The organism is Pseudomonas sp. IPO3778, from assembly GCF_013386825.1.
In the GTDB taxonomy this organism is placed as follows: domain Bacteria; phylum Pseudomonadota; class Gammaproteobacteria; order Pseudomonadales; family Pseudomonadaceae; genus Aquipseudomonas.
Map to the genome: position 1 here is coordinate 1 of NZ_JACARC010000042.1, position 54,606 is coordinate 54,606.

62 protein-coding genes and 1 pseudogene (1 of these 63 only partly in view) are annotated in these 54,606 nt (G+C 62.2%); 51 read left to right on the forward strand and 12 right to left on the reverse strand.

The features are described 5' to 3' along the window. Positions 1-266: 266 nt before the first annotated feature. The 10 genes and pseudogenes from HX855_RS22470 to flhB all read left to right on the forward strand — a co-directional run bounded on the left by HX855_RS22470 (position 267) and on the right by flhB (position 7,210). The gene (locus HX855_RS22470) at positions 267-1,652 is read left to right on the forward strand and encodes a flagellar hook-length control protein FliK (protein ID WP_177087668.1); all 1,386 of its coding nucleotides are present in this window, start codon (positions 267-269) and stop codon (positions 1,650-1,652) included. Then, positions 1,630-1,758 (forward strand): annotated as a pseudogene (locus HX855_RS33720) (outer membrane lipoprotein carrier protein LolA); the annotation flags it as partial. The gene HX855_RS22470 and the pseudogene HX855_RS33720, both read left to right, overlap by 23 nt. A gap of 89 nt (positions 1,759-1,847) precedes the next feature. After that, complete coding sequence (fliL, locus tag HX855_RS22475) at positions 1,848-2,348, forward strand: flagellar basal body-associated protein FliL (RefSeq protein WP_177087666.1); 501 nt, start codon at positions 1,848-1,850, stop codon at positions 2,346-2,348. 9 nt (positions 2,349-2,357) lie between these two features. Further along, positions 2,358-3,326, forward strand: coding sequence for a flagellar motor switch protein FliM (gene fliM / locus HX855_RS22480; RefSeq protein ID WP_010166091.1), 969 nt, complete (start codon positions 2,358-2,360; stop codon positions 3,324-3,326). Positions 3,327-3,360: 34 nt separating this feature from the next. Then, entirely contained in the window at positions 3,361-3,828 is a 468-nt protein-coding gene (gene fliN, locus HX855_RS22485) for a flagellar motor switch protein FliN (protein WP_010166093.1), read from the forward strand. Position 3,829: 1 nt separating this feature from the next. Beyond that, entirely contained in the window at positions 3,830-4,264 is a 435-nt protein-coding gene (fliO, locus tag HX855_RS22490; RefSeq protein ID WP_177087664.1) for a flagellar biosynthetic protein FliO, read from the forward strand. Continuing rightward, positions 4,264-5,007 (forward strand): flagellar type III secretion system pore protein FliP, encoded by a 744-nt coding sequence (gene fliP / locus HX855_RS22495; protein ID WP_177087662.1) that lies wholly within the window; start codon positions 4,264-4,266, stop codon positions 5,005-5,007. Before fliO ends, fliP begins: the two co-directional genes overlap by 1 nt. Positions 5,008-5,010: 3 nt before the next feature. Beyond that, complete coding sequence (fliQ, locus tag HX855_RS22500) at positions 5,011-5,280, forward strand: flagellar biosynthesis protein FliQ (protein ID WP_071486515.1); 270 nt, start codon at positions 5,011-5,013, stop codon at positions 5,278-5,280. 13 nt (positions 5,281-5,293) lie between these two features. Next, complete coding sequence (gene fliR, locus HX855_RS22505; RefSeq protein WP_003214551.1) at positions 5,294-6,070, forward strand: flagellar biosynthetic protein FliR; 777 nt, start codon at positions 5,294-5,296, stop codon at positions 6,068-6,070. Between the two features lie 3 nt (positions 6,071-6,073). Beyond that, the gene (gene flhB, locus HX855_RS22510; protein WP_177087660.1) at positions 6,074-7,210 is read left to right on the forward strand and encodes a flagellar biosynthesis protein FlhB; all 1,137 of its coding nucleotides are present in this window, start codon (positions 6,074-6,076) and stop codon (positions 7,208-7,210) included. A gap of 169 nt (positions 7,211-7,379) precedes the next feature. Here flhB and HX855_RS22515 read toward each other — a convergent pair whose 3' ends face one another. Continuing rightward, positions 7,380-7,652, reverse strand: coding sequence for a DUF6124 family protein (locus tag HX855_RS22515; protein ID WP_177087658.1), 273 nt, complete (start codon positions 7,650-7,652; stop codon positions 7,380-7,382). Between the two features lie 609 nt (positions 7,653-8,261). Here HX855_RS22515 and flhA point away from each other — a divergent pair. The 14 genes from flhA (at position 8,262) to HX855_RS22585 (ending at position 22,747) form a co-directional block, all read left to right on the forward strand. After that, positions 8,262-10,376 carry a flagellar biosynthesis protein FlhA gene (gene flhA, locus HX855_RS22520; RefSeq protein WP_218175893.1) on the forward strand — a complete coding sequence of 705 codons (2,115 nt, stop codon included), beginning with the start codon at positions 8,262-8,264 and terminating at the stop codon, positions 10,374-10,376. An 11-nt stretch (positions 10,377-10,387) separates the two neighbouring features. Further along, positions 10,388-11,704 carry a flagellar biosynthesis protein FlhF gene (gene flhF, locus HX855_RS22525; RefSeq protein WP_177087654.1) on the forward strand — a complete coding sequence of 439 codons (1,317 nt, stop codon included), beginning with the start codon at positions 10,388-10,390 and terminating at the stop codon, positions 11,702-11,704. Between the two features lie 121 nt (positions 11,705-11,825). After that, complete coding sequence (gene fleN, locus HX855_RS22530; RefSeq protein ID WP_003192912.1) at positions 11,826-12,659, forward strand: flagellar synthesis regulator FleN; 834 nt, start codon at positions 11,826-11,828, stop codon at positions 12,657-12,659. Next, entirely contained in the window at positions 12,656-13,396 is a 741-nt protein-coding gene (fliA, locus tag HX855_RS22535) for an RNA polymerase sigma factor FliA (protein ID WP_008434817.1), read from the forward strand. Before fleN ends, fliA begins: the two co-directional genes overlap by 4 nt. A 170-nt stretch (positions 13,397-13,566) precedes the next feature. Next, positions 13,567-13,941: a chemotaxis response regulator CheY gene (locus tag HX855_RS22540; protein WP_005790040.1), complete on the forward strand. Its 375-nt coding sequence runs from the start codon at positions 13,567-13,569 to the stop codon at positions 13,939-13,941. 18 nt (positions 13,942-13,959) lie between these two features. Beyond that, positions 13,960-14,748, forward strand: a complete 789-nt coding sequence (locus HX855_RS22545) for a protein phosphatase CheZ (protein WP_177087652.1) — start codon at positions 13,960-13,962, stop codon at positions 14,746-14,748. Between the two features lie 11 nt (positions 14,749-14,759). After that, complete coding sequence (locus tag HX855_RS22550) at positions 14,760-16,970, forward strand: chemotaxis protein CheA (RefSeq protein WP_177087650.1); 2,211 nt, start codon at positions 14,760-14,762, stop codon at positions 16,968-16,970. Positions 16,971-17,019: 49 nt separating this feature from the next. Continuing rightward, positions 17,020-18,156, forward strand: coding sequence for a chemotaxis response regulator protein-glutamate methylesterase (locus tag HX855_RS22555; RefSeq protein ID WP_177087648.1), 1,137 nt, complete (start codon positions 17,020-17,022; stop codon positions 18,154-18,156). Then, positions 18,156-18,896 (forward strand): flagellar motor protein, encoded by a 741-nt coding sequence (locus HX855_RS22560; RefSeq protein ID WP_177087646.1) that lies wholly within the window; start codon positions 18,156-18,158, stop codon positions 18,894-18,896. Before HX855_RS22555 ends, HX855_RS22560 begins: the two co-directional genes overlap by 1 nt. A 208-nt stretch (positions 18,897-19,104) precedes the next feature. After that, the gene (gene motD / locus HX855_RS22565; protein ID WP_177087643.1) at positions 19,105-19,992 is read left to right on the forward strand and encodes a flagellar motor protein MotD; all 888 of its coding nucleotides are present in this window, start codon (positions 19,105-19,107) and stop codon (positions 19,990-19,992) included. A 51-nt stretch (positions 19,993-20,043) separates the two neighbouring features. Next, positions 20,044-20,832: a ParA family protein gene (locus tag HX855_RS22570; protein WP_177087641.1), complete on the forward strand. Its 789-nt coding sequence runs from the start codon at positions 20,044-20,046 to the stop codon at positions 20,830-20,832. 151 nt (positions 20,833-20,983) lie between these two features. Next, a complete protein-coding gene (locus HX855_RS22575) occupies positions 20,984-21,793 on the forward strand; it encodes a CheW domain-containing protein (protein ID WP_177087639.1) in 810 nt (269 codons plus the stop codon). A 72-nt stretch (positions 21,794-21,865) separates the two neighbouring features. Next, positions 21,866-22,351, forward strand: coding sequence for a chemotaxis protein CheW (locus HX855_RS22580; RefSeq protein ID WP_003210641.1), 486 nt, complete (start codon positions 21,866-21,868; stop codon positions 22,349-22,351). Then, positions 22,352-22,747, forward strand: a complete 396-nt coding sequence (locus HX855_RS22585; protein WP_177087637.1) for a DUF2802 domain-containing protein — start codon at positions 22,352-22,354, stop codon at positions 22,745-22,747. 33 nt (positions 22,748-22,780) lie between these two features. On the opposite strand, the gene HX855_RS22590 is transcribed toward HX855_RS22585, so the two are convergent. The 4 genes from HX855_RS22590 to HX855_RS22605 form a co-directional block, all read right to left on the reverse strand. After that, positions 22,781-23,944 carry a hypothetical protein gene (locus HX855_RS22590; protein WP_177087635.1) on the reverse strand — a complete coding sequence of 388 codons (1,164 nt, stop codon included), beginning with the start codon at positions 23,942-23,944 and terminating at the stop codon, positions 22,781-22,783. An 83-nt stretch (positions 23,945-24,027) separates the two neighbouring features. Next, entirely contained in the window at positions 24,028-24,372 is a 345-nt protein-coding gene (locus HX855_RS22595; RefSeq protein WP_177087633.1) for a Rap1a/Tai family immunity protein, read from the reverse strand. Positions 24,373-24,574: 202 nt separating this feature from the next. Beyond that, positions 24,575-24,904 (reverse strand): EscU/YscU/HrcU family type III secretion system export apparatus switch protein, encoded by a 330-nt coding sequence (locus tag HX855_RS22600; RefSeq protein ID WP_177087630.1) that lies wholly within the window; start codon positions 24,902-24,904, stop codon positions 24,575-24,577. Beyond that, positions 24,901-26,490 (reverse strand): flagellar hook-length control protein FliK, encoded by a 1,590-nt coding sequence (locus HX855_RS22605; RefSeq protein ID WP_177087628.1) that lies wholly within the window; start codon positions 26,488-26,490, stop codon positions 24,901-24,903. Before HX855_RS22605 ends, HX855_RS22600 begins: the two co-directional genes overlap by 4 nt. 198 nt (positions 26,491-26,688) lie before the next feature. On the opposite strand from HX855_RS22605, the gene ccmA reads away from it, so the two are divergent. From ccmA to HX855_RS22655, 10 genes are all read left to right on the forward strand, one after another. Next, on the forward strand, positions 26,689-27,324 hold the full coding sequence (gene ccmA, locus HX855_RS22610; protein ID WP_177087625.1) for a cytochrome c biogenesis heme-transporting ATPase CcmA: 636 nt from the start codon (positions 26,689-26,691) through the stop codon (positions 27,322-27,324). Next, positions 27,321-27,989, forward strand: a complete 669-nt coding sequence (gene ccmB / locus HX855_RS22615; RefSeq protein WP_177087623.1) for a heme exporter protein CcmB — start codon at positions 27,321-27,323, stop codon at positions 27,987-27,989. The genes ccmA and ccmB overlap by 4 nt, the downstream gene beginning before the upstream one ends. A gap of 85 nt (positions 27,990-28,074) precedes the next feature. Further along, positions 28,075-28,830: a heme ABC transporter permease gene (locus HX855_RS22620; protein ID WP_177087621.1), complete on the forward strand. Its 756-nt coding sequence runs from the start codon at positions 28,075-28,077 to the stop codon at positions 28,828-28,830. Beyond that, positions 28,827-29,003 carry a heme exporter protein CcmD gene (ccmD, locus tag HX855_RS22625; RefSeq protein WP_008434788.1) on the forward strand — a complete coding sequence of 59 codons (177 nt, stop codon included), beginning with the start codon at positions 28,827-28,829 and terminating at the stop codon, positions 29,001-29,003. Before HX855_RS22620 ends, ccmD begins: the two co-directional genes overlap by 4 nt. Next, complete coding sequence (gene ccmE / locus HX855_RS22630; protein ID WP_008434786.1) at positions 29,000-29,455, forward strand: cytochrome c maturation protein CcmE; 456 nt, start codon at positions 29,000-29,002, stop codon at positions 29,453-29,455. The genes ccmD and ccmE overlap by 4 nt, the downstream gene beginning before the upstream one ends. A 3-nt stretch (positions 29,456-29,458) precedes the next feature. Further along, the gene (locus HX855_RS22635; RefSeq protein WP_177087619.1) at positions 29,459-31,447 is read left to right on the forward strand and encodes a heme lyase CcmF/NrfE family subunit; all 1,989 of its coding nucleotides are present in this window, start codon (positions 29,459-29,461) and stop codon (positions 31,445-31,447) included. After that, entirely contained in the window at positions 31,444-31,980 is a 537-nt protein-coding gene (locus HX855_RS22640) for a DsbE family thiol:disulfide interchange protein (protein ID WP_177087617.1), read from the forward strand. Before HX855_RS22635 ends, HX855_RS22640 begins: the two co-directional genes overlap by 4 nt. Next, entirely contained in the window at positions 31,977-32,450 is a 474-nt protein-coding gene (locus tag HX855_RS22645; RefSeq protein ID WP_010166149.1) for a cytochrome c-type biogenesis protein, read from the forward strand. Before HX855_RS22640 ends, HX855_RS22645 begins: the two co-directional genes overlap by 4 nt. Beyond that, complete coding sequence (gene ccmI, locus HX855_RS22650) at positions 32,443-33,636, forward strand: c-type cytochrome biogenesis protein CcmI (RefSeq protein ID WP_177087615.1); 1,194 nt, start codon at positions 32,443-32,445, stop codon at positions 33,634-33,636. Before HX855_RS22645 ends, ccmI begins: the two co-directional genes overlap by 8 nt. Before the next feature lie 15 nt (positions 33,637-33,651). After that, complete coding sequence (locus HX855_RS22655) at positions 33,652-34,044, forward strand: hypothetical protein (RefSeq protein WP_177087613.1); 393 nt, start codon at positions 33,652-33,654, stop codon at positions 34,042-34,044. A gap of 147 nt (positions 34,045-34,191) precedes the next feature. Here HX855_RS22655 and HX855_RS22660 read toward each other — a convergent pair whose 3' ends face one another. Then, positions 34,192-35,394, reverse strand: a complete 1,203-nt coding sequence (locus tag HX855_RS22660) for an MFS transporter (RefSeq protein WP_177087672.1) — start codon at positions 35,392-35,394, stop codon at positions 34,192-34,194. A gap of 136 nt (positions 35,395-35,530) precedes the next feature. Here HX855_RS22660 and HX855_RS22665 point away from each other — a divergent pair, with 136 nt between their 5' ends. Then, complete coding sequence (locus HX855_RS22665) at positions 35,531-36,427, forward strand: LysR family transcriptional regulator (RefSeq protein WP_177087610.1); 897 nt, start codon at positions 35,531-35,533, stop codon at positions 36,425-36,427. Positions 36,428-36,585: 158 nt separating this feature from the next. On the opposite strand, the gene HX855_RS22670 is transcribed toward HX855_RS22665, so the two are convergent. Then, positions 36,586-36,921, reverse strand: a complete 336-nt coding sequence (locus tag HX855_RS22670; protein ID WP_177087608.1) for a DUF6124 family protein — start codon at positions 36,919-36,921, stop codon at positions 36,586-36,588. 934 nt (positions 36,922-37,855) lie between these two features. Here HX855_RS22670 and phnC point away from each other — a divergent pair. From phnC to phnP, 13 genes are all read left to right on the forward strand, one after another. Next, on the forward strand, positions 37,856-38,689 hold the full coding sequence (gene phnC / locus HX855_RS22675; RefSeq protein ID WP_177087606.1) for a phosphonate ABC transporter ATP-binding protein: 834 nt from the start codon (positions 37,856-37,858) through the stop codon (positions 38,687-38,689). A 32-nt stretch (positions 38,690-38,721) separates the two neighbouring features. Next, entirely contained in the window at positions 38,722-39,723 is a 1,002-nt protein-coding gene (gene phnD, locus HX855_RS22680; RefSeq protein ID WP_177087604.1) for a phosphonate ABC transporter substrate-binding protein, read from the forward strand. 133 nt (positions 39,724-39,856) lie between these two features. After that, on the forward strand, positions 39,857-40,639 hold the full coding sequence (gene phnE / locus HX855_RS22685; protein WP_010166166.1) for a phosphonate ABC transporter, permease protein PhnE: 783 nt from the start codon (positions 39,857-39,859) through the stop codon (positions 40,637-40,639). A 36-nt stretch (positions 40,640-40,675) separates the two neighbouring features. After that, positions 40,676-41,380 (forward strand): phosphonate metabolism transcriptional regulator PhnF, encoded by a 705-nt coding sequence (phnF, locus tag HX855_RS22690; RefSeq protein ID WP_177087602.1) that lies wholly within the window; start codon positions 40,676-40,678, stop codon positions 41,378-41,380. 11 nt (positions 41,381-41,391) lie between these two features. After that, positions 41,392-41,829 carry a phosphonate C-P lyase system protein PhnG gene (gene phnG / locus HX855_RS22695; RefSeq protein ID WP_032881727.1) on the forward strand — a complete coding sequence of 146 codons (438 nt, stop codon included), beginning with the start codon at positions 41,392-41,394 and terminating at the stop codon, positions 41,827-41,829. After that, positions 41,829-42,419 carry a phosphonate C-P lyase system protein PhnH gene (gene phnH, locus HX855_RS22700; protein ID WP_177087599.1) on the forward strand — a complete coding sequence of 197 codons (591 nt, stop codon included), beginning with the start codon at positions 41,829-41,831 and terminating at the stop codon, positions 42,417-42,419. Before phnG ends, phnH begins: the two co-directional genes overlap by 1 nt. Then, positions 42,419-43,495 (forward strand): carbon-phosphorus lyase complex subunit PhnI, encoded by a 1,077-nt coding sequence (locus HX855_RS22705; protein ID WP_177087597.1) that lies wholly within the window; start codon positions 42,419-42,421, stop codon positions 43,493-43,495. The genes phnH and HX855_RS22705 overlap by 1 nt, the downstream gene beginning before the upstream one ends. Next, positions 43,488-44,354, forward strand: a complete 867-nt coding sequence (locus tag HX855_RS22710) for an alpha-D-ribose 1-methylphosphonate 5-phosphate C-P-lyase PhnJ (protein WP_177087595.1) — start codon at positions 43,488-43,490, stop codon at positions 44,352-44,354. Before HX855_RS22705 ends, HX855_RS22710 begins: the two co-directional genes overlap by 8 nt. After that, on the forward strand, positions 44,351-45,163 hold the full coding sequence (gene phnK, locus HX855_RS22715; RefSeq protein ID WP_177087593.1) for a phosphonate C-P lyase system protein PhnK: 813 nt from the start codon (positions 44,351-44,353) through the stop codon (positions 45,161-45,163). Before HX855_RS22710 ends, phnK begins: the two co-directional genes overlap by 4 nt. Next, the gene (gene phnL, locus HX855_RS22720) at positions 45,163-45,882 is read left to right on the forward strand and encodes a phosphonate C-P lyase system protein PhnL (protein ID WP_053255202.1); all 720 of its coding nucleotides are present in this window, start codon (positions 45,163-45,165) and stop codon (positions 45,880-45,882) included. Before phnK ends, phnL begins: the two co-directional genes overlap by 1 nt. Further along, on the forward strand, positions 45,872-47,020 hold the full coding sequence (locus HX855_RS22725; RefSeq protein ID WP_177087591.1) for an alpha-D-ribose 1-methylphosphonate 5-triphosphate diphosphatase: 1,149 nt from the start codon (positions 45,872-45,874) through the stop codon (positions 47,018-47,020). Before phnL ends, HX855_RS22725 begins: the two co-directional genes overlap by 11 nt. After that, a complete protein-coding gene (phnN, locus tag HX855_RS22730; RefSeq protein WP_177087589.1) occupies positions 47,020-47,583 on the forward strand; it encodes a phosphonate metabolism protein/1,5-bisphosphokinase (PRPP-forming) PhnN in 564 nt (187 codons plus the stop codon). The genes HX855_RS22725 and phnN overlap by 1 nt, the downstream gene beginning before the upstream one ends. Then, positions 47,574-48,323 carry a phosphonate metabolism protein PhnP gene (phnP, locus tag HX855_RS22735; RefSeq protein ID WP_177087587.1) on the forward strand — a complete coding sequence of 250 codons (750 nt, stop codon included), beginning with the start codon at positions 47,574-47,576 and terminating at the stop codon, positions 48,321-48,323. Before phnN ends, phnP begins: the two co-directional genes overlap by 10 nt. Positions 48,324-48,578: 255 nt before the next feature. Here the strand turns inward: phnP and HX855_RS22740 are convergent, their stop codons facing one another. Continuing rightward, positions 48,579-49,457, reverse strand: a complete 879-nt coding sequence (locus tag HX855_RS22740; protein WP_177087584.1) for a LysR family transcriptional regulator — start codon at positions 49,455-49,457, stop codon at positions 48,579-48,581. A gap of 216 nt (positions 49,458-49,673) precedes the next feature. On the opposite strand from HX855_RS22740, the gene HX855_RS22745 reads away from it, so the two are divergent. Together HX855_RS22745 and HX855_RS22750 are read left to right on the forward strand one after the other, a co-directional pair. Then, positions 49,674-49,862, forward strand: coding sequence for a type II toxin-antitoxin system HicA family toxin (locus tag HX855_RS22745; protein WP_177087582.1), 189 nt, complete (start codon positions 49,674-49,676; stop codon positions 49,860-49,862). Between the two features lie 21 nt (positions 49,863-49,883). Beyond that, a complete protein-coding gene (locus HX855_RS22750; RefSeq protein ID WP_010166194.1) occupies positions 49,884-50,288 on the forward strand; it encodes a type II toxin-antitoxin system HicB family antitoxin in 405 nt (134 codons plus the stop codon). Here the strand turns inward: HX855_RS22750 and HX855_RS22755 are convergent, their stop codons facing one another. Further along, positions 50,289-51,485 carry an MFS transporter gene (locus HX855_RS22755; protein ID WP_169385930.1) on the reverse strand — a complete coding sequence of 399 codons (1,197 nt, stop codon included), beginning with the start codon at positions 51,483-51,485 and terminating at the stop codon, positions 50,289-50,291. A 177-nt stretch (positions 51,486-51,662) separates the two neighbouring features. Between HX855_RS22755 and HX855_RS22760 the strand changes: the two genes are divergently transcribed. Then, positions 51,663-52,277 carry a DUF5666 domain-containing protein gene (locus HX855_RS22760; protein ID WP_177087580.1) on the forward strand — a complete coding sequence of 205 codons (615 nt, stop codon included), beginning with the start codon at positions 51,663-51,665 and terminating at the stop codon, positions 52,275-52,277. Between the two features lie 170 nt (positions 52,278-52,447). On the opposite strand, the gene HX855_RS22765 is transcribed toward HX855_RS22760, so the two are convergent. From HX855_RS22765 to HX855_RS22775, 3 genes are all read right to left on the reverse strand, one after another. After that, complete coding sequence (locus tag HX855_RS22765; RefSeq protein WP_177087579.1) at positions 52,448-53,452, reverse strand: sulfate ABC transporter substrate-binding protein; 1,005 nt, start codon at positions 53,450-53,452, stop codon at positions 52,448-52,450. Positions 53,453-53,557: 105 nt separating this feature from the next. Beyond that, positions 53,558-54,382, reverse strand: a complete 825-nt coding sequence (locus HX855_RS22770) for an ion transporter (RefSeq protein ID WP_177087578.1) — start codon at positions 54,380-54,382, stop codon at positions 53,558-53,560. Positions 54,383-54,413: 31 nt separating this feature from the next. Next, positions 54,414-54,606, reverse strand: the 3' end of a protein-coding gene (locus HX855_RS22775) for an urea transporter (RefSeq protein ID WP_177087577.1). Its footprint extends 683 nt past the window's final position; 193 of the gene's 876 nt are visible here — the last part of the coding sequence; the start codon falls outside the window, past its right edge; it ends in the stop codon at positions 54,414-54,416.

The window sequence follows — 54,606 nt, forward strand, 5'->3', positions numbered from 1 at the left end:
GGGCAGGGACGCCCCGTCGCGGCGGCCCGCGGAGCAATGCCGGAGTGCGGGCACACCGAGCCTAAGCGAGGTGCCGAGTGGTGGGGCAAGAGCCCTTTTGGTTACTTTTGGGGCTCTTTTCCAAAAGTGACCCGCTGTAAGAGCGGAACCAATAGCGGCCGTTACCTAAATAACGGATATACACACCAACCCCCAAAGCTGGCCCAACTCTTGCTCTACCTCCTGTCACTGCACCCTCGACCCCCGTGCAGCGGAGACTCTTATCTATGGCAATCATCCCGAATTCGCTCCTTCAGGCAGCCCCTGCGGCCAAGCCTCAGGCGCCCGCTGCCAATCCACCGGTAGCGGTTGCAGACCCGCGGGACAAGGCCCCGGGCTTCGCACAGGTGTTCGCCAGCCAGGCCCCCGCGCCGGCGGCAAAGCCCATCGAAACCCCCACCAAACCGACCCGCGACAAGCCGGCGGACAACAGCGCCAAGCCCGCCGCCAACAACGATAAGCCTGCCGCCGGCACCCCATCGGTTGCCGATAACGGCAAGACTTTGCCTGCCACCCCGCCGGCCAAGTCCGACACCCCGGACACCACCGCCAAGTCCGACGACACTGCCCCCGCAGACGACCCGACCCTGGCCCAGCAACCCCCGGTCGACCCCACCGTCGACCCGGCGCTGATGGCCGCAGTCGTCCCGGTCCCCGTCCCGGTACCCGCCACGCCGGCGCCTGTCGATACGCCGGCGCCCGCCGCGGCGAAGGACGACAAAGCCCAACCCGTCGTGGCCCCCCCGGTGGCCGCAGCCGCCGACGACGCCAAGCCCGCCTTCGACCCCGACGCCGACCCGCTGGACGCGATGCCCGCCGTACGCCTGGCCATGGAGCAGGGCGGGCACGTGTCCGCCAGCAGCCAGACCCCGGCCAAAACCGCCCCGGCGCAGGCCTCTACCGACGATCAGCCGACCGCGGCACAAAACTTCGCCACCGGCCTGGCCAATATGGTCGATCAACAAGCGACCAAGGACAGCACCGACCAGGGCGGCGACAAAGCCTTCACCGGCCTGATCGACGGCGGCCTCAAGGACCTGAAAAGCGCCAGCAGCGACACCCGTGTCGATGACTTCGCCAACCGCCTCGCCGCGCTGACCCAGGCCGCCACGCCGAAAACCGCGAATGCCCTGCCGCCAGTGGCCAACGCGCCGCTGGCCATGCACCAGAGCGGTTGGACCGACGAGGTGGTGAACCGGGTCATGTACCTGTCCAGTGCCAACCTCAAGTCGGCAGAAATCCAGCTGCAACCGGCTGAACTGGGCCGCTTGGACATCAGCGTGAAAATGTCCGCTGACCAGCAGGCGCAAGTCACCTTCATGAGCGGCCACGCGGTGGTGCGTGAAGCCCTGGAAAGCCAGTCGGGGCGCCTGCGGGAGATGTTTGCCCAGCAGGGCATGGGCCAGGTCGACGTCAATGTGTCGGACCAGTCCCGTGGCTGGCAGGGTCAGCAAGGCCAGGACCAACAGCAGCAGAACCAGGCACGCGGCGTCAGTGGGCGTGGCGGGCGTGGGGATGAGGCGGATGGCGGCGGTGTCGGTGACGTGGCTGAAGTTGCAGCGCCGGTTGTGCAGTCCGTGATCGGCTCCAGTGCGGTGGACTACTACGCCTGACCCTGTAGGAGCGAGCTTGCTCGCGAAGGTCGTTAACGATGACGCGGGCATCCTGAGTCAACACGGTGCCCTCGGGTTCTTCGCGAGCAAGCTCGCTCCTACAGTGGATCTGCTTCAATCTGACAACTCTGGCATAACACTTGCTCTTGCCTTTCCCCAGAACTATGAATCCCCGAATAGTGACGGATTATTGGCATGGCGAAGAGCGACGACGTAGCAAAAGCACCCGCAGGCAAGGGCAAGCTCAAGCTTATCCTGCTGATTGTACTGGGCTTGTTCCTGGCGATCGGCGTGTCCGTGGGGGCTACCTGGTACTTCATGCACAGTGCCGCAAGCAAACCGGCCGCGACGGCCGAGATCAACCCCAACGTCAAGCAACCGGCAATCTTCGAGCCGATGCTTCCGGCGTTTGTCGCCAACTTCAATCAGAACGGCCGTCAACGCTACCTGCAGGTGAGCATTACCCTGCTGGCGCGTAACCAGGCAGACCTGGATGCCCTCAAGGTGCATATGCCAGTGATCCGCAACAACCTGGTGATGCTGTTCTCCGCCCAAGGCTTCGACACCCTCGCCACCCCGGTGGGCCAGGAAATGCTGCGCCAGAAGGTCACTGCCAGCGTGCAGGAAGTGGCCCAGAAGGAAGTCGGCAAACCTGTGATCGAGCAGGTGCTCTTCACTAATTTCGTATTGCAGTAGGATCACGACATGGCCGTGCAGGACCTGCTGTCCCAGGATGAAATCGATGCGCTGCTCCATGGCGTCGACGATGGTCTGGTACAGACCGAAATGGCTGCCGAGCCTGGCAGCGTCAAAAGCTACGACCTGACCAGCCAGGATCGCATCGTCCGTGGACGCATGCCGACCCTGGAAATGATCAACGAACGGTTTGCCCGTTACACCCGCATCAGCATGTTCAACATGCTGCGCCGCTCGGCGGACGTGGCGGTGGGCGGCGTGCAGGTGATGAAGTTCGGGGAATACGTGCACTCGCTGTACGTGCCCACCAGCCTCAACCTGGTCAAGATCAAGCCGCTGCGCGGTACCGCGTTGTTCATCCTCGACGCCAAGCTGGTGTTCAAGCTGGTGGACAACTTCTTCGGCGGTGACGGCCGTCACGCCAAGATCGAAGGCCGTGAATTCACCCCGACTGAACTGCGGGTGGTGCGCATGGTGCTGGAGCAGGCCTTCATCGACTTGAAGGAAGCCTGGCAGGCGATCATGGAAGTCAATTTCGAGTACATCAACTCGGAAGTGAACCCGGCCATGGCCAACATCGTCGGCCCCAGCGAAGCCATTGTGGTCTCCACCTTCCACATCGAACTCGATGGCGGTGGCGGTGACCTGCACGTGACCATGCCGTACTCGATGATCGAGCCGGTGCGCGAGATGCTCGATGCCGGTTTCCAGTCCGACCTCGACGACCAGGACGAACGCTGGGTCAAGGCCCTGCGCGAAGACCTGCTGGACGTCGACGTACCCCTGAGCGCCACCGTGGCCCGTCGCCAGCTGCGTTTGCGGGATATTTTGCACATGCAGCCAGGGGACGTGATTCCCGTTGAGTTGCCGGAAGAACTGATCATGCGTGCCAATGGCGTGCCGTCGTTCAAGGTCAAGCTCGGTTCTCACAAAGGCAACCTGGCGTTGCAAGTGATTGAACCGATCAATCGTCGCTGATCCACACTAATTTCTGCTCCGCCGAGGACATGTAATGGCTACTGAACACGAAAACACTTCCGCCGAAGACCAGGCCCTGGCTGACGAGTGGGCGGCTGCCCTGGAAGAAACCGGCGATGTCGGCCAGGACGATATCGACGCCCTGCTGGCGGCCGATGCGGCCACCGCCCCGGTGGGCAATCGCATTCCCATGGAAGAGTTCGGCAGCGTGCCGAAGAACAACGAGCCGGTAACCCTGGACGGCCCGAACCTGGACGTGATCCTCGATATCCCGGTGTCGATCTCCATGGAAGTCGGCAGCACCGAAATCAACATCCGCAACCTGCTTCAGCTCAACCAGGGTTCGGTGATCGAGCTGGACCGCCTGGCCGGCGAGCCGCTGGACGTGCTGGTCAACGGCACGCTGATCGCCCATGGCGAAGTGGTGGTGGTCAACGAGAAGTTCGGCATCCGCCTGACCGACGTGATCAGCCCAAGCGAACGCATCAAGAAGTTGCGTTGATATGAAGCGCTCATTGGTAGGACTGTTATCGACGCTGCCCTTGAGCGTAATGGCAGCAGAGCCAGTCGCCCAGGCGGCCGCACCGGCCCTCGGCAGCGGCATCGGCGGGCAACTGACTCAGTTGGTGCTGGGCCTGTTGCTGGTGGTGGGGCTGATCTTCGTGCTCGCCTGGGTGCTGCGCCGCGTGCAGCGCATCGGCCCGGGCAATGCCCAGGTCATTGAGATGGTGGGGTCGCGAGCCCTGGGCCCGCGGGACCGGCTGGTGCTGGTGCAAGTGGGCGACGAGCAGATTCTGCTAGGCATCACCCCCGGCCGCATCACCCCGTTGCACGTGCTCAAGACGCCTGTGGAAGTGGCCCAGACTCAAGCGGCCACGCCGGAATTCGCCCAGCGCCTCATGGAGTTGCTGGGCAAGGATCAGAAGGATAAGAAGTAATGCGCGTTTTATTGACGCTCATGCTGTTGCTGGCAGCGCCACTGGCGTTTGCGGCGGGCCCGTTGTCGATCCCGGCGATCACCCTGGGCACCAATGCGGCGGGCGCGCAGGAGTACTCGGTCAGCCTGCAGATCCTGCTGATCATGACCGCGCTGAGCTTCATCCCCGCGTTCGTGATGCTGATGACCAGCTTCACCCGCATCATCATCGTGTTCTCGATTTTGCGTCAGGCCCTGGGCCTGCAGCAGACGCCGTCGAACCAGATCCTCACCGGCATGGCGCTGTTCCTGACGCTGTTCATCATGGCGCCGGTGTTCGACAAGGTGAACCAGCAAGCCCTGCAACCGTACCTGGCAGAGAAAATGACCGCCCAGGATGCGATCGACAAGGCACAAGGCCCGATCAAGGATTTCATGCTGTCCCAGACCCGCTCCAGCGACCTTGAGTTGTTCGTGCGGCTGTCCAAGCGTACCGACATCCCCAGCCCCGACATGGCGCCGCTGACCATCCTGGTGCCGGCATTTGTGACCTCGGAGCTGAAAACCGCGTTCCAGATCGGCTTCATGATCTTCATCCCGTTCCTGATCATCGACCTCGTCGTGGCGAGTGTGTTGATGGCCATGGGGATGATGATGCTGTCGCCGCTGATCATTTCGTTGCCGTTCAAGATCATGCTGTTTGTGTTGGTGGATGGGTGGGCGCTGATTATCGGCACCCTGGCCGGCAGTTTTGGTGGGGTGTAGGCCATGACGCCAGAAGTAGCAGTCGACCTGTTTCGTGAAGCCCTGTGGCTGACCACCATGATGGTCGCCGTGCTGGTAGTGCCGAGCCTGTTGGTGGGCCTGCTGGTGGCGATGTTCCAGGCCGCGACCCAGATCAACGAACAGACCCTGAGCTTCCTGCCGCGCCTGCTGGTGATGCTGATCACCCTGATCGTCGCCGGCCCGTGGCTGGTGCGAACCTTCATGGAATACATCCTGCAGTTGTACGGCAGTATTCCGCAGTTGATCGGCTGACCCCGTGAACTCGATGTTGGCGTTGACCGACACCCAGATCAGTACCTGGGTGGCCTCGTTCATCCTGCCGCTGTTCCGGGTCACGGCGGTGCTGATGACCATGCCGGTGTTCGGCACCACCCTGGTACCCCGGCGCATTCGCCTGTATTTCGCCGTGGCGATCACCGTGGTCATCGTGCCGGGCTTGCCGCCGATGCCGCCAGTGAATGCCCTGGACCTCAGTGCCATGATGCTGATCGCCGAGCAAATCATCATCGGCGCCTTGCTGGGCTTTTCCCTGACGCTGTTCTTCCAGGCTTTCGTGATCGCCGGGCAAATCATCTCGATCCAGATGGGCATGGGCTTTGCCTCCATGGTCGACCCCACCAACGGCGTGTCGGTGGCAGTGATCGGGCAATTCCTGACGATGCTGGTGACCTTGCTGTTCCTGGCCATGAACGGCCACTTGGTGGTGTTCGAGGTGATGACCGAAAGCTTTACCACGTTGCCGGTGGGCAGCGGGCTGGTGGTCAATCATTTCTGGGAGCTGGTGGGGCGCCTCAGCTGGGTGCTGGGTGCCTCGTTGCTGCTGGTATTGCCGGCGATCACCGCGCTGCTGGTGGTCAACATCGCGTTTGGCGTGATGACCCGGGCGGCGCCGCAGCTGAACATCTTCTCCATCGGTTTCCCGTTGACCCTGGTGCTGGGCATGGGGATTTTCTGGGTCGGCATGGCTGACATTCTCAATCAGTATCAACCGCTGGCCACCGACGCCTTGCAGTTTTTACGTGACTTGGCGCGGGCGCGGTAAGCCATGGCCGAGAGCGAGAGTGGCCAGGACAAAACAGAAGACCCCACGGAGAAACGTAAAAAGGACTCCCGGGAAAAGGGCGAGATTGCCCGCTCCAAAGAGCTCAACACCCTGGCGATCATGCTCGCCGGTGCCGGTGGCCTGCTGATCTACGGCGGTGGCCTGGCCCTGGACCTGATGGAGTTGATGCGCCTGAACTTCTCCCTGCCCCGTGACGTGCTGCTGAGCCCGGGCGCCATGGGTTTGTACCTGCTGCACTCGGGCAAGATCGCGATCCTCGCGGTGCAGCCGATCCTGATTACCTTGTTGCTGGCCGCCTTGATCGGCCCGATCTCCCTGGGCGGCTGGCTGTTTGCCGCCGGCAGCCTGGCGCCCAAATTCAGCCGGATGAACCCGGCGGCCGGGCTTAAGCGGATGTTTTCCACCAAGGCATTGGTGGAACTGCTCAAGGCCCTGGCCAAGTTCATCCTGATCCTGTTTGTGGCGTTGAAAGTGTTGTCGTCCGACATCGACGACTTGCTGCGCATCGCCCATGAACCGATCGAACTGGCGATCATCCACAGCGTGCAAGTGGTGGGCTGGAGTACGCTATGGATGGCCTGCGGGCTGATCATCATTGCCGCGGTGGATGCGCCGATCCAGCTGTGGGAAAGCCACAAGAAACTGCTGATGACCAAGCAGGAAGTGCGCGACGAGCACAAGGACCAGGAAGGTCGGCCCGAGGTCAAACAGCGGATTCGCCAACTGCAGCGCGAGATGTCCCAGCGCAAAATGATGGCGTCGGTGCCCGACGCCGATGTAGTCATCACCAACCCGACCCACTACGCCGTGGCGCTCAAATACGACCCGGAGAAGGGCGGGGCGCCGATGTTGCTGGCCAAGGGCAGTGATTTCACCGCGTTGAAAATCCGTGAAATTGCCGTGGCCAATGACATCCTGCTGCTGGAATCGCCGGAGTTGGCGCGGTCGATCTTCTACTCCACCGACCTCGACCAGGAAATCCCGGCCGGGTTGTATCTGGCGGTGGCGCAGGTGTTGGCGTACGTGTACCAGATCCGCCAGTACCGGGCGGGGAAGGGCAAGCGTCCGGATCCGCTCAAAGACCTGCCGATTCCGCCGGATTTGCGTCGGGATTCCTGATTTTGCAGTGCCTCTCCTGGCCTCATCGCGGGCAAGCCCGGCTCCCACATTTTGATCGCATTCTCCCGGCCAACTCGGCCAACTGTGGGAGCCGGGCTTGCCCGCGATGGCGTCCGCCCAGGCAACAAAAAAATCTCCTGAGCGTCCCCGCAATTGCATCTGGCAACGTTTAACCCGCAGACGAGGGCGCTATGTCATCCAGCACCCGATCTGCCAACAATCGCGCTACCTCAATCAACTGCGCAATCCCCAGCGCACCTTCCCGTCGTGATCCTTCCAGTTCAAAGGCAAAGTCGCAGGTCAGGGCATGGGCTGAAGCCAGTGTTTCGGTGAGGTTGACCAGCAGGTCTTCGGTGCTGAGGCCGTCGATGACGGTGAATAGCACGACGGGAGTGTTGTGGGTTTCGGAATCGAGTGGAGGGTTTGGTGTGGGTTTAATCATGGTGAAGCTCCTGAATTAAGTGGAGCTGCCACTTATCGCCGCGACGCGATGGGGTGGTAGCTGTACGCAGGTTCGCGGACCGGGATCAGGAAACCGGCATACCCGAAGGTATCCCGCGCACAGCCACCATGGCGCCGCACAGTAGACGATAAAAAGGCGTCAACTGAAAGCGGACAATGGCGCTTTGCGCCTGAATTCACTCGGGCCGCGACGCCCGCCCGCTGCGTTTACAGCGGTGTGCGGAGACTAGAGATCGGGTTTCCCACCAGCAACCCTAAATACCTGTCGGACGTTTCGCCATCTCCCGCGAACGGGCTTGTGTGGCGAGGGAGCTTGCTCCCGCTGGGGTGCGAAGCGCCCCCAAATAAAGTTATCGCGGTTATTCAGGCAAAACGCGTAAGCCGTTCTGGGGCTGCTGCGCAGCCCAACGGGAGCAAGCTCCCTCGCCACAGGTGATGTGTGTACGGCGGTAGCTCTTTGCTGCCCGCGAGGCCGATCTACTCCCTCAAGCAAAAGTTGGAAGGCTTCTTGCAATACCGCCTCCAGGACGCCTCTCGGCGTCAAAAGTTTGCTTCAAGGAAACGAGGAATACCGGTGGATCGTTCTCAAATGCTCAACACGGCCCGTGGCACCCTGACTGACCTCTCGCGAGGCAATCTGGGTGTGCCGTTGTTGTTGCTGGTGATGCTGGCAATGATGATGTTGCCGATGCCGCCGTTCCTGCTGGACGTGTTCTTCACCTTCAACATCGCGCTGTCCGTGGTGGTGCTGCTGGTGTGTGTGTACGCCCTGCGGCCGCTGGATTTTGCGGTGTTCCCCACGATTCTGCTGATCGCCACCCTGTTGCGGCTGGCACTTAACGTGGCCTCCACCCGGGTGGTGATGCTCCACGGCCAGGACGGCCACGCCGCCGCAGGCAAGGTGATCCAGGCCTTCGGTGAGGTGGTGATCGGCGGTAACTACGTGGTCGGTATCGTGGTGTTCGCGATTTTGATGATCATCAACTTCGTGGTGGTGACCAAGGGCGCCGGGCGAATTTCCGAGGTGAGCGCACGGTTCACCCTCGACGCGATGCCCGGCAAACAGATGGCCATCGACGCCGACCTCAACGCCGGCCTGATCGACCAGAGCCAGGCCAAGGCCCGCCGCCTTGAAGTGGCCCAGGAAGCCGAGTTCTACGGTTCCATGGACGGTGCCAGCAAATTCGTGCGCGGCGACGCCATCGCCGGGCTGCTGATTCTGTTTATCAACCTGATCGGCGGCGTCGCGGTGGGGATGTTCCAGCACGGCATGACCTTCGGTGACGCCAGCAAGGTTTACGCCCTGCTGACCATCGGTGACGGTTTAGTGGCGCAATTGCCATCACTGTTGTTATCCACAGCAGCGGCGATCATGGTGACCCGTGCTTCGGGCTCCGAAGACATGGGCAAGCAGATCAGCCGGCAGATGTTTGCCTCCCCCAAGGCCCTGGCCGTGGCGGCGGGCATCATGGCCATCATGGGCATCGTGCCGGGCATGCCCCATGTGTCGTTCCTGAGCATGGCGGCCATGGCCGCCGGTGGCGCTTACCTGTTCTGGAAAAAGCAAAACAACATCAAAGTGATTGCCCAACAGGAAGTGGCGCGCCAGCAGGAACTGCTGCCATCGCCGGCCCGGGCCCAGGAAACCAAGGAGTTGGGCTGGGATGACGTGACCCCGATCGACATGATCGGCCTGGAAGTCGGCTACCGCCTGATTCCCCTGGTGGACCGCAACCAGGGCGGCCAACTGCTGGCGCGGATCAAGGGCGTGCGCAAGAAGCTGTCCCAGGACCTGGGTTTCCTGATGCCCACCGTGCACATCCGCGACAACCTCGACCTGGCCCCGAGCGCCTACCGCCTGACCCTGATGGGGGTGATCCTGGCCGAGGCCGAGATCTACCCGGACCGCGAATTGGCGATCAACCCGGGCCAGGTATTCGGCAGCCTCAATGGGATTACCGCCAAAGATCCGGCTTTTGGCCTGGAAGCGGTATGGATCGAAATCAGCCAGCGCAGCCAGGCGCAGTCGCTGGGCTACACCGTGGTAGACGCCAGCACCGTGGTCGCCACCCACCTCAACCAGATTCTGTACAAGCATTCCCATGAGCTGATTGGCCACGAAGAAGTCCAGCAACTCTTGCAATTGCTGGCCAAGGCCTCGCCAAAGCTCGCCGAAGAGCTGGTGCCGGGCGTGCTGTCCACCTCGCAACTGCTCAAGGTGCTGCAAGCGCTGTTGGCCGAACAGGTGCCCGTGCGGGACATTCGCAGCATTGCCGAGGCCATCGCCAACAATGCCGCCAAGAGTCAAGATACTGCCGCCCTGGTGGCCGCAGTGCGCGTCGGATTGTCGCGTGCAATCGTCCAAAGCATTGTAGGGCTTGACTCCGAGCTGCCAGTTATCACCTTGGAGCCAAGGTTGGAACAAATATTGCTCAATAGTATTCAGAAGGCCGGGCAGGGCGCTGATGAAGGCGTGTTGCTGGAGCCAAGCATGGCCGAGAAGCTGCAGCGTTCGTTGATCGAGGCCGCGCAGCGCCAGGAAATGGAAGGCCATCCGGTGATCCTGCTGGTGGCAGGTCCCGTCCGGGCGATGTTGTCGCGGTTTGGACGCCTGGCTATACCGAATTTGCACGTATTGGCTTACCAGGAAATTCCTGACAATAAGCAAGTGACTATCGTCGCGACAGTAGGGCCCAACGGCTGAGGTAGTGGGATATGCAAGTGAAGCGTTTTTTCGCCGCCGATATGCGTCAGGCCATGAAACTGGTACGTGATGAGTTGGGCGCCGACGCTGCGATTATCGGTAACCGTCGTATTGCCGGCGGTGTCGAGCTGACGGCTGCCCTGGATTACAAGCCCTCGGCCCTGGCGCCGCGTGTGCCGAACATGGAGCTGGAAGACGAGCTGCGCAAGACCGCTTCGCGCATTGTCTCGGCCCAGGCTGAACTGAGCATGCGTGGCGACAGTGACGCCACCACCAATCGCCAGCTGTTTGCCGGCCTGCCGCTGACGGCGTCCGAGCCGCTGGTAGAGCCGACGTTTATTGAGCCGCCGCGCCCTGCTGCGCCAGCCCCGGCCGCAGCGGTAGACCAGCGGGTGTTCGACTCGATGCGTTTTGAACTCAACGGCCTGCGTGAACTGCTGGAAGTGCAGCTGGGCTCGCTGGCCTGGAACCAGTTGCAGGGCAGCCAGCCGCAACAGGCCAACCTGTGGCGTCGCCTGCAACGCATCGGCCTGTCCGGCCCGTTGTCCCGCGACCTGCTGCAGCTGACCACCCAGATTGAAGAACCCCGTCAGGCCTGGCGCATGCTCCTGGCCCACCTGGCGCGGATGATTGTCACCCCGGAAATCGAACCCCTGGAAGAAGGCGGCGTGATTGCCATGGTCGGCCCTGCCGGCATGGGCAAGACCACCACCCTGGCCAAGCTGGCCGCGCGTTACGTGCTCAAGTACGGCGCGCAGAATATCGCCCTGGTGAGCATGGACAGCTACCGCATCGGTGCCCAGGAACAGCTCAAGACCCTGGGCCGCATCCTCAATGTGCCAGTGACCCATGTCGACCCGGGCCAGTCCCTGGCCAACGCCCTCGACCCGCTGCTGCGCAAGCGCGTGGTGCTGATCGACACCGCCGGCCTGCAAGCCAGCGATCCGGCCCTGCGCATGCAGCTGGAAAGCCTGGCGGGACGCGGGATCAAATCCAGAAACTATTTGGTACTTGCCACTACCAGCCAGAAACAGGTATTGACCGCCGCTTACCACAGCTACAAGCGCTGCGGGCTGGCGGGCTGCATCCTGACTAAACTGGATGAAACAGCGAGCCTGGGCGAAGTCTTGAGCCTGGCGATCAGCCATGAATTACCGGTCGCCTACCTGACCGACGGGCCGCGGATCCCGGATGATTTGCATCTGCCGCGCCGTCATCAGTTGGTCAGCCGGGCTGTCAGCGTGCAAATGCAGGAAGAACCGAGTGAAGAAGCGATGGCTGACATGTTTGCTGACCTCTACCACAGCCCCAACAAACGGGTCGGCTGAGGTCAACATGGCCTTCAATTTAAAAACGACAGTGCAAAGTATCTACATCGATGGTCTGCCAGCAGTTCGCGCGGCCAACATATGTAGCCTGCGTCTAAGCAAGACAAGGTAAAGAAATAAAATGGGCAGCATGCATCCCGTACAGGTGATCGCGGTGACCGGCGGCAAAGGTGGCGTCGGAAAAACTAACGTGTCAGTGAATTTGTCCCTGGCCCTGGCAGAGCTTGGCCGTCGCGTCATGCTGCTGGACGCTGACCTGGGCCTGGCGAACGTCGACGTTCTGCTGGGACTGACGCCCAAACACACCCTGGCCGACGTCATCGAAGGCCGCTGTGAGCTGCGCGACGTGCTGTTGCAGGGCCCCGGCGGGATTCGCATCGTGCCGGCGGCCTCCGGCACCCAGAGCATGGTGCACCTGAGCCCGGCGCAGCATGCCGGCCTGATTCAGGCGTTCAGCGACATCGGCGACAACCTCGATGTGCTGGTGATCGACACCGCCGCCGGGATCGGCGAGTCCGTGGTCAGCTTCGTGCGCGCTGCGCAAGAAGTGTTGCTGGTGGTCTGTGATGAACCCACCTCGATCACCGACGCCTACGCCCTGATCAAACTGCTTAACCGTGACTACGGCATGAACCGCTTCCGCGTGCTGGCCAACATGGCCCAAAGCCCGCAAGAGGGGCGCAATCTGTTCGCCAAGTTGACCAAGGTCACGGATCGCTTCCTCGATGTCGCCTTACAATACGTTGGCGCAGTTCCTTACGACGAGTGCGTACGCAAGGCCGTGCAAAAGCAGCGTGCGGTCTATGAAGCGTTCCCTCGTTCGAAATGCGCATTGGCGTTCAAGGCCATTGCCCAGAAGGTCGATACCTGGCCGCTGCCCGCCAACCCGCGGGGGCATCTGGAGTTTTTCGTCGAGCGTTTGGTGCATCAGACGAGCGCAGGACCGGTGCTATGACAGCCAGCGGCTACAACCTTTACAAGAAGTCGGCACGTGACAGTCAGGTCGAATTGATCGAGCGCTATGCGCCCCTGGTCAAGCGCATTGCCTATCACTTGCTGGCGCGCCTGCCCGCCAGCGTTCAGGTCGAAGACTTGATCCAGGCCGGGATGATCGGCCTGCTCGAAGTGTCGACCAAGTACGACGCGAGCAAAGGCGCGAGTTTCGAGACCTACGCGGGTATCCGTATCCGTGGGGCCATGCTCGATGAAGTGCGTAAAGGTGACTGGGCGCCACGTTCGGTGCACCGCAATACGCGGATGGTGAGTGACGCAATTCGCTCAATTGAAGCAAAAACCGGTCGCGACGCTAAAGATCACGAAGTTGCGGCCGAACTCCAATTGAGTCTCGATGATTACTACGGGATTTTGAACGATACCTTGGGCAGCCGGCTGTTCAGTTTCGACGACCTGTTACAGGACGGCGAACATGAAGGGCTGCACGAGGACGGCGCGAGTGCCCATCTCGAACCGTCACGGGATCTGGAAGATGAACGCTTCCAGAGCGCGCTGGCGGACGCGATTGCCAATTTGCCGGAGCGTGAGCGACTGGTGTTGGCGCTGTACTACGACGAAGAGCTGAACCTCAAGGAAATCGGTGAGGTCCTGGGGGTCAGCGAATCGCGGGTCAGCCAGTTACACAGCCAGTGCGCAGCCCGCTTGCGGGGGCGTTTGGGAGAGTGGCGAGCGCGCTGACAGGCAGTGTGGGGACACTGCGAACGATACCGTCCAGGCCCTGCGCCCGGACGGGCTTGGCCCGTGGTGCGCCCCCGGTAGTCCTTTTTGTGTAACGCCTGTTGATTGATATGGCGCGCCCAGGTGCTGGGCGCGTTTAAGACTGCTTGGAGGTCGAATTGGACAAGAACATGAAAATCCTCATCGTTGATGACTTCTCAACGATGCGGCGGATCATAAAAAACCTGTTGCGTGACCTTGGGTTCACTAACACGGTCGAGGCGGATGACGGCATTACGGCGATTCCGATCCTCAACAGCGGGAGCATCGACTTTCTGGTAACAGACTGGAACATGCCGGGCATGACCGGCATCGACCTGCTGCGCCACGTGCGCGCGGATGAAAAACTGCGCAGCCTGCCTGTGCTGATGGTGACCGCTGAAGCCAAGCGTGAACAGATCATTGAAGCCGCCCAGGCCGGGGTTAACGGCTACGTGGTCAAGCCATTCACTGCATTGGCCTTGAAAGAGAAGATCGAAAAAATCTTCGAACGCATCGGTCATTGATGCTGCCACGGGGGAGCTATGGAGCATAAAGAAACGTCACAAGGCGATTTTGAGTCGACCTTGAAAAAGCATGCTCACCAGTTGGTTGAAAGCCTTGAAAAAGGCCAGTTCGGCGACGCGGTGCAGTTAATCCATGAGCTCAACCAGACCCGTGACCGCGGCCTGTACCAGGAAGTGGGCAAACTCACGCGTGAGTTGCACAGTGCGATTGTCAATTTTCAGATTGACCCGCACATGCCCCAGGCCGAAGAAATCTCGCAGATCACGGATGCCACCGAACGCCTGTCCTATGTGGTCAGGCTGACTGAGGCGGCGGCCAACCGCACCATGGACCTGGTGGAAAACGCCACGCCTCTGGTCAACGGGATGGCCAGTGAAGCCAAGGCCCTGAGTACTGACTGGGGCCGGTTCATGCGTCGGGAAGTGGGCGCTGAAGAGTTTCGTGAACTGGCGCGCCGGGTCGAAGGCTTTTTGTCCCGCAGCGAGCAGGAAAACCGCACGGTTTCCAGCAACCTCAATGACATTCTGCTGGCCCAGGACTACCAGGACCTGACCGGCCAGGTGATCAAGCGCGTGACCCAACTGGTCACCGAAGTGGAAAGCAACCTGCTCAAACTGGTGTTGATGGCGGGTCAAGTCGACCGGTTTGCCGGCATCGAACACGACCGCGAAGCGATCCTTTCTGAAAAAGATCCACAAAAACACCTCGCCAAGGGTGAAGGTCCGCAGATTCATGCCGATAAACGTGAAGACGTTGTATCCGGGCAAGACGACGTAGACGATTTGCTGTCCAGTTTAGGCTTCTAAGGAGCACACCCATGAGCTTCGGCGCCGATGAAGAAATCCTTCAGGATTTCCTTGTAGAGGCCGGCGAAATTTTAGAGCAACTGTCCGAACAACTGGTCGAGCTGGAAAGCCGACCGGATGATGCGAACCTGCTCAATGCAATTTTTCGCGGTTTTCACACTGTAAAAGGGGGCGCCGGCTTCCTCCAGCTCCACGAGCTGGTGGAGTGCTGTCACATCGCCGAGAACGTGTTCGACATCCTGCGCAAGGGTGAACGGCACGTCGACTCGGAACTGATGGACGTGATTCTGGAAGCGCTGGATGCGGTCAACGGCATGTTCAGTGAAGTGCGCGAACGTGCGCCGATCACTGCGGCCACGCCGGAACTGCTGGCCGCCCTGGCGCGCCTGGCAGAACCTGCGGCCAATGCGCCGGTGGTTGAAGCGGTGGCTGAGCCTGTCGCCGAGCCTGCGGGCGACGTGACCGACAGCGAATTTGAACAACTGCTGGATTCGCTGAACGCCATCAAGGCCGAAGCCGAAGCGCCGGCAGCCAGTGCGCCGGCCATGGTGCCGACCACTGAAGACATTACCGATGCCGAGTTCGAGTCATTGCTCGACCAGTTGCACGGCAAGGGCCAGTTTGCCCCGGACGCGGTGGCCGTAGCGCCAGCGCCAACGCAAGCCGCAGCGCCGGCCAGCAATGAAATCACCGACGACGAATTTGAAGCGCTGCTGGACCAGTTGCACGGCAAAGGCTCATTTGCCGCCGATGCACTGCCGGAAGTCGCTGCAACGGCCGCGGCACCTGCTGCACCGGCCGCTGCACCTGCCGCTGACGGGCTGATCTCCGATCACGAATTCGAAGCCCTGCTGGATGAGCTGCACGGCAAAGGCAAGTTCACCGAAGTGGCCGGCGCTGCGGCTCCGGCTGCTGCGTCTGCCGCTGCCGTTGCAACCCCCGCGCCGGTGGCCGCCAAGGCGGCTGCACCCGTGGCGGCCAAACCTGCGCCGGCACCTGCTCCTGCGCGGGCCGCTGCTGCCCCCGCCCCGGACAAGCAACCGGCCAGTGAAGCCGAAACCACCGTGCGGGTTGATACCGCACGCCTGGACGACATCATGAACATGGTCGGTGAGCTGGTACTGGTGCGTAACCGCCTGGTCCGCCTGGGCCTGAACAGCGGCGACGAGGCCATGCAAAAGGCCGTGTCGAACCTCGACGTGGTCACCGCCGACCTGCAAACCGCCGTCATGAAGACCCGGATGCAGCCGATCAAGAAAGTCTTCGGCCGCTTCCCGCGTCTGGTTCGCGACCTGGCACGCCAGCTCAAGAAAGAGATCAACCTGGAACTGGTGGGTGAAGAAACCGACCTCGACAAAAACCTTGTCGAGGCCCTGGCCGACCCGCTGGTCCACTTGGTGCGTAACGCTGTCGACCACGGCGTCGAGACGCCGGAAGAACGCGAAGCCTCGGGCAAGAACCGCCAGGGCAAAGTGATTCTGGCGGCCGAACAGGAAGGCGACCACATCCTGCTGTCGATCACCGATGACGGCAAGGGCATGGACCCCACGGTACTGCGCAACATTGCGGTCAAGCGTGGCGTGATGGACAAGGACGCCGCCGACCGCCTGACCGACACTGAATGCTACAACCTGATCTTCGCCCCGGGCTTCTCCACCAAGACCGAGATTTCCGACGTCTCCGGCCGTGGCGTGGGCATGGACGTGGTGAAGACCAAGATCAGCCAGCTCAACGGCTCGATCAACATTTACTCGACCAAGGGCCAGGGTTCGAAAATCGTCATCAAGGTGCCGTTGACCCTGGCGATCATGCCGACCCTGATGGTGATGCTGGGCAACCAGGCGTTCGCCTTCCCGTTGGTCAACGTCAACGAAATCTTCCACCTCGACCTGTCGCGCACCAACGTGGTGGACGGCCAGGAAGTGGTGATCGTGCGCGACAAGGCGTTGCCACTGTTCTACCTCAAGCGTTGGCTGGTGGCCTCGGCCAAGCATGAAGAGCAGCGCGAAGGCCATGTGGTGATTCTCTCCGTGGGCACCCAGCGGATCGGCTTTGTCGTCGATCAGTTGGTGGGCCAGGAAGAAGTGGTCATCAAGCCTTTGGGCAAAATGCTGCAGGGAACCCCGGGCATGTCGGGTGCGACCATTACCGGTGACGGTCGGATCGCGCTGATTCTCGATGTTCCGAGCATGCTCAAGCGTTACGCCGCACGGCGTATTTGATTCGGCCCGGGCAGGGCGGTTGTCCCTCGCCCGGCCTAACGGAGTGTTTATGGTAGTCAAGGTCCTGGTGGTGGACGATTCGGGTTTCTTCCGCCGCCGCGTCTCGGAAATTCTTTCATCGGATTCCAATATCCAGGTGGTCGGCACGGCCACCAACGGCAAAGAGGCGATCGACCAGGCACTGGCCCTCAAGCCGGACGTGATCACCATGGACTACGAGATGCCGATGATGGACGGCATCACGGCAGTGCGGCACATCATGCAGCGCTGCCCGACGCCGGTGTTGATGTTCTCCTCGCTGACCCACGAAGGCGCCCGGGTAACCCTGGATGCGCTGGACGCCGGCGCGGTGGACTTCCTGCCGAAGAATTTCGAAGACATCTCGCGCAACCCCGAGAAGGTCAAGCAGATGCTCTGCGAGAAGGTGCACAGCATCTCCCGCAGTAACCGTCGCAGCCTGTTCAGTGCGCCGGCGCCGGCGCCCGCGCCTGTTGCCCCGCCACCGCCACCGGCGGCGCCGAGCACCTTTGGTCGCCCGGCACCTGCGCCCGTTGTCACGCGTCCGGCTGCCGCCCCTGTGCGTGCGGCTGCACCCACGGCGCATTCACCGGCACCCAAGCGCAAAGCCTACAAGCTGGTGGCTATCGGCACGTCCACGGGCGGTCCGGTGGCCTTGCAGCGGGTATTGACCCAACTGCCGGCCAACTTCCCGGCCCCGATCGTATTGATCCAGCACATGCCTGCCGCGTTCACCAAGGCCTTTGCCGAGCGTCTGGACAAGCTGTGCCGCATCAGCGTCAAGGAAGCCGAGGATGGCGACATTCTGCGTCCGGGCCTGGCGCTGCTGGCCCCGGGCGGCAAGCAGATGATGGTGGACGGCCGTGGGGCGATCAAAATCCTGCCGGGTGACGAGCGCCTTAACTACAAGCCGTGTGTGGATATCACCTTCGGTTCCGCGGCGAAGTCCTACGGTGACAAAGTTCTGGCGGTGGTGCTGACCGGCATGGGCGCCGACGGACGCGAAGGCGCACGCCTGCTCAAGCAGGGCGGCAGCGCGATCTGGGCCCAGGACGAAGCCAGCTGCGTGATCTATGGCATGCCCATGGCCATCGTCAAAGCCGACCTGGCCGACGCCGTCTACAGCCTGGACGACATCGGCAAGCACCTGGTGGAGGCCTGCCTCTAATGGATGTATTGAGCCTGATTGGCATCATCATGGCGTTTGTCGCGATTATCGGCGGCAACTACCTCGAAGGCGGCCACCTGGGCGCGCTGGCCAACGGCCCTGCGGCGTTGATCGTGATCGGCGGTACGGTGGGCGCGGCGTTGCTGCAGTCGCCCATGAGCTCGTTCAAGCGCGCCATGCAGATCCTCATCTGGATTATTTTCCCGCCACGGGTCGACCTGCCAGGCGGCATCGACCGCGTGGTCAACTGGAGCCTCACGGCGCGCAAGGAAGGCCTGCTGGGCCTGGAAAGCGTGGCTGATGCCGAGCCCGACAGCTACGCACGCAAAGGCCTGCAATTGCTGGTGGACGGGGCCGAGCCGGAAGCGATTCGCAGCATCCTGGAAGTGGACTTCTACACCCAGGAAAGCCGCGACATCAACGCTGCCAAAGTCTTTGAAAGCATGGGCGGCTACGCGCCGACCATCGGCATCATCGGTGCGGTGATGGGGCTGATCCACGTGATGGGCAACCTGGCCGATCCGTCGCAACTGGGCAGCGGTATTGCGGTGGCGTTCGTTGCCACCATCTACGGCGTGGCCAGTGCCAACCTGGTGTTGTTGCCGGTGGCCAGCAAGCTCAAGTCGATCGCCATGCGCCAGTCGCGGTATCGCGAGATGTTGCTCGAGGGCATCCTCTCGATTGCCGAGGGTGAAAACCCACGCTCCATCGAACTGAAGCTCCAGGGCTTCATGGATTGATGATGGATATCGATACGGCTTCCCGCTGGCGAACGGGCTTTTTGTGGCGAGCGAGCTTGCTCGCGTCGGGTTGCGCAGCAGCCCCAACACGGGCTACTCGGTTTCGGCAGGAGAGCAGCGGTGAGCTTGTTGGGGCCGCTTCGCGCCCCAGCGCGAGCAAGCTCGCTCGCCACGGTGAGCCCTATACTCAAAAACTCGGGGAGGTTCTGTGAGCCGTCGCCGTCGCGAACCTGAAGAACACGTCAATCATGAACGCTGGCTGGTGTCCTATGCCGACTTCATCACGCTGCTGTTCGCGTTTTTTGTGGTGATGTATTCCATTTCCTCGATCAACGAGGGCAAGTACAAAGTCATTTCCCAGGCGCTGATCGGCGTGTTCAGCGACGCAGACCGCTCCCTCAAGCCGATCCCGATCGGCGAAGAACGCCCCAAGACCGTGACCCCGGCCAAGCCGCTGGTCAACGACAGCGATGAAACCGCGGCCGGCATCGGGGGCACCAGCGACCCGCTGAAAAGCATCGCCGATGACATCAGCGCGGCCTTTGGCGACCTGATCAGCTCCAACCAGATGACCGTGCGCGGCAATGAGTTGTGGGTGGAAATCGAGCTTAATTCCAGCCTGCTGTTTGCCAGCGCCGATGCGATGCCCAGCGACCAGGCGTTCACCATCATCGACAAGGTGGCGGCGATCCTCAAACCGTTTGAAAACCCGGTCCACGTTGAAGGCTTCACCGATAACCTGCCCATCAGCACGGCGCAGTACCCGACCAACTGGGAGCTGTCTTCGGCCCGTGCCGCGAGCATTGTACGAATGCTCGCGATGCAGGGCGTGAACCCCGGGCGCCTGGCGTCGGTGGGCTACGGCGAGTTCCAGCCGGTGGCCAATAACGCCACGGCGGAAGGCCGCGCGCGCAACCGTCGGGTGGTGCTGGTGGTGTCGCGCAACCTGGATGTGCGCCGCAGCCTGACGGGCACCGGCACCGCCAATGCAACACCGGATGCCGCCTTGAAGCGGGCTGGCACACAAACTGCACCAGCGCCCGTAAAGGCGCCGGTTCGCGGGAGTGCCGTCAATTCTCCGTCACCGGCTCTATAACCCCATGCTATTTCTCGGTCGAGCCTGTGCCTGCCGGGAGGAACAATCCGAATGAGAGTCTGGGCAGTTGCCAATCAAAAGGGTGGTGTCGGTAAAACCACCACGTCCATCGCCTTGGCCGGCTTGCTGGCCGAGGCCGGCAAGCGCGTGGTCGTGGTCGACCTGGATCCCCACGGCTCCATGACCAGCTATTTCGGCTACGACCCGGATGCCCTGGAGCACAGTTGCTACGACCTGTTCCTGCACAAAGGCAGCGTGCCAGCTGACTTGCCGGGCCAGCTGATGCTGCCCACCAGCAATGACAAGATCTCGCTGTTGCCGTCCAGCACCGCCCTGGCCACCCTTGAGCGCCAGTCGCCGGGGCAGAGCGGCCTGGGCCTGGTGATCGCCAAGACCCTGGCGCAGCTGTGGCAGGACTTCGACTACGCCATCATCGACAGCCCGCCGTTGCTGGGCGTGCTGATGGTCAACGCCCTTGCTGCGAGCCAACAACTGGTGATCCCGGTGCAGACCGAGCACCTGGCCGTCAAAGGCCTGGAGCGCATGGTCAGCACCCTGGCGATGATCAACCGTTCGCGCAAACAGGCGCTGCCGTTCAGCATCGTGCCGACCCTGTTTGACCGGCGTACCCAGGCCTCCCTCGGCACCTTGCGTGTGTTGCGCGATGCGTATCCGGACACCATCTGGCAGGGCTATATCCCGGTGGACACGCGCCTGCGGGATGCCAGCCGGGCCGGGCTGACGCCTTCGCAGTTCGACGGTAAAAGCCGTGGTGTGCTGGCGTACCGGGCGTTGCTCAAACACCTGTTGTCCCAGCAACTTGTGGCGCAGGTGGCGTGATGACCCTAAACAGCCCTGTAGGAGCCTGGCTTGCCAGCGATGCAGACGCCGCGGTTTTCCTGACAAAACGGGCTCCCGATTCAAGTCCGGACCCCCACAGGCCGATAACCTCTGAATACAGGGTTGATGGGGCTTGCGCGTGGGCATACCGATGAACCGTCCCGTTGATTTCAAGACCCGGCCGCAACTGGCGCTGGAGTCCTATCTGGACGCCTTGCTGCAAGACGCGACCGAGGAAATGCCGGAACCGATTCTGATCCTCGATGAAGTTATCGAGCCATCACCTGCGGCCCTGGACGAGTTTCAGCTGGCGGTCCTGGAAGAACAGGCCCGTGATGCGTTGGTGCTGCCCCTGGTGGTTCCGGTACCGGTTGCCGTGCCTGCACCCGTCGCGCCTGTGGTGATCGCGCCCGTGGTGGTGGAACCGGTGGTCGAGGTTCACCTCCCGCCAAGCATCACCCCGCCGCCGGTGCAGGGCGATGGTCGTCCGGCGTGGGCGGCCGAGCCGTTTGAATGTTTGCTGTTCGACGTCGCCGGGCTGACCCTGGCGGTGCCGCTGGTGTGCCTGGGTTCGATCTACTCCCTGGAAGGCCAGGAATTGACGCCGTTGTTCGGACAGCCGGAATGGTTCCTCGGGATCCTGCCGAGCCAGCAGGGTAACTTGAAGGTATTGGACACTGCGCGCTGGGTGATGCCCGACCGTTACCGCGACGATTTCCGCCAGGGCCTGCAGTACGTCATCTCGGTCCAGGGCTACGAGTGGGGGCTGGCGGTGCATCAAGTCAGCCGCTCGTTGCGCCTGGACCCCAATGAAATCAAATGGCGCAGCCACCGGGGCCAGCGGCCATGGCTGGCGGGCACCGTGATCGAACACATGTGCGCGTTGCTGGATGTCGCCGAATTGGCAGAGTTGATTGCCAGCGGCGCGGTAAAGGATATGCCGCTCAACAAACGCACTTGATAACAAGCGCAGCGCGCTGGCGCTGCCCAAGAACACACACCGTAACCAACGGTATTTGAAGGGGTCTGGAGTATGAACAAGTCAGTGTCCGCACAAGGTCTGGTGGATGATCCCATCCTGCAATGGGTCACCTTCAAGCTGGACAACGAGTCCTACGGCATCAACGTGATGCGTGTGCAGGAAGTGCTGCGCTACACCGAGATCGCCCCGGTTCCGGGTGCCCCAAGCTACGTGCTGGGCATCATCAACCTGCGCGGCAACGTGGTGACCGTGATCGACACTCGCCAGCGTTTTGGCCTGGTGCCGACCGAAGTCAATGACAACACCCGCATCGTGATCATCGAAGCCGACAAGCAAGTGGTCGGGATCATGGTCGACAGCGTGGCGGAAGTGGTTTACCTGCGCCAATCTGAAGTCGAGACCGCGCCGAACGTCGGCAACGAAGAATCGGCCAAGTTCATCCAGGGTGTCTGCAACAAGAACGGCGAACTGCTGATTCTGGTTGAGCTGGACAAGATGATGAGCGAAGAAGAGTGGCAGGACCTGGAGAATATCTGATTGTTCCTAGAGGTAGCGGTGATCGTCCTGGCCATCCTATGGGCCGGGACCCTGGGCTTCCTGCTGCGCTACGTGCGCCGGCAACGGGAATTGGCCACTCAACAGGTCGAGCGCGACGCCGTGCGTGACCGGCGCATTCTGGAATTGGTCAAGCGGGTCGACCACTTCCAGCAGAGCGCGGTGCGTGTGGGGGACGAAGTGCACGAGCTGCGTTCGGTGCTGGCGCCATTGCCGGACAAGTTGTCGGCGCTGGAACAGCGTGACCCGTCGAGCCTGTCATTTGCCCAGGCGGCAAAGCTGGTGGGCATGGGCGCCACGGTGGATGAGCTGACCCAGTCCTGCGGGTTGACCCAGGCTGAGGCGCAGTTGATGAGCAAGTTGCACAAGAACGGCTGAAGGTTACGAGCTGCAAGCGGGTTTGCCTGCAGCTTATAGCTGATGCCGGTTGCTCAGCCATTCGGCCATGGTCGAGTCCTCCAGGGCGTATTCGCCACGGTTGGCTTTCCAGACCAATTCCTTTTCCCGCAGCACTTCCAGTGCTTTCTGCACGTTGGGCGTGCTGGCGTTCGGTTCCGCCTGGGCCAACTCCAATTTGCTGTTCACATCCTGGAAGGTTTTTTCCGCAAACGGGGAGAACGCTTGCTTGCCCAGGGTTCGTTCGCCCATCACTTCCAGGACTGCTTGTTGCAAAGGGGACAGGTCGTTGTAGGCGCTCTCGTAGTCGCTCCAGATCCCGGCCTGGTGATTGAGGGCCCCTGTTCTCAGCAATTCGCCAAGGTTGCTGGCCTCGCCCAGGCCCACGCTCACTTCGGTCAATAGTGTGTTGAGCATTTCCGGGCGTCGGCCGACGAGCTGGAACGCGTAGTCCATGTCCTCAAGGTTGAACTGGTTGCTCGCCGCCAGGCGCTGGTTCCACAGGTCCGTCACGAACTCGACGTAATCCCGGCTCAGCAGGGGGAACGGCGTGATGTGGGCACCGAAGAAGGGTTGTTTGCTCTTGAGTACCAGGTTGGCCAGTTTGTCCCGGCTGGACCCGGTGAACACCAGGCGCAGGCCGTCTGCGGTGGTGCCGCCGTTGAGATGATCCCGTGCCGCCTTGAGGGCAAACATTGCGTTTACGCCATTTTCGCTGTTGAGGGCATGCTGGGCTTCGTCCACGATCAGCACGATCATCTGCCCCGAGACCTGGTGCAGCACGTCCAGGGCGTGGCTGAGCGTCGTGCCGGCGGGCAGTTGAGGCTTGGTGAAATCCCAACTCAGGGTGCGCAGCAAGCTGATCTTGTCGATACCGGCTTTCTTGGCCGCTTTGCTCACGGCGCTTTCGAATTCGCCCAGGGCTTTGCCGATGGCGCCGGAAATCAGCGCGGCGGGGTCGATTTCGCGGTTCATCCACAGGTCCACATAAACCGGCAGCCAGCCGCGAGCCTTGCATTCGGGGATGAGGTCGTTGCGCAGGAACGTGCTCTTGCCGGTACGGCGAGGGGCCGCGAGGAACATGCCGGAGCTGTAATCGGCAAATGACTCGCCCGCCAAATCACGGGCGAGGGCTTCGGCGAGTAGCTTTCGACTGAGGATCGGGCGGGTCGGGCTCATGACGTTATCCTGAACTATCGGGTTCGAGATAATTTATACCATGAAAGATATAATTGCTATACATCAGCGGCTGCGGCTTCCCGCTATAGCGAGTTGGTGCCTTTCTTTGGGCAAGGATAATGTTCGGTAATTGCACCCCTGACCAGCCGGGCCGTGCCGCCTCGCTCTGCCGCAGGGTATTTCTTGCTGTACGCCAGAACCCTATCGACCAAACGCCCTGGCTCCAAGCTTTCCGGCAGGCAAAGGCGGCGGTTTCTGGGGGTGAATTCGTCCAGGTATTCCAGTGTTCTCAGTACGCCGGTGGTGATGCCAAGGCAATAGGCTGACGCGTAGGAAGGTGGCGCATCCGGCGACATTTCCCTGGCTTCGCGACAGGCCGCAAGGTATTCATGGGCCTCGTTGCTGGCCGTTGCCGTCAGGGAAAACACACAGAGACTCAGTGCTACCAGGATTGAAGTCCGTTTCAACTGCCGTGCTCCGGGATTAAGGGGTCGCGACAGATTAATTCCCAGTTGTTACGGCTTAATGTGGGCAAATCAAGTGTGGGAGCGGGCTTGCTCGCGAAAGCGCTGGATCAGTCACAGATGTATTGACTGATACGCTGCATTCGCGAGCAAGCCCGCTCCCACATTAATAATCGTCGCCTCTTTCCGTCACATCCCGCTCCAACGGCCCCGCATCCGGGTCGTATCCCACCGGGAACTTGCCCTTCAACGTCCAGGCAAACGCGATGATCTCGGCGATGGTGCGGTACAGCTCCTCGGGGATGCTGTCGCCCAATTCCATGCGCGCCAGTAATTTGACCAGCTCGGCATTTTCGTAAATCGGTACTTCATTTTCCCGGGCCAGTTTCAGGATGGCTTCGGCCAGGGCGTCGTCGCCCTTGGCGGTCAGGGTCGGGGCTTGCTGGCCGTCGTATTTGAGGGCAATGGCCTGGCGCGGCGGGTTGGGGTTTTTCATGCGGTTTCGTCCACCCAGCGTTGTTCCAGCCCGGTTTTCGGGCCCCGTGGCGGGGTGCCGAGGTGGCAGTCCAGGTCGCCGACGTTGAGCCCCGACGACACCAGGCGTTCCCGCAGGCTGCCCAAGTGGCTTTCGATCAGGCTGGCGGTGAACGGGCGGGTGGCCCACAGCTGACTCGACAGTTTGCCCTGGCTCAATTGGGCTTGGACCTGCAACGGGCCCAGGGGCTCCATGTCGAGGGCCATCTCCACGCGCCAGAGCATTTGCTTGGGGTCTTTGCTGTCCTTACGTTCCGGCTGCTCCTTGTCGGGGGCCGGCTCTTCCCGCTGAAACTTGACCTGCAACGGCACGATGTCCTGCAAGGTGCGCATGGGGATTTCCAGCTGCCAGGTGGTCAAGAGCTTGCCGTCGGCGGTGGTGCCGGTTTGTTCCAGGCTGGACAGCTGATGGCTTTGCAGGCGGGAAATAGCGCCGGCGGCCAGGCGCAGCAGGTTTTCCAGGTCGCTCTCACCTTCCAGGCGTTGCATCAGCCGATCGGGCAGCGGAAAGCCAGCAGGGGCTTGGCGGGCGCCGACCTGGCCGAGGGTGCCCAACGGGCTGCGCACGAAGCTGGGCAGCAACTGCGCCAGGGTATTGGCCGCCAGGATCGCATTGAGGTTGGTGCTGGCGGGAAGAGCAGGCAGCAGGTCAGCAACGAAGCGCAATAGGGCGCCTTTCATGTCCAACGGCGGTATTTGCGGGTTTTGCCCGGCGAGCAGCTTGGCTTCGAGGAATGTCCCGCTGTTCTGTACCAGTTGGGCCAGCACCTTGGGATTACTGGCCTGGGCCAGATCGGGCAGGCCCGCCAGTAAACGCTCGGCCGCGGCAAACAAGTCTGACGAGGTGCTGCTGTTGCTGCTGTTGGTTGCCGGTAAGCTCTGCAGCGCGGTGAACACCACGTCCAGCGAACCCTGGCGGCTTTGCTGGGTGGAGAGCTGCTGAGCCACGGCCAGTTGGTCCTGGCGGCCGCTCAGCGGCACAAAGCTCAAGGTCTGGGCACTTTGCACCACGGCGCTGAGCAAGCTGCCGATGCGCAATGGCTGCGGGCTTTCGACCGTCAGGGTTGCGCCGCTGAGGACGTTATTGAGCACCGACACCAGCGAGCGGTACACCACCGGCTGGTTGGCCCCCTGTGGCAGCGCCTGGGTGGTCAGCACCTTGCCTTGCAGCAGCGTGCCCACGGGCAATTGGGTGGTGTCGATGCGCGTCAGTGCGGCGACGCTGGAACTCAGGGCCTGCTGCAAACTGATGGACAAATTGCCCGAAGGCGTCTGGCTGACTTCCACCTGGGTGCCCAGCGGCAGCGGTTGGCTGCTGCTGGCCTGCACCAGGGTTTGCCGGCCGCTGTCCAGGGTCAGCTTGAGCAGTAATTGAAAGGCATCGCCGCCTTGTTTCAGCGCCAGTACCTCGGCGTTCACGGTTTTTCCGGGGTCAATCAGGCCGGTCTGCGGCTCCAGCAGTTTCAGCAACTCACCCGTCGCGGGCGCGGGCGCGGGCCCCACCGGTAGCGTCGGAGGAAGCGTAGGTAGATTGATCTCACCGGTCATCGTGTGCGCCGTCTCAAGGGAAATTGCCCTCTTTAGAGTAGGGCATCGCATGTATAATGCCGCCCGTCTTCAAAGAGAGCGGTATAAACATCACAACTATTTGATCCAGCTCTCTAAAACCGGTCGCCAAAGCAGTTAATGTGCATCTCTTTAACGGCCGTTCCACCGCCGACTTGAACCGTAAAGGCCCGCGATCTTTTGACCAGCCCTCTTCTAGAAGCCGTAGCGCTCGCTTGTGAACGTGACCTGCGGATGCTGTTCGAACACCTCGAACTGCGTCTGGCGGGCGGCGATATGGTGCAGGTCAGCGGCCCCAACGGCAGCGGCAAGACCAGCCTGTTGCGTCTGCTGGCCGGGCTGATGCAGCCGACGGCGGGCGAAGTGCGGCTCAACGGCAAACCGTTGCACGCGCAGCGCACGGAACTGGCCCGCAACCTGATCTGGATCGGCCACGCCGCCGGGATCAAGGACGTGCTCACCGCCGAAGAAAACCTCAGTTGGCTCAGTGCCCTGCATCATCCCGCAAGCCGCGAGGCCATCTGGCAGGCTCTGGCCGCGGTTGGCCTCAAGGGTTTCGAAGACGTTCCCTGCCACACCCTGTCCGCCGGCCAGCAGCGCCGCGTGGCCCTGGCCCGTTTGTACCTGGACGGGCCGCCGCTGTGGATTCTCGACGAACCCTTCACCGCCCTCGACAAACAAGGCGTGGCCCAGCTTGAAGAACACCTGGCCACCCATTGCGAGCAGGGCGGGATGGTGCTCCTGACCACCCACCACACGTTGGCGCGCATGCCCGCCGGTTACCGCGATCTTGATCTGGGCCGGTGGTCGGTATGAGTGTATTTGCCCTGTTGGTGGCCCGCGAAGCGCGGTTACTCTGTCGCCGCCCGGCCGAACTGGCCAACCCGCTGGTATTCTTCGCGATTGTGATCGCGCTGTTCCCGTTGGCGGTCGGCCCCGAGACTAAACTGTTGCAAACCTTGTCTCCGGGACTGGTCTGGGTGGCGGCGCTTTTATCGGTCCTGCTCTCGCTGGACGGGCTGTTTCGCAGTGATTTTGAAGACGGTTCCCTTGAACAGTGGGTCCTTTCGTCGCACCCTCTGCCTCTTCTGGTTCTGGCCAAGGTACTGGCACACTGGGCGTTTTCCGGCCTGGCGCTGGTGTTCCTCGCGCCGCTGCTGGCGATGATGCTGGGGTTGCCCACCGAGTGCCTGCCGGTGTTGCTCCTGTCATTATTGCTGGGGACGCCGGTGCTCAGTTTGTTGGGGGCGGTAGGTGCGGCGCTGACAGTCGGTTTGAAACGCGGCGGCCTGTTGCTGGCCCTGCTGATTTTGCCTTTGTATATCCCGGTGTTGATCCTGGGCAGCGGCGCGTTACAAGCCGCACTCCAGGGCATGCCGGCGACCGGTTACCTCCTGTGGCTTGGCAGCCTGGCCGCCCTGGCGGTAACCCTGACACCCTTTGCTATAGCGGCTGGCCTGAAGATCAGCGTCGGCGAATAATGAGGTCTGGTTAAGCGTTATAACCTTAATCAGTAAAGACCCTTGGCTCCTCGCAATGACGAGAAGCAACCGTGATGGAAACAGCATGAACTGGACCTGGTTTCACAAGCTCGGCTCGCCCAAATGGTTTTACGGCATCAGTGGCAAACTGCTGCCGTGGTTGAGCATCGCCGCGGTATTGCTGATCGGCATCGGCCTGGTCTGGGGCCTGGCCTTCGCGCCGCCGGACTATCAGCAAGGCAACAGCTTTCGCATCATTTATATCCACGTTCCCGCCGCGATGCTGGCCCAGTCCTGCTACGTGATGCTGGCGGTGTGCGGCGTCGTTGGCCTGGTGTGGAAGATGAAACTGGCGGACGTGGCCCTGCAATGCGCCGCGCCCATCGGCGCCTGGATGACCGCCGTGGCGCTGGTCACCGGCGCGATCTGGGGCAAGCCGACCTGGGGTTCGTGGTGGGTCTGGGACGCGCGACTCACGTCGATGCTGATCCTGCTGTTCCTGTACTTCGGCCTGATCGCCCTGGGCAACGCCATCAGCAACCGTGACAGCGCCGCCAAGGCCTGCGCGGTGCTGGCGATTGTCGGCGTGATCAACATCCCGATCATCAAATACTCGGTGGAGTGGTGGAGCACCCTGCACCAGGGCGCCACCTTCACCCTCACCGAAAAGCCGGCCATGCCCGTGGAAATGTGGGCGCCGCTGCTGCTGATGGTGCTGGGGTTCTACTGCTTCTTCGGCGCGGTGTTGCTGCTGCGCATGCGCCTTGAAGTGCTCAAGCGTGAAGCCCGCACCAGTTGGGTCAAGGCCGAAGTGCAAAACAGCCTGGGAGCCCGTGGATGAGCTTCAACTCTTTCAGTGATTTTCTCGCCATGGGCCATCACGCCCTGTACGTCTGGACGGCCTATGGCATCTGCCTGGCGGTGCTGGCCCTCAACGTCGCCGCGCCGATCCTGGCCCGCAAGCGTTACCTGCAACAAGAGGCGCGTCGTTTGCGCCGGGAGACCGAAAAGTGAATCCGCTGCGTAGAAAGCGTCTGTTGATCATCCTGGCCATCATGGCCGGTGTCGGCATTGCCGTGACCCTGGCCCTGAGCGCCCTGCGGGAGAACATCAACCTGTTCTACACCCCGACCCAGATCGCCAACGGCGAAGCGCCGCTGGACACGCGCATCCGCGCCGGTGGCATGGTCGAGAAGGGCTCGCTGCAACGTTCCGGGGATTCCCTCGACGTGAAATTCATCGTCACCGACTTCAACAAATCCGTGACCATCACCTACCGCGGCATCCTCCCAGACCTGTTCCGCGAAGGGCAGGGCATCGTCGCCCTCGGCAAGCTCAACGCCGACGGCGTGGTCGTGGCCGATGAAGTGCTGGCCAAGCACGATGAAAAATACATGCCGCCGGAAGTCACCAAGGCCCTCAAAGACAGCGGCCAATCCGCCCCGACCCCCGCCAAGGAGGGCTAAGTCATGACGTCCGCATTGTTTATTCCGGAGCTTGGCCAGTTGGCGATGATCCTCGCCCTGTGCTTCGCCATCGTCCAGGCCGTGGTCCCGTTGCTGGGCGCCTGGCGCGGTGACCGCCTGTGGATGAGCCTGGCCCAGCCGGCTGCCTGGGGCCAGTTCGCCTTTTTGGTGTTCGCCTTCGGTTGCCTGACCTACGCCTTCATGACCGACGACTTTTCCGTCGCCTATGTGGCCAACAACTCCAACAGCGCCTTGCCCTGGTACTACAAGTTCAGCGCCGTGTGGGGTGCCCACGAAGGGTCGTTGCTGCTGTGGGCGTTGATCCTCGGCGGCTGGACCTTTGCCGTGTCAATCTTCTCCCGCCAGTTGCCGCAAGTGATGCTGGCCCGTGTGCTGGCGGTGATGGGCATGATCAGCATTGGCTTCCTGCTGTTTCTGATCATGACCTCCAACCCGTTCACCCGCATCCTGCCGCAGATCCCGGTCGACGGGCACGACCTCAACCCGCTGCTGCAAGACATCGGCCTGATCGTGCACCCGCCGATGCTCTACATGGGTTACGTGGGGTTCTCGGTGGCCTTCGCGTTCGCCATCGCCGCGTTGCTCGGCGGTCGCCTTGATGCGGCCTGGGCGCGCTGGTCGCGGCCCTGGACCATCGTCGCCTGGGCGTTCCTCGGCATCGGCATCACCCTGGGCTCGTGGTGGGCCTACTACGAACTCGGCTGGGGCGGCTGGTGGTTCTGGGACCCGGTGGAAAACGCCTCGTTCATGCCCTGGCTGGTGGGCACGGCGCTGATTCACTCGCTGGCGGTCACTGAAAAACGTGGCGTGTTCAAGAGCTGGACCGTGTTGCTGGCCATCGCGGCGTTTTCCCTGAGCCTGCTGGGGACGTTCCTGGTGCGCTCCGGCGTGCTGACCTCGGTGCACGCGTTTGCCTCCGACCCGGAGCGCGGCGTGTTCATCCTGATCTTCCTGCTGTTTGTGGTCGGCGGCTCGCTTACCCTGTTCGCCCTGCGCGCGCCCGTGGTCAAGAGCCACGTGGGCTTCAACCTCTGGTCCCGGGAAACCCTGCTGCTGGGTAACAACCTGGTGCTGGTGGTGGCGGCCTCGATGATCCTGCTCGGCACCTTGTACCCGCTGGCCCTGGATGCCCTGAGCGGCGCGAAACTGTCCGTTGGCCCGCCGTACTTCAATGCACTGTTCATCCCGTTGATGGCGTTGCTGATGGTGGTGATGGCGGTGGGCGTACTGGTGCGCTGGAAAGACACCCCGGTGAAATGGCTGGTGGGCATGCTCGCGCCGGTGCTGCTGGGCAGCGCCGCGCTGGCCGTGATCGCCGGCATTGCCTACGGCGACTTCAACTGGGCCGTGCTCGCCACCTTCATGCTCGCCGCCTGGGTATTGCTGGCCGGCGTGCGCGACCTGATCGACAAGACCCGCCACAAAGGCCTGATCAAAGGCCTGCCGACCATGACCCGCAGCTACTGGGGCATGCAGGTCGCGCATATCGGCATCGCCGTGTGTGCCCTGGGCGTGGTGTTGTCCAGCCAGAACAGCGCCGAGCGTGACCTGCGCCTGGCGCCGGGCGAGTCCATGGACCTGGCCGGTTACCACTTCATTTTCGAAGGCGCCAAGCACTTCGAGGGCCCGAACTTCACCTCCGACAAAGGCACAGTACGTGTGGTGCGCAATGGCAAGGAAGTAGCGCTGTTGCACCCGGAAAAACGCCTGTACACCGTGCAAAGCTCGATGATGACCGAAGCCGGGATCGACGCCGGTTTCACCCGCGACCTCTACGTGGCGCTGGGTGAACCCCTGGGCGATGGCGCCTGGGCCGTGCGGGTGCACGTCAAACCGTTTGTGCGCTGGATCTGGTTCGGCGGGCTGCTGACTGGCTTCGGTGGTTTGCTGGCAGCGACGGACCGGCGTTACCGGGTCAAGGTCAAGAGCCAGGTGCGTGAAGCCCTCGGCCTGCAAGGAGCGGCGGTATGAAGCGTTGGTTGATGGTGTTACCGCTGGCGGCGTTCCTGGTGGTGGCGGTGTTTCTGTATCGCGGGCTCTACCTGGACCCGGCCGAGCTGCCCTCGGCGATGATCGGCAAGCCGTTCCCGGCGTTCTCGCTGCCGACCGTACAGGGCGACAAAACCCTGACCCAGGCTGATTTGCTGGGCAAACCGGCACTGGTCAACGTGTGGGGCACCTGGTGCATTTCCTGCCGCGTCGAGCACCCGGTGCTGAACAAGCTGGCCGAGAACGGCGTGGTGATCTACGGCATCAACTACAAGGACGACAACGCGGCCGCCTTGAAGTGGCTGGCCGAATTTCACAACCCGTACCAGTTGGATATCCGCGACGAAGACGGCAACCTCGGCCTGAACCTCGGCGTATATGGCGCCCCGGAAACCTTCTTCATCGACGCCAAGGGCGTGATCCGCGACAAGTACGTGGGCGTGATCGACGAAGTGGTGTGGCGCGAGCAACTGGCTGCCAAGTACCAGGCGCTGGTGGATGAGGCCAAGCCATGAAGCGTTGGTTAGCCGCCGCGGTATTGGGCTTGAGCATGGTCGGCGTGGCCCACGCCGCCATCGACACCTACGAATTTGCCAAGGACGGTGACCGCGAGCGTTTTCGCGAACTGACCAAGGAACTGCGCTGCCCCAAGTGCCAGAACCAGGACATCGCCGACTCCAATGCGCCGATCGCCGCCGACCTGCGCAAAGAGATTTTCCGCATGCTCGGCGAGGGCAAGGACAATCAGCAGATCATCGACTTCATGGTCGACCGCTACGGTGACTTCGTGCGCTACAAGCCGGCGCTCACCGGCAAGACAGCGCTGCTGTGGTTCGGCCCCGCCGGGCTGTTGCTCGCCGGCGTGGTGGTGATGGCGGTGATTGTGCGCCGCCGTCGTGTCGCCCCGGCCGATGGCTCGGACTCGCTTTCCGTCGATGAGCGTCAACGCCTCGACCAACTGCTGGACAAAAAAACTGATGATTGATTTCTGGCTCGCAGCCGGTCTGCTGCTTCTGATTGCTCTGAGTTTCCTGTTGATCCCGGTGTTACGCGGCCGCCGTGCCCAGCGTGAAGAGGATCGCACTGCGCTGAACGTGGCGCTGTATCAAGAACGTGTGGCGGAACTGCAAACCCAGCAAGACGAAGGCGTGCTGAATACGGCGCAACTGGACAGCGGTCGCGCTGAAGCGGCCCGTGAGCTGCTGGCGGACACCGAAGGGGTGGAACAGCCCCGGGAATCGCGCCTCGGCAAACCGCTGCCGTTTCTGGCGGCGTTTCTGGTGCCGGTATTGGGCGTGGCGCTGTACCTGCATTATGGCGCCAGCGACAAGGTCGAACTGACCCGGGAATTCTCCCAGCCGCCGGTGTCCATGGAAGACATGACCCGCCGTCTGGAGCGCGCCGCCGCAGCCCAACCGGATTCGCCGGAAGGCTTGTACTTCCTCGGCCGTGCCTACATGGCCCAGAACCGCTCGGCCGATGCGGCTAAAGTTTTCGAGCGCACCGTGGCCCTGGCCGGTCGCCAGCCCGAGCTGCTCGGCCAATGGGCCCAGGCCCAGTACTTTGCCGACAACAAACAGTGGTCGCCCAAGGTCCAGGCCTTGACCGACGAAGCCCTGAAACTCGACCCGAAAGAAGTCACCAGCCTCGGCCTGCTGGGCATCGCCGCCTTTGAAGGCCAGCGGTACCAGGAAGCGATCGACTACTGGAACCGCCTGCTGGCGCAACTGCCGCCGGAAGACAACTCCCGCGCCGCGCTGCAAGGCGGCATTGATCGGGCTGCCGAGAAGCTCAAAGAGAGCGGCGGTACCGTGGCGCCCGTGAAGGCACAAAAGCAGATGCAAGTACGCGTGGATTTGGCGGCGGACGTGAAGGCCAAGGCCTTGCCGACCGACAGCGTGTTCATCTTCGCCCGCGCCGTCAAAGGCCCGCCGGCGCCGCTGGCCGCCAAGCGCGTGACCGTGGCCGACCTGCCGATCACCGTCGAACTGGGCGATGCCGACGCGATGATGCCGCAGTTGAAACTGTCCAACTTTCCCGAAGTCCAACTGGTTGCGCGCATATCCCGGGCAGGTGTTCCCACAACTGGCGAGTGGATCGGCCGCAGCCAACCCTTGGCCAGCAGCACCACTGCGCTGCAGCAGCTGACCATCGACAGTCCGGATAAATAATTCGAGGAAATGCCCATGACCGCCATCGCACGTATCACCCTGCTCAGCCTGGTCTTGGGGCTGAGTGCTTGTGCGGTCCATCGGCCACCGTCGCCTACCGGGCCGACCATCCCGCCCACCGGGCCGTCGACCCAGCCGAGCACCCAGCCTTCCGGCCCGGTGATCAAACCGTCGAAGCCGGTGCCGAGCTCTTCGCCAACCTTTGCACCGCCGCCAGGTGCTGCCAGCCACTGGGACGGGAAGATGCAGGTGTATGTGCTGGACGAGCAGCCGGATACGTTCTATCGGCAGCGCACGTACTACCGCTGGAGCAACGGCTGGAGCCGGTCCATCAGCCCGAACGGGCCTTGGGAAGAGACCGACATCCATGGCGTGCCGCCGGGGTTGAGCAAGCAATACGCGCAATAAGAAAAGGCGACCTTCGGGTCGCCTTTTTCATGAGCATGAAATGCAATCAACTGTGGGAGCTGGCTTGCCTGCGATAGCGGTGTATCAGGTTATGAAGTGGTTGCTGACACACCGCCATCGCGGGCAAGCCCGGCTCCCACAGGATTTCTATTGTTTTTGATATTCGGCCTGGCCTGCGCCACTGATCCAGTGGATCACCCCCGCAATCACCCCCAGCATCACCCCAAACTCCACAATCCCCATCCAGCCCAACCGCGTCATCAACCAGCCGCTGACCGTGGCCCCCACCGCACCGCCAAAAAACGTCGCCGTCATGTACAAACTATTGATGCGGCCCTGGGCTTTCGGGTCCACTGCAAAAGCCCGCGTCTGATTCGACACCAACCCCGACTGCACGCCGATATCCAGCACGATCACCCCGAGCACCAGCCAGATAATCGAAGTTTGCGCGCCTGCCAGCAGCAGGAACGCCAAGGTCACAATCCCGATACTCGCCCCAATCACCTTGCGTGAGCCCAGCCGGTCAGACGCCCGTCCACCGAGGGATGCCGCCAGCGCGCCCGCCGCACCGATAATCCCGAAACCACCGGCCCACGCGCTGCCCAGCTGCCACGGCCCATGGGCCAGCAACGCCGCCAGGTTCACCCAGAATGCATTGAAGCAAGCCCACAACAACGCCTGCACCATCATCGACTGGCGGATCGGGCTGTTGTCGCGCATCAGCGGCCACAGCGAGGCCAGCAGGCGAGGGTAGGACAGGTGGGTGCTCGGCACGCCCTGTGGCAGCAACTTGGCGGCGCCGATCCACACCGGAATCATGAAGGCCGCTTCCATCGCGTACACCGCCCGCCAGCCATAAGCCTCACCGACCACGCCGGCGATCGTGCGCCCGAGCAGGATGCCGACCATGATCCCGCTGACCACCGTGCCCACATTGCGCCCGCGTTCGTGGGGCTGCGACATCACGGCCGCGAACGGCACCAGTTGCTGCGGCACACAGCTCACAATGCCCAAGCCAAAAGACGCCGCGATCAGCGCCCAGATGCCCGGTGAAAACGCCGCCGCCAGGGCGAAACAGAACGCCAGGGCGATCTGCCCCAGCACCAGCTTGCGGCGGTCAAAACGGTCGCCCATCGGCAGCAGCAACGCCAGCCCGGTAGCAAAACCCAGCAGGGCGGAACCGGCCACCAGATCCACGGTGGTCACGTCCACGCCCATGTCCGAAGCAATCAGTGGAAGGATCGGCTGGGTGCAGTAAATATTGGTGATCACCGCGCCGGCGATCACCGCCATCATGATGATCTTGCCGCGCGGCGCGACCGCAGGTGCTGTGGAAGGTTGGGATGTCATCGGCAGGCCACTCACGGCGTTCTCCTTCAATGCAGGTCTCCGGGGGCGGAGATGAGTGGCCAACGTTACGCACTCGCGCTTGGCTGGATAATCCCCTAGGATTTGGAATCATCCTTCCAGAATTTGATAGGTTGCCATGAACCGCCTTGAATCCATGTCCATCTTCGTTGCCGTGGTTGATGCGGGCAGCCTGACCGCTGCGGCGCGGCGCCTCGACATGCCGCTGGCCAGCGTCAGCCGCAAGGTGTCCGAACTGGAAACGCACCTGAAAACCCGCCTGCTGCACCGCACCACGCGTCAGTTGTCGCTGACCGATGCGGGCGCCTCCTACCTTGACGCGTGCCGGCGGATTCTTGAAGACATCAGCGAGGCCGAGCGTGCGGCCACTGGCGAATATTCCCAGCCACGGGGCGAACTGGTCGTCACCGCGCCTGTGGTATTCGGACGGCTGCACCTCGTGCCCGTGGTGGCGGAATTTCTGGCGCAGTACCCGGAGATCGATATCAACCTGATCCTCACCGACCGGGTTGTGCACCTGATGGAAGAACACTGCGACGTGGCGGTGCGGATTGGCGAGTTGCCCGACAGCTCGCTCAAGGCCATGCAAGTGGGCGCGGTGCGGCGCGTGGTGTGTGCCAGTCCGGCGTACCTGGCCGCTCGCGGTGTACCAGTCGAACCCCAGGACTTGGCGGGACATGACTGCATCACCTTCGAAGTGCTGGCATCCCAAGGGGCATGGGGATTTGGCGCGGGTAAAACCGGGGTCTCGGTGCCGGTGCATTCGCGGTTGTCGGTGAACACCGCAGAAGCGGCGATTGCGGCGGCGACGCTGGGGGTTGGGGTGATTCGAGTGCTGTCGTATCAAGTGGCGGATGCGGTGCGGGAAGAGGCACTGGCGGTGGTGCTTGAAGCGTTCGAGTCGGCGCCGCTGCCCATTAGCCTGGTGCACAAAGGGCAGTCGCCGTTGCCGCTGAAGCTGCGGGCGTTTCTGGATTTTGTAATGCCGCGATTGCGCGCCCGCATTGCTCAATGACACCGGGCAGTTTGAACCTGATGAAAATCAAAATGTGGGAGCTGGCTTGCCTGCGATAGCGGTGTATCAGTCACCTGAGATGTTGGCTATGAGTCAGTCATCGCAGGCAAGCCAGCTCCCACACTAGATCGGCTTTGTCTGTTGGATTTCGGTTTCGATCAGGCCACCGGGCACTCCCGATTCAGCGCCTCATCGACCAATAACTGCGCCATCTCCACCAATTGCACCACTGCCAACACTTGCTTGCGGCTGGCCCCATCAAGATGCTCGGCACAGTCATAGGCGCTGACAGCCGCCGACTCAAGAATCTCGCTGGCATTGCACAACGCGACTTCAGTGCTGAGACCCGCACGTACGGCGAAGAGTTTGTCGGAGGGCGGGGGCGAAACGGCAGGTTCTGAATTCAGGTCGTAGTGCTTGAATGCGCGCTGGGCAGCGTCGTGGAATTTCTGGTCGTTCAAGTAATACGGTGGGTTGGGCGTGACTTTTTTCATACGGTTGCTCCTGGAGTAAAGGGAGCCGCCACAATCACTTCCATATGATGGGTGGCGACTGTACGCAGGTGTGGAAGACCGGACTCCAGGACCCCGGCGCACCCGAAAGTGCCCCGCGCACAGCCGCCATAACACATAAATAGCGGACATGAAAAAAGCGCCCGCTAAAGGCTATGGGCGCTTATACGCCTGGAGAGTTCGGGCTTCCACACCCGTTCGCTGATTTTGCAGCGACCCGCGAAGGTTAGCGGTGAGATGGGCCGCAAGCAACCCTAAATGACAATCGGTTTTGAGTGTTTTTCAGGAGTGGCATGCTGTGCACGGGGTGGTAGGCCGGTCATAGAAAACCGGCAGGGCCAAGGCCCTCCCGTGCACAGCGCACCAGAAAACGAACGCTATAAATGACTGCAAGGTCACCTCGACTGTTAGTCGAGAAAGTTTTAGCAAAAGTTGCGTAGAGGATGGGTGGTGAGCTGTACACAGGTTGGTCGACCGGGGAATGGAAACCCAGTAGGGGCACGCCCTCCTGTGTACAACTCGGTCGACATAATGGGGAAGAGTTCAATGACTAGCCGTAGGGAAAGTCTTGTTCAGAGCATGTCAGAACCGAGCTTTTCAACATTTTCAATGCCGGGCGAAGACCTTGTGGCGAGGGAGCTTGCTCCCGCTGGACTGCGCAGCAGGCCCAAGTCAACCACCTCAGCACATCCGACAGACCGTGTCACCCGGGTTTGGGGCCGCTGCGCAGCCCAGCGGGAGCAAGCTCCCTCGCCACAGGTTAGGTATTCAGCGCCAGCTCCAACCTTTCATCAAACCTTCATCAAACGGTTTTACTCCGGACATGTGCAAGTCATAGGGCTGACACAGCCCGCGCCTACTGTCGTTTGAACTCAAACGCAGCCACGGACGGCTGTTCAACCAGACAGAGAAGCCCATGACTCCAGCTATCCATGTCGATCATCTGAACAAGACCTTTGCGAAGAAGTCCGCACTGGTCGACCTCGAACTCACCGTGGCCACCGGTGAGATGGTCGCGCTGATTGGCGCTTCCGGCTCCGGCAAGTCCACCTTGCTGCGCCACCTGGCGGGCCTGGCCTGTTGCGACAAGAGCAACGGCGGCAGCGTCAAGGTGCTGGGCCGGGAAGTGCAGGCCAGCGGCCGGTTGAATGGCAAGGTGCGGCGCTTGCGCTCCGACATCGGCTATATCTTCCAGCAGTTCAACCTGGTCAATCGCCTGAGTGTGCTCGACAACGTGCTGCTCGGTTGCCTGGGCCGCATGCCGCGCTGGCGCGGCAACCTCGGTTTGTTCAATGCCGAGGAAAAACAGTTCGCCATGGAATCCCTGGCCCGCGTCGGCCTGGCCGACCTCGCCGCACAGCGCGCCTCCACCTTGTCCGGCGGCCAGCAGCAACGCGTGGCGATCGCCCGGGCGCTGACCCAGCGCGCCGAAGTGATCCTGGCCGACGAACCCATCGCTTCGCTGGACCCGGAGTCGGCGCGCAAGGTCATGGAGATCCTCGCCGACATCAACGGCCGCGACGGCAAGACCGTGGTGGTCACCCTGCACCAGGTGGATTACGCCATGCGTTATTGCCCCCGAGCTGTAGCGCTCAAGGGTGGGCGGATTCATTTCGATGGCAACGCCAGCGAGTTGAGCAGCCAGTTCCTCAATGATTTGTACGGTGCTGATGTCGACACCAGCCTGATGTTTTCCGACCAGACCCGCACAACCGTCGCCCCCGCACGGTTGGCCCTGGCCCGCGCTTGAAACCTTACTAACGACCCACAGGAATCCTCTCCATGTTGAACCGTATCGGTCATGTGTTTCTGTCCGCCGTGCTGTTAGCCAGCGTGGCCATGGGCAATGCCCAGGCCGCCGACAAGGCGATCAATTTCGGCATCATGTCCACCGAGTCTTCGCAGAACCTCAAGAGCGTCTGGCAGCCCTTTTTGGATGACATGCAGAAGAAAACCGGCCTCACCGTCAACGCGACGTTCGCCTCCGACTACGCCGGGCTGATCCAGGGCATGCGCTTCAACAAGGTTGACGTGGCCTGGCTGGGCAACAAGGCCGCGATGGAAGCGGTGGACCGTTCCAACGGCGAAATCTTCGCCCAGACCGCCGCCGCCAACGGTGCGGCCGGTTACTGGAGTGTGCTGATCGTGCGCAAGGACAGCCCGATCAACAACGTCGATGACATGCTCAAGAACGCCAAGAACCTGACCTTCGGCAACGGCGACCCGAACTCCACCTCGGGCTACCTGGTACCCGGCTACTACGTGTTCGCCAAGAACCACGTCGACGCCGCCACCGCCTTCAAACGCACCCTCAACTCCAGCCATGAAGTCAACGCACTGAGCGTGGCCAAAGGGCAGTTGGACGTCGCCACCTTCAACACTGAAAGCTGGGACCGCCTGGAAGTCACCCAGCCGGACAAGGCCGCCATGCTCAAAGTGATCTGGAAATCGCCGCTGATCCCTGCCGACCCGATGGTGTGGAGCAAGGCCCTGACCGACAGCGAGAAAACCAAGATCCGCGATTTCTTCGCCCACTACGGTGACACCGACGAAGAGAAGGCCGTGCTGAAGAACATGCAACTGGGCAAGTTCCTCAAGTCCAGCGACGACCAACTGTTGCCGATCCGCCAGTTGGAGCTGTTCAAGCAGCGCACCACCATCAGCGCCGACGACCACCTGGAAGCCGCCGACAAGACCAAGAAGCTCGCCGACATCGACGCCGACCTCGCCAAGCTGCAAGAGCGCATCACCGAGCTGGACAAAAAGACTGCGGCCAACGGCTAACGCCAGGCGACTGTGGAACCTGTAGGAGCGAGCTTGCTCGCGAAAAACCCAAGAGCACCGCGTTTCTACAGGCTCCCCGCGTCATCGTTAACGACCTTCGCGAGCAAGCTCGCTCCTACATTGAGAGGGATTCATGACCACTCTGCATGCTGAAGCCGTAGGCAAAAGGACTTGGCCGCAATACCTGGGCTGGGGCCTGTTCCTGGTCCTGCTGGCCTGGGCCTGGCACGGCGCCGAAATGAACCCGCTGGCGCTGTACCGCGACTCCGGAAACATGGCGACCTTCGCCGCCGACTTCTTCCCGCCGGACTTCCACGAATGGCGCTCCTACCTCAAGGAGATGATCGTCACCGTGCAGATCGCCCTCTGGGGCACGGTGCTGGCGATTGTCTGCTCGGTGCCGCTGGGCATTCTGTGCGCCGAGAACATCACGCCCTGGTGGATTCACCAGCCGTTGCGCCGAGTGATGGATGCGTTCCGGTCGATCAACGAAATGGTCTTCGCGATGTTGTTCGTGGTCGCGGTCGGCCTCGGTCCTTTTGCCGGTGTCCTGGCCTTGTGGATCAGCACCACCGGCGTCCTCGCCAAGCTGTTTGCCGAAGCCGTCGAAGCCATCGACCCCGGCCCCGTTGAAGGCGTCCGAGCCACCGGCGCCAGTGCCCTGCAAGAGGTGATCTACGGCGTGATCCCGCAAGTGATGCCGCTGTGGGTGTCCTACGCGCTCTACCGATTCGAGGCCAACGTGCGTTCGGCGACGGTGGTGGGGATGGTCGGTGCCGGCGGGATCGGCGTGATCCTGTGGGAGAACATCCGCGCCTTTCAGTTCGTGCAGACCTGCGCGGTGCTGCTGGTGATCATCGTGGTGGTGAGCTGTATCGACGTGCTGTCCCAACGCCTGCGCAAGCAGTTCATCTGACGACGGAGGGGTGCCCCTGGGCGCTTTTTTTTAAGCATGCAGTTGTCTAGACAAGATGAGCCGGTGTACCGCGAACTGGCCGATATCCTGCGCCGCGAACTGAGCAGCTACCAGGCCGGCGACTTCCTGCCGGGCGAGGTGCAGTTGGCCGAACGCTTCGGCGTCAACCGCCACACCCTGCGCCGCGCCATCGACGAGTTGGTGTTCGAAGGCAGCCTGTTGCGCCGCCAGGGCAAGGGCACCCAGGTGCTGGACCGCCCGTTGATTTACCCGATGGGCGCCGAGACCTCTTACAGCCAGTCGTTGTCGGCCCAGGGTGTGGGCGTGGAAGCGATGCTGCTCAAGCGCCGTTACTGCTTCGCCAGCCGCGAGGAGGCGCAGCAACTGGGCATCGCCGAGATGGCGCCGATGATCGAGCTGCAAACCCTGCGCAAGCTCGACCACCACCCCGTCAGCCTGATCCGCCATCGCTACTGCGCCAGCCATGCGCCGCTGCTGGCGGACTACAACGGCGGCTCGCTGCGCCAGTACCTGCGTGAGCGCGACCTGCCGCTGACCCGCACCCAAAGCCTGATCGGCGCGCGGTTGCCCAACCGCGACGAAGCCGCGCTGCTGATGATGCCCCGGCACTTGCCAGCGCTCACCGTCTTTACCCTTTCCCGCGATCGCGACGGCCGCCCGGTGGAGCTGGCGCAGTCCACCAGCCGTTCGGATCGCTTCCAGTACCAAGTGGTGACCTGATGGAGACCCTGATGAACCTGTCCCCGCGTCAACACTGGATCGGCGTGCTCGCCCGCGCCTTTCGCAGTGAATTGCTGCCCCATGAAGACGCCCTGCGCGACGTGGATTACCAACTGATCCGAGCCCCGGAAATCGGCATGACCCTGGTGCGTGGCCGCATGGGCGGCAATGGCGCGCCGTTCAACGTTGGCGAAATGAGCGTGACCCGTTGCGTGGTGCGCCTGGCCGACGGCCGCACCGGCTACAGCTATCTGGCCGGGCGCGACAAGGTCCACGCCGAACTGGCGGCCTTGGCGGATGCGCATTTGCAGGGCGCGCACCCGAGTCTCTGGCTCAGCGATCTGATCCGCTCACTGGCCAACGCGCAGGCCGAACGCCGGGCGCAAAAAGAGGCCGACACCGCCGCCACCAAGGTCGAGTTTTTCACCCTGGTTCGAGGAGAAAACTGATGAATGCCCAACGCTTGCAACCGGCGTTTGTAGACCCGGTGCTGGACGCCCAGCGCGGTTTTCGCGGGGCCCTCAAGGCCCTCGCCGAGCCCGGATTGATCCAGTCCTTGCCCGCTGCCCCCAGCCTTGAAGGCCTGGCACCGGCCACGTATGCGCTGTGCCTGGCGTTGCTGGATACGGACACGCCGCTGTGGCTGGCGCCGAGTTTCGACACGCCGCTGATTCGCGCCAACCTGGCGTTCCATTGCGGCTGCCCGCTGACCCCGCGCCGGGAAGAGGCCGCGTTCGCCTTGCTCGGTGAACAGGACCTGCTCGACCTCAGCGGCTTCGACCACGGCAACGATCGCTACCCCGATCAGTCCTGCACGTTGCTGGTTCAGTTGACCGACCTGGAAGCCGGTCGTGCCTTGAACTGGCACGGCCCGGGGATCAAGACCCAGCGTCAGGTCAACCTGCCGGTGCCCCAGGCCTTCTGGCTGGAGCGCCAGCGCCGCGAGACGTTTCCCCGTGGCCTGGACGTCTTGTTCGCCGCCGGCCATCACCTGATTGGCCTGCCCCGCAGTACCCGAATTGCACAGGAGCGTGCCTGATGTACGTAGCCGTCAAGGGTGGCGAACAGGCCATCGACAATGCCCACCGCCTGCTGGCGAAAAAACGCCGGGGCGATACGTCTATTCCTGAGCTGAGCGTGGAGCAGATCCGCGAGCAACTGCCGCTGGCGGTCGCCCGGGTGATGAGCGAGGGCTCTCTGTACGACACCGAACTGGCCGCGCTGGCGATCAAGCAAGCGGCGGGGGACCTGGTGGAAGCGATCTTCCTGCTGCGCGCCTACCGCACCACGTTGCCGCGCTTCAGCCCGAGCCTGCCGATCGATACCGCGCAGATGTCCCTGAGCCGGCGTTTGTCGGCCACGTTCAAGGACGTGCCGGGCGGGCAACTGCTGGGCCCGACCTTCGACTACACCCATCGTCTGCTGGACTTTGCACTGCTGGCCGAAGGTGAATACCCGGGCCCGCACACCACGCCGGACGCGACCCTCGAACCGTGTCCCCGGGTGCTCGGCTTGCTGGCCAAGGAAGGCCTGATCAAGAACGAATCCGACGACACCGGCAGCGTCGCCGACATCACCCGCGACCCCCTGGAATACCCGGCCAACCGTGCCCAGCGCCTGCAAGCCCTGGCCCGTGGCGATGAAGGTTTCCTGTTGGCCCTGGGGTATTCGACCCAACGCGGTTACGGCCGCAACCACCCGTTTGCCGGCGAGATTCGTATCGGTGAGGTGGAGGTGTGGATCGACCCCGAGGAGCTGGGTTTCCCGGTCTGCCTGGGCAGCATCGAAGTCACCGAGTGCGAGATGGTCAACCAGTTCGTCGGTTCGGCCACCGAGCTGGCGCAGTTCACTCGCGGCTACGGCCTGGCGTTCGGGCATGCCGAGCGCAAGGCCATGGGCATGGCCCTGGTGGACCGCTCGCTACGTGCCAACGAGTTCAACGAAGAGATCGTCTCGCCGGCCCAGCAGGAAGAATTCGTGCTGTCTCACTGCGACAACGTCGAGGCGGCGGGCTTCGTGTCCCACCTCAAATTGCCTCACTACGTGGACTTCCAGTCCGAGCTGGAACTGATCCGCAAACTGCGCCAACCGGCCGAGGGCACCCGCCATGAATGACCTGACTCAAACGCCTGCGCGTGACCCGGCGTACAACTTCGCCTACCTCGACGAGCAGACCAAACGCATGATCCGCCGCGCCTTGCTCAAGGCCGTGGCGATCCCGGGTTACCAGGTGCCGTTTGGTGGCCGCGAGATGCCGCTGCCTTACGGCTGGGGCACCGGCGGCATGCAACTGACCGCCGCGATCCTGGGGGCCGAGGACGTGCTCAAGGTCATCGACCAGGGCGCCGACGACACCACCAACGCCGTGTCGATCCGCCGGTTTTTCGCGCGCACTGCCGGGGTTGCCACCACCGAAAGCACCCCGGACGCCACGGTGATCCAGACCCGCCACCGCATCCCGGAGACCCCGTTGCAGGCCGACCAGATCATGGTTTACCAGGTGCCGATCCCGGAGCCGCTGCGCTTTATCGAACCTTCGGAAACCGAGACCCGCACCATGCACGCCCTGAATGATTACGGGGTGATGCACGTAAAACTCTACGAAGACATCGCCACCTTCGGCCATATCGCCACCAGCTACGCCTACCCGGTGATGGTGGACGAGCGCTACGTGATGGACCCGTCGCCGATCCCGAAATTCGACAACCCGAAACTCGACATGAGCCCGGCGCTGATGCTGTTCGGCGCCGGTCGCGAAAAGCGCCTGTACGCCGTGCCGCCGTATACCCAGGTCACCAGCCTGGACTTTGAAGACCACCCGTTCGAAGTGCAGAAGTGGGAACACAGCTGCGCCATCTGCGGCAGCCATGAATCGTTTCTCGATGAGCTGATTCTGGATGATGCCGGCACCCAGAGTTTTGTGTGTTCCGACACCTGGTACTGCGCCCAACGGGTGAAGGAGAGTCACCAATGATCCAGGCCCTGATGAAACAACAACCGGTGAGCGTGCCCGCCGAACCCTTGTTGCAAGTGCGTGACCTGTCGCTGCTGTACGGCCCGGAGAAGGGCTGCCAGGGCGTGAGCTTCGACCTGTACCCCGGCGAAGTGCTGGGAATTGTCGGCGAGTCGGGCTCGGGCAAATCCACCTTGCTCTCGTTGCTCAGCGGGCGTTTGCCGCCGCAGGCCGGGAACATCGGTTATCGCGGCAAGGACGGCGAATGGCTGGATCTGTACAGCGCCAGCGAAGCTGAACGCCGCACCTTGCTGCGCACCGAGTGGGGCTTTGTCGAACAAAACCCACGGGACGGTTTGCGCATGGGCGTCTCGGCCGGCGCCAACATCGGCGAGCGCCTGATGGCCCAGGGCGTGCGCAATTATGAGCAACTGCGTGGCGCCGGGATCGACTGGCTGGGCCAGGTGGAAATCGACCCGCAACGCATCGACGACCTGCCACGCACCTTCTCCGGCGGCATGCAACAGCGCCTGCAGATCGCCCGCAACCTCGTCTCCAGCCCGCGCCTGGTGTTTATGGACGAGCCCACCGGCGGCCTGGACGTGTCGGTGCAAGCGCGCCTGCTCGACCTGTTGCGTGGCCTGGTGCGCGAGCTGGATTTGGCCGTAGTGATTGTGACCCACGACCTCGCTGTGGCGCGCCTGCTGGCCGACCGCCTGATGGTGATGCGTCGGTCCCGCGTGGTGGAAACCGGGCTGACGGACCAGATCCTCGACGATCCACAGCACCCTTACTCTCAACTGCTGGTGTCTTCGGTATTGCAGCCATGATGAATGCCTTGATCGAGGTCCGTGACCTCTCGAAAACCTTCACCTTGCACCAGCAGCACGGCGTGGTGCTGAACGTGTTGCGCGGGGTGGAGTTCAGCGTGAAAGGCGGTGAGTGCCTGGTGCTGCACGGCCAGTCCGGCGCCGGTAAAAGCACCTTGCTGCGCACCTTGTATGGCAATTACCTGCCGGCGGGCGGCAGCATCCGCGTGCAGCACCTCGGCGAGTGGCTGGAACTGGTCGGTGCCGAGCCCCGTGAAGTGTTGCAAGTGCGCCAACAGACCCTCGGCTATGTCAGCCAGTTTCTGCGGGTGATCCCGCGTGTGGCTTGCCTGGACGTGGTGATGGAGCCGGCCCTGGCGCGGGGCTGGTCCAGGGACCTGGCACGCTCCCGTGCCGAACTCTTGCTCAGCCGCCTGAACATTCCCCAGCGCCTGTGGCAGCTGGCGCCCGGCACGTTCTCCGGTGGCGAGCAACAGCGGGTCAACATCGCCCGGGGCTTCATGGTGGCCTGGCCGGTGATGTTGCTGGACGAACCCACCGCGTCCCTCGACGACAGCAACCGCCAGGTGGTGCTGGAACTGATGAACGAAGCCAAGGCCGCCGGCGCTGCCTTGATCGGCATCTTCCACGACCGTGCCGCCCGCGAAGCGGTGGCCGACCGCCATTTCGACATGACCCCCGCGCCTGTTGCCCAAGAGGAATACGCCCATGCCCGCTGAACAGATCCTCAGTAATGCCCAGGTTGTCACCGCTGATCGTGTGTTTCTGGGGTCAGTGGTGCTGCGTGACGGGCTGATCGTCGACATCGCCGAAGGCCGCAGCCAATTGCCCCAGGCCCAGGACCTGGGCGGAGATTGCCTGCTGCCGGGCCTGGTGGAATTGCACACCGACAACCTGGAAAAACACATGACCCCACGCCCCGGCGTGGACTGGCCGTCCACCTCGGCGGTGCTCAGCCATGATGCGCAGATCATCGCGGCCGGCATCACCACGGTGTTCGATGCGGTGTCCATCGGCGATGTGAACCCCAAGGGCAACCGCATGAAAAAACTGCCGGCGATGCTCGATGCCATCGCCGCGGCAGAAAGCGCCGGCCTGACCCGCGCCGAACACCACCTGCACCTGCGCTGCGAGCTGTGCCACCCGGACACGTTGAGCGTGTTCCGCGACCTGGTGGAAAACCCGCTGGTGCGCCTGGTGTCGGTGATGGACCATTCGCCGGGCCAGCGCCAGTTCGTGCTCGAATCCAAGTACCGTGAGTACTACATGGGCAAGTACCACTTGAACGACGAGACCATGGACGCGTTCGTCGTGCTGCAAATGGCCAATTCGAAGGCATACAGCGACCGTTATCGTGCGGCGATCGTCGAGCATTGCCTGGAGCGCGGGCTGTCGGTGGCCAGCCATGACGATGCAACCCTGGCTCACGTCGAGGAGTCGGCGCGCTACGGCATGACCATCGCGGAGTTTCCCACGACCCTGGAAGCCGCGCGTGGTTGCCAGCAACTGAACATGAAAGTTCTGATGGGCGCGCCGAACGTGGTGCGTGGTGGGTCCCACTCGGGTAATGTGGCCGCCGCCGGCCTGGCTGCCGAGGGATTGCTGGATATACTTTCCAGTGACTACTACCCGGCCAGCCTGCTGCAGGCGGCGTTCGTGCTGGCCGATCAACAAGACGGCGGTGATCTTTCCCGGGCGGTCAAGATGATCAGCCTGGCGCCGGCACAAGCGGCGGGCCTGAACGATCGCGGCGAAATCGCCGTGGGCCTGCGGGCCGACCTGGTGCAAGCGAAAAAAAGCCGCGACGGACTGCCCGTGGTCCAACAAGTCTGGCGACAAGCGAAGAGGGTGTTTTGATGGCAGGCAGGTTGATCTATCTCATCGGACCCTCGGGTTCGGGCAAGGACAGCCTGCTGGATGCCGCACGCCCGCGATTGGCCGAGCGTGGCTGCCGCATTGTGCGGCGTGTCATCACCCGCTCGGCGGAAGCGGTGGGCGAAGCGGCGCAGGGTGTGAGCCCGGCGCAGTTTGCCGCGCTGGAGGCCGAGGGCGCGTTTGCCCTCAGCTGGCACGCCAACGGCTTGTCCTATGGCATTCCCCGGGAGATTGATGAGTGGCTGGCGGCGGGGCACGACGTGCTGGTCAACGGCTCCCGTGGCCATCTGGCGCAGACCCGGCTGCTTTACCCGAACCTGCTGGTGGTGTTGCTGACCGTGGATCAGGCGGTGTTGCGCCAGCGCTTGCTGGCGCGGGGTCGTGAATCCCTGGCGGACATTGATCAGCGGCTGGCGCGCAATGCGCGGTTCGCTGAAGGCTTGAGCACTGCACCGGACGTGTTCCTGCTCGACAACTCCGGCCAACTGGAACACACGGTCGAGCGCCTGCTGCGCTGCCTCGACGGGCAATCCGCATGCGCCTGACCTTGCTGGGCACCGGTGACGCGCGACAAGTCCCGGTGTATGGCTGCGAGTGCGCCGCCTGCGGTCTGGCCCGCAGCGACGAAAGCCTGCGGCGCCGCCCGTGCAGCGCGTTGATCGAGTGCGGCGACCAGCGCTGGTTGATCGACAGCGGCTTGCCCGACCTCACCGAACGCTTCCCGCCGCGCAGCTTCAACGGGATTTTCCAGACCCACTACCACGCCGATCATGCCCAGGGCTTGCTGCATTTGCGCTGGGGCCAGGGCCTGGTGATTCCGGTGCATGGGCCGGTGGACGCGCAAGGGTTGTCCGACCTGTACAAGCACCCTGGCATCCTGGATTTCAGCCAACCGTTTGCTGAGTTTGAAACCCGCCGGTTTGGCGAACTGAGCGTCACGGCGTTACCGCTGCTGCATTCCAAACCCACGTTGGGTTATCTGCTGGAAGGCGAAGGGCGACGCATCGCCTACCTCACCGACACCGTCGGCCTGCCTCCTGCTACCCGCGACTGGCTGCAACGCGAACCGCTGGACGTGCTGGTGCTCGACTGCTCCATGCCGCCCCAGCCGCAGGCGCCACGTAACCACAATGATTTGACGCTGGCGTTGCAGTGCATCGAGGAAGTCGGCGCCGAGTTGGGTGTGCTGACCCATGTAGGGCATACGCTGGATGCGTGGTTGATGCAGCATCGGCACGAGTTGCCGCGCAACGTCACCGTGGGCAGGGATGGCAGGGTGATTTAACCCAACTCTTGAACTCGCCGCAGATCCAATGTGGGAGCGGGCTTGCTCGTGAAGGCGGTGGATCAGTCAATAAATTTGTCGATTGACACTGCGCATTCGCGAGCGAGCCCGCTCCCACCTTAAGCCTTCATCGTTCTCAAAGCTTTATTCCAAACTGGACTGTCAGTGCTTTTCGCCCCTTTGGCGTAAGCCCAAGCGCACGAACCACAATGACCTGACGCTGGCGTTGCAGTGCATCGAGGAGACGGGTGAGGATCAGCGCACCACGCCCTCCACAAACTCGATAAACGCCCGGGCCTTGGCACTGACCATCCGGCCTGTAGGCAACACGGCCCATAAGTCCCGGGGCGGCAATTCCCAGTCGGTGAGGACGGCCTTGACCTCGCCACTGGCGATCTCCGGCATGAACATCCACTCGGCGGTCATCGCCACACCCTGGTGGGACAGCACTCCGGCACGGATGCCTTCGGAAGACGTGACGCGCAGGCGCCCGTGAGGGACCAAGGGGTATTGATGGGCACCCTGAGTGAAGGTCCAGCAGGTGTTTTCGCTCAAGCTATAGATCACCGCCTGGTGGTGCAGGAGGTCTGCCGGGGAGCGGGGTTCGCCATGGCGTTCAAAGTAAGCCGGGGTGCCGAAAATCCGGCAGGGGCTTTGGCCAATCTTGCGGGCCGTCAGGCCGGAGTCACCCAGGTGGCCGATGCGCAGGGCGACGTCGATCCCTTCTTCCACCAGATTGAGCAGGCGGTCGTCGAGTACGACGTCGACGTTCAGACCGGGGTGTTGCTCAAGGAACGGGCCCAGGTTGGGAATGATTTGCAAGCGGCAAAAGGTCACGCCCGCGCTGATGCGCAGGGTGCCCGACAGGCCGTTGCCGGCGCCCCGGGCTGCGTCGTCGGCCTCATTGGCTTCGTCGACCGCGCGTTTGGACTTTTCAAAAAACGCCAGGCCCGCCTCGGTGGGCGTCAGGCCCCGGGTGGAGCGCATCAGCAACCTGACCGCCAGTCGGGCCTCCAGTTGGGCAATGCCTTTGGACACGGCGGGCTGGCCAATGCCCATGCGTTTGGCAGCAGCGGAAAACGAGCCTGTCTCCACGACGTGGACGAAGGTTTCCATGGCGGTGAGGCGGTCCATCGGGGTGTCCTTTTGGCGGTGGCGTTTCGGGAATCATGGGGCCTTTGGGATAACGGGGGAAGTCAGTCGGTTGGCATAGAATTCATTCCCCAAGGGCATGAATGGATGGGTTTCCAACATCCGGTAAAACAGCCACCAGTCAGACTGACGAATTCTGTGCTTGAGTAAAGATAACTCTAGGGTTACTTTTATTCAGGCCGGAGCAAGGAGGCTGTGGTGCAAAGCAGGCTATTGATCAAAGAGCTGCAAGAGGCAGGTTGGGTGCTGGATCGGGTGACGGGCAGCCATCATCTTTTCACCCATCGCTATAACCCGTACACGATACCGGTGCCCCATCCCAAGAAGGATCTGCCCCTGGGCACCGTGCGAAGTATCAGGAAACGTGCCGGGCTGTTTTCGTTTTAGGACGGTTTAAGGAGATTTTCCATGCAATACCCAATCTGTATCGAATGGGGCGATGACTTTGTCGCCACCGGTATTCAGATCCCCGATATTCCGGGCGCTGTGACCGCCGGGGACAGCTTTGAAGAGGCGTACAACGCGGCCGTCGAGGTGGCGCACATCATGCTGCAGGAGATCGCGGCAGAAGGTCGGGTGATTCCGATGCCAACGTCGGTGGCCGCCCACCATGACAATGAGGAATACGCGGGGATGGGCTGGGGGATGCTGGAACTCGACATTTCGCCCTATCTGGGCAAGACCGAGAAGGTCAACGTGACCTTGCCCGGCTATGTGATCCAGCGTATCGACCGCTATGTGCGCGAGCACAAAGTAAAAAGCCGCTCGTCATTTCTGGCGGATGCGGCTTTGGAGAAGTTGGTGCGGTTGTAACTAGGCGGTGGCCACCGCCCCTTGCCGCGATGCACTCAGGAACCGCAACAATGCCACCAGCGGGAAGGCGCTGCCCACCAGCATCACCCCCAGCCAGCCGCCGTGTTCGTACACGCTGCTGGCAATCGCCGAGCCGAAGGCGCCACCGATGAAGATGCTGGTCATGTACAGCGCGTTCAACCGGCTGCGGCTGTTGGCGTCGAGGGCGTAGATGGCGCGTTGGCCGAGGACCATGTTCATCTGCACGCAGAAGTCCAGGACCACGCCGGTCACCGCCAGGCCGATCACGCTGTACAGCGGGTGTACGAAGGCCGGCAGAAAGCTCAGCGCGGCAAACAGCATCGCCAGCAGTGAAGCGCGGTGGGTGTGGCCGGCATCCGCCAGGCGCCCGGCAATGGGCGCGGCGATGGCGCCGAGGGCACCCACCAGGGCAAACAGGGCGATCTGGCTTTGGCTCAGGCCATGGTTGCGGGACAGTTCCAACGGGGCGGCGGTCCAGAACAGGCTAAAGGTGGCAAACATGCAACCCTGGTAAAACGCCCGCTGGCGCAGCACCGGCTGGCGGCGCAGCAAGGTGCCCAGGGAGCCGAGCAATTGGCCGTAGCTGGCGGCGTGATCCGGTTGGCGCTTGGGGATGGTCAGCATCAACACCACGCTGATAAATGCCATCAGTGCGGCGGCGGCCATGAACATGGCGCGCCAGCCGAAATGGTCAGCCACCACGCTGGACACTGGCCGTGCCAGCAGGATACCCAGCAGCAAACCGCCCATGATGCTGCCGACCACCCGGCCACGGGACTCAGCCGGCGCCAGGTGCGCCGCCAGGGGAATCAGGATTTGTACCGACACCGAACTGAAGCCGATCAGCAGCGACACCAGCAGGAACAGGTTCGGCTGTTCGGTGAAGGCTGCGCCCAGCAAACTGGCGATGGCCACCACGGTGGTGATGATCATCAGCCGGCGGTTTTCCAGCAGGTCGCCCAGCGGCACCAGGAAGAACAGGCCCAGGGCATAGCCGATCTGGGTCAGGGACACGATCAGGCTGGCCATGGCCGGCGTGAGGCCGATGTCCGGGGCGATCAGCTCGATGATCGGTTGTGCGTAGTAGATGTTGGCGACGATGGCGCCGCAACAGAACGCAAACAGCATCACCATGCCTCGGGTCATGGTGCTTGTAGCGTGGGGCGTAGCGTTCATGGTGTTCTCATAAAAACGAAGAAAGAGGCGAGCGAGCATAAAGACTGGCCCCGGGCGGGAGTAGCCCGTTTGTGGTGATAACACTCATGCCGGGCATTAATGACTGAAACGTTAACCTTCGGGCTGAAGGTCGATGATACATTCAGTCACAACTGCATAAACAGGAAATCGACTGCCATGAAGATGACATTCAACAAAATGCTCTTGGCCTCAAGCCTGGCCGCGCTGATGACCACGGGCATCGCCCAGGCCCAGGACGCCCCGCGGGTGGGCGTGCGTGGCGCAATTACCGCCATCGACGGTGACGCGATGCACGTCAAGGTCAGGAGCGGTGAAGACGTGACCGTGCACCTGACCAAGGACACCCTGGTGCGCGCTGTTACCCTGGCCAAAATCGAAGACATCAAGCCTGGCAGTTACATCGGCTCGGCGGCGATGCCCAATGCGGATGGTTCGCTGACCGCCCTGGAAGTGCATGTGTTCCCACCGGCCATGGCGGGCACAGGCGACGGGCACCGTGCGTTCGACCTGAAGGAAGGCAGCAGCATGACCAACGGCACCGTGGGTGACCTGGTGGTGAGCAATGGCCGCACATTGACGGTGAAGTACAAGGGTGGCGAGCAGAAGATCGTGGTGCCGGAGGATGTGCCGATCGTCAACCTGGAACCGGGTGATCGCAGCTTGCTGAAGCCAGGGGTGAAGGTGGTGATGTTTGCGGCGAAGGGCGAGGATGGGAGCGTGACGGCCCAGGCGATTTCTGCCGGGAAAGATGGCGTGACACCGCCGATGTAACAGCTGAGCGCTGGAGCAAATGTGGGAGCGGGCTTGTGTGGGAGCCGGGCTTGCCCGCGATGCAGGCACCTCGGTCTATCAGACAAACCGAGGTGAGGCTATCGCGGGCAAGCCCGGCTCCCACAAAAGCCAGCTCCCACACTGGACTGCATTTCTTCAGTTAGAGCGGATTACTGCCCGCTGTAGATCTGGTCAAAAACCCCACCATCATTGAAGTGGGTCTTCTGCACCGTACGCCAGTCACCAAAGGTCTTCTCGACCGACAGGAAGTCGACTTTCGGGAAGCGGTCGGTGTACTTGGCCAGCACTTTCGGGTCCCGTGGACGCAGGTAGTTGTTGGCCGCAATTTCCTGGCCTTCCGGCGACCACAGGTACTTCAGGTATTCCTCGGCAGCCACGCGGGTGCCTTTCTTGTCGACCACTTTGTCGACCACCGACACCGGCGGCTCAGCCTCAGCGGAAACGCTTGGGTAGATCACTTCAAACTGATCGCGGCCAAATTCACGGGCGATCATTTCGGCTTCGTTTTCAAACGTCACCAGCACGTCGCCGATCTGGTTGGTCATGAACGTGGTGGTGGCGGCACGGCCACCGGTGTCCAGCACGGGGGCGTGTTTGAACAGGTCGCCCACGAACTTCTTGGCCTTCTCTTCGTCACCGCCGTTCTTCAACACATAACCCCAGGCCGACAGGTAGGTGTAGCGGCCGTTACCGGAGGTTTTCGGGTTCGGTACGATGACTTGCACGCCATCCTTGAGCAAATCCGGCCAGTCTTTCAGGGCTTTCGGGTTGCCTTTGCGCACGATGAACACCGTGGCCGAGGTGAACGGCGCGCTGTTGTCCGGCAGGCGGGTAACCCAGTTGTCCGGGACCAGTTTGCCGTTGTCGGCCAGGGCGTTGATGTCGGTGGCCATGTTCATGGTGATCACATCAGCCGGCAGGCCGTCGATCACCGAGCGCGCTTGTTTGCTCGAACCACCGAAGGACATCTGCAGGGTCAGCTTGTCGTCTGGATGCTCGGCAGCCCAGTGCTTCTGGAAGGCCGCGTTGTAGTCTTTGTAGAAGTCGCGCATCACGTCGTAGGAGACGTTGAGCAGGGTGACCGGGGCGGCCTGGACGACGCCAGCCAGTGCGAGGCCGGCGGCCAGGAGAGAGGCGCTAACGAGTTTTTTCACTGCTCATTCCTTGTTGTTCGAGAAGGTTTTGAAACACATAGGGGCAATATGCCAGCGACTATAGCCGGGGGCGCATAGTCGCTTAAAGATTAAAAAGAACTTTGCTTATTCCACTTTCTTAAACAACCCATTGCCACAGCGCGAGCAAAACGCTGCGTTGGGTTCGTGGGTGTTTTTCCTGCACACCGGGCACTCATGTTCCAGTTGCTCACCGCGCATGGCATTGGCCAGTTCGGCGGTAAAAATCCCGGTGGGTACCGCGATAATGGAATAACCGGTGATCATCACCAGCGACGAAATCACCTGGCCCAGCGGCGTGACCGGCACGATATCGCCAAAGCCCACGGTGGTCAGGGTCACGATCGCCCAATAAATGCCCTTGGGAATGCTGGTAAAGCCGTGCTCCGGGCCTTCGATCACGTACATCAAGGTGCCGAACACCGTGACCAGGGTGCAGACGCTGAGCAAAAACACCACGATCTTCTGCTTGCTGCCCCGCAGTGCCGACATCAGGTAGTTGGCCTGCTTGAGGTACGGCCCAAGCTTGAGCACCCGGAAGATCCGCAGCATCCGGATGATCCGGATAATCAGCAGGTACTGCGCGTCGCTGTAATACAGCGCCAGGATCCCGGGCACGATCGCCAGTAAATCCACCAGCCCGTAAAAGCTGAAGGCATAGCGCAACGGCTTGGGCGAGCAATACAGCCGCAACCCGTACTCGATGGCAAAGATGATGGTGAAGCCCCACTCGATGTAGGCCAGCACGTTGGCGTAGTTGTCGTGGACCGCCTGGATACTGTCGAGGATCACGATCACCAGGCTGGCGAGGATGATCAGCAGCAGGGTGCTGTCGAAGCGTCGGCCGGCTGGGGTGTCGCTTTGGAAAACCATGACGTAGAGACGTTCACGCCAGTGCTTGTTGCTGTCCATGGAAGTCGCCTGAATCGAAGATCAGCGAAGCCTAGGGGGATTCGAAGGGGCTGTCCATGCGGGCTTTCTGCATCACCCGCTGACTGGCGCGCACCAGCCAGCAGGCCAGGATAAACGGTGCGGTCAGTGCGGGCAGGTTCAGGCCGGTGAAGCCGGGGGTGAGGATGATCGCCAGGACGATGCCGATCAGCGGCAACCAGGGTTGGCGGCGATGCTGGCTGAGG

What these genes read in the sequence shown, in the direction of transcription:
- HX855_RS22470 (WP_177087668.1), top strand. Translation starts at nt 267, where the DNA reads ATGGCAATCATCCCGAATTCGCTCCTTCAGGCAGCCCCTGCGGCCAAG.
- fliL (WP_177087666.1), top strand. Translation starts at nt 1,848, where the DNA reads ATGGCGAAGAGCGACGACGTAGCAAAAGCACCCGCAGGCAAGGGCAAG.
- fliM (WP_010166091.1), top strand. Translation starts at nt 2,358, where the DNA reads ATGGCCGTGCAGGACCTGCTGTCCCAGGATGAAATCGATGCGCTGCTC.
- fliN (WP_010166093.1), top strand. Translation starts at nt 3,361, where the DNA reads ATGGCTACTGAACACGAAAACACTTCCGCCGAAGACCAGGCCCTGGCT.
- fliO (WP_177087664.1), top strand. Translation starts at nt 3,830, where the DNA reads ATGAAGCGCTCATTGGTAGGACTGTTATCGACGCTGCCCTTGAGCGTA.
- fliP (WP_177087662.1), top strand. Translation starts at nt 4,264, where the DNA reads ATGCGCGTTTTATTGACGCTCATGCTGTTGCTGGCAGCGCCACTGGCG.
- fliQ (WP_071486515.1), top strand. Translation starts at nt 5,011, where the DNA reads ATGACGCCAGAAGTAGCAGTCGACCTGTTTCGTGAAGCCCTGTGGCTG.
- fliR (WP_003214551.1), top strand. Translation starts at nt 5,294, where the DNA reads ATGTTGGCGTTGACCGACACCCAGATCAGTACCTGGGTGGCCTCGTTC.
- flhB (WP_177087660.1), top strand. Translation starts at nt 6,074, where the DNA reads ATGGCCGAGAGCGAGAGTGGCCAGGACAAAACAGAAGACCCCACGGAG.
- HX855_RS22515 (WP_177087658.1), bottom strand. Translation starts at nt 7,652, where the DNA reads ATGATTAAACCCACACCAAACCCTCCACTCGATTCCGAAACCCACAAC.
- flhA (WP_218175893.1), top strand. Translation starts at nt 8,262, where the DNA reads ATGCTCAACACGGCCCGTGGCACCCTGACTGACCTCTCGCGAGGCAAT.
- flhF (WP_177087654.1), top strand. Translation starts at nt 10,388, where the DNA reads ATGCAAGTGAAGCGTTTTTTCGCCGCCGATATGCGTCAGGCCATGAAA.
- fleN (WP_003192912.1), top strand. Translation starts at nt 11,826, where the DNA reads ATGGGCAGCATGCATCCCGTACAGGTGATCGCGGTGACCGGCGGCAAA.
- fliA (WP_008434817.1), top strand. Translation starts at nt 12,656, where the DNA reads ATGACAGCCAGCGGCTACAACCTTTACAAGAAGTCGGCACGTGACAGT.
- HX855_RS22540 (WP_005790040.1), top strand. Translation starts at nt 13,567, where the DNA reads ATGAAAATCCTCATCGTTGATGACTTCTCAACGATGCGGCGGATCATA.
- HX855_RS22545 (WP_177087652.1), top strand. Translation starts at nt 13,960, where the DNA reads ATGGAGCATAAAGAAACGTCACAAGGCGATTTTGAGTCGACCTTGAAA.
- HX855_RS22550 (WP_177087650.1), top strand. Translation starts at nt 14,760, where the DNA reads ATGAGCTTCGGCGCCGATGAAGAAATCCTTCAGGATTTCCTTGTAGAG.
- HX855_RS22555 (WP_177087648.1), top strand. Translation starts at nt 17,020, where the DNA reads ATGGTAGTCAAGGTCCTGGTGGTGGACGATTCGGGTTTCTTCCGCCGC.
- HX855_RS22560 (WP_177087646.1), top strand. Translation starts at nt 18,156, where the DNA reads ATGGATGTATTGAGCCTGATTGGCATCATCATGGCGTTTGTCGCGATT.
- HX855_RS22570 (WP_177087641.1), top strand. Translation starts at nt 20,044, where the DNA reads ATGAGAGTCTGGGCAGTTGCCAATCAAAAGGGTGGTGTCGGTAAAACC.
- HX855_RS22575 (WP_177087639.1), top strand. Translation starts at nt 20,984, where the DNA reads ATGAACCGTCCCGTTGATTTCAAGACCCGGCCGCAACTGGCGCTGGAG.
- HX855_RS22580 (WP_003210641.1), top strand. Translation starts at nt 21,866, where the DNA reads ATGAACAAGTCAGTGTCCGCACAAGGTCTGGTGGATGATCCCATCCTG.
- HX855_RS22590 (WP_177087635.1), bottom strand. Translation starts at nt 23,944, where the DNA reads ATGAGCCCGACCCGCCCGATCCTCAGTCGAAAGCTACTCGCCGAAGCC.
- HX855_RS22600 (WP_177087630.1), bottom strand. Translation starts at nt 24,904, where the DNA reads ATGAAAAACCCCAACCCGCCGCGCCAGGCCATTGCCCTCAAATACGAC.
- HX855_RS22605 (WP_177087628.1), bottom strand. Translation starts at nt 26,490, where the DNA reads ATGACCGGTGAGATCAATCTACCTACGCTTCCTCCGACGCTACCGGTG.
- ccmB (WP_177087623.1), top strand. Translation starts at nt 27,321, where the DNA reads ATGAGTGTATTTGCCCTGTTGGTGGCCCGCGAAGCGCGGTTACTCTGT.
- HX855_RS22620 (WP_177087621.1), top strand. Translation starts at nt 28,075, where the DNA reads ATGAACTGGACCTGGTTTCACAAGCTCGGCTCGCCCAAATGGTTTTAC.
- ccmD (WP_008434788.1), top strand. Translation starts at nt 28,827, where the DNA reads ATGAGCTTCAACTCTTTCAGTGATTTTCTCGCCATGGGCCATCACGCC.
- HX855_RS22635 (WP_177087619.1), top strand. Translation starts at nt 29,459, where the DNA reads ATGACGTCCGCATTGTTTATTCCGGAGCTTGGCCAGTTGGCGATGATC.
- HX855_RS22640 (WP_177087617.1), top strand. Translation starts at nt 31,444, where the DNA reads ATGAAGCGTTGGTTGATGGTGTTACCGCTGGCGGCGTTCCTGGTGGTG.
- HX855_RS22645 (WP_010166149.1), top strand. Translation starts at nt 31,977, where the DNA reads ATGAAGCGTTGGTTAGCCGCCGCGGTATTGGGCTTGAGCATGGTCGGC.
- ccmI (WP_177087615.1), top strand. Translation starts at nt 32,443, where the DNA reads ATGATTGATTTCTGGCTCGCAGCCGGTCTGCTGCTTCTGATTGCTCTG.
- HX855_RS22655 (WP_177087613.1), top strand. Translation starts at nt 33,652, where the DNA reads ATGACCGCCATCGCACGTATCACCCTGCTCAGCCTGGTCTTGGGGCTG.
- HX855_RS22660 (WP_177087672.1), bottom strand. Translation starts at nt 35,394, where the DNA reads ATGACATCCCAACCTTCCACAGCACCTGCGGTCGCGCCGCGCGGCAAG.
- HX855_RS22665 (WP_177087610.1), top strand. Translation starts at nt 35,531, where the DNA reads ATGAACCGCCTTGAATCCATGTCCATCTTCGTTGCCGTGGTTGATGCG.
- HX855_RS22670 (WP_177087608.1), bottom strand. Translation starts at nt 36,921, where the DNA reads ATGAAAAAAGTCACGCCCAACCCACCGTATTACTTGAACGACCAGAAA.
- phnC (WP_177087606.1), top strand. Translation starts at nt 37,856, where the DNA reads ATGACTCCAGCTATCCATGTCGATCATCTGAACAAGACCTTTGCGAAG.
- phnD (WP_177087604.1), top strand. Translation starts at nt 38,722, where the DNA reads ATGTTGAACCGTATCGGTCATGTGTTTCTGTCCGCCGTGCTGTTAGCC.
- phnE (WP_010166166.1), top strand. Translation starts at nt 39,857, where the DNA reads ATGACCACTCTGCATGCTGAAGCCGTAGGCAAAAGGACTTGGCCGCAA.
- phnF (WP_177087602.1), top strand. Translation starts at nt 40,676, where the DNA reads ATGCAGTTGTCTAGACAAGATGAGCCGGTGTACCGCGAACTGGCCGAT.
- phnG (WP_032881727.1), top strand. Translation starts at nt 41,392, where the DNA reads ATGAACCTGTCCCCGCGTCAACACTGGATCGGCGTGCTCGCCCGCGCC.
- phnH (WP_177087599.1), top strand. Translation starts at nt 41,829, where the DNA reads ATGAATGCCCAACGCTTGCAACCGGCGTTTGTAGACCCGGTGCTGGAC.
- HX855_RS22705 (WP_177087597.1), top strand. Translation starts at nt 42,419, where the DNA reads ATGTACGTAGCCGTCAAGGGTGGCGAACAGGCCATCGACAATGCCCAC.
- HX855_RS22710 (WP_177087595.1), top strand. Translation starts at nt 43,488, where the DNA reads ATGAATGACCTGACTCAAACGCCTGCGCGTGACCCGGCGTACAACTTC.
- phnK (WP_177087593.1), top strand. Translation starts at nt 44,351, where the DNA reads ATGATCCAGGCCCTGATGAAACAACAACCGGTGAGCGTGCCCGCCGAA.
- phnL (WP_053255202.1), top strand. Translation starts at nt 45,163, where the DNA reads ATGAATGCCTTGATCGAGGTCCGTGACCTCTCGAAAACCTTCACCTTG.
- HX855_RS22725 (WP_177087591.1), top strand. Translation starts at nt 45,872, where the DNA reads ATGCCCGCTGAACAGATCCTCAGTAATGCCCAGGTTGTCACCGCTGAT.
- phnN (WP_177087589.1), top strand. Translation starts at nt 47,020, where the DNA reads ATGGCAGGCAGGTTGATCTATCTCATCGGACCCTCGGGTTCGGGCAAG.
- phnP (WP_177087587.1), top strand. Translation starts at nt 47,574, where the DNA reads ATGCGCCTGACCTTGCTGGGCACCGGTGACGCGCGACAAGTCCCGGTG.
- HX855_RS22740 (WP_177087584.1), bottom strand. Translation starts at nt 49,457, where the DNA reads ATGGACCGCCTCACCGCCATGGAAACCTTCGTCCACGTCGTGGAGACA.
- HX855_RS22750 (WP_010166194.1), top strand. Translation starts at nt 49,884, where the DNA reads ATGCAATACCCAATCTGTATCGAATGGGGCGATGACTTTGTCGCCACC.
- HX855_RS22755 (WP_169385930.1), bottom strand. Translation starts at nt 51,485, where the DNA reads ATGAACGCTACGCCCCACGCTACAAGCACCATGACCCGAGGCATGGTG.
- HX855_RS22760 (WP_177087580.1), top strand. Translation starts at nt 51,663, where the DNA reads ATGAAGATGACATTCAACAAAATGCTCTTGGCCTCAAGCCTGGCCGCG.
- HX855_RS22770 (WP_177087578.1), bottom strand. Translation starts at nt 54,382, where the DNA reads ATGGACAGCAACAAGCACTGGCGTGAACGTCTCTACGTCATGGTTTTC.